Raw genomic sequence first — 43,795 nt, 5'->3', positions numbered from 1 at the left:
GCCAATGCGGCCGCCCCGCGGCGCGCAGCGCCGCCTCGCCGGCGCGGGAGCGCCGGCGCGAGCACGCGAGCGGCGCCGCGAAGCGGTGCCCGAGCGGCGCAGACGCTTCTGAAAAGAAACAAACCGAGCGGGTCACCCCCCGGGCTGGGCGAGGAACGCCTCGCCGTCGCCCGAGATGCGCAGCTCGCCGCCGTCCGGGGTGACGAACGCCGCCGCGCCGGGGTGCAGCTCGAGCTGCTCCTCGCCGCACGCGACGCGCACCTCCCCCGCCGTCGCCAGCACGATCGCCGGGCCCTGAGGCGTCACGGCCGCCGCGTCGCCGTCCGAGACCCGCGCGCGCAGCAGCGCGAAGTCCGGCACCGGCACGGGGAACTCCTCGAGGCCCGCGGCCACCGCGACCGGCCGCACGAGCTCGGTCGGCCCGGGTCGGGCATCGAGCACGCGCACGAGCTCGTCGACGTCGATGTGCTTCGGGGTGAGGCCGCCGCGCAGCACGTTGTCGCTGGCCGCCATGATCTCCACGCCCAGCCCCGACACGTAGGCATGCAGCATGCCGGCGCGCAGGAACACGGCCTCGCCGTGGTGCAGCACGACGTAGTTCATGAGCAGCGCGACGATGACGCCCGGATCGGACGGATACGACGCGGCGATCCGCCGCGCGTTCCCCAGCGCGTCGGCGAACTCGTCCGATCGCGCCTCCGGCAGCGCGGCGATGATCGCGTCGACCGTGGGCTGCGCGTCGCCCGACAGCAGCCAGGCCAGCACGGCGGGCAGCGCGTCGTCGCCCGTGAGCCGCTCGAGGAGCGGATGCGCGGCGGGGCCGAGTGCCTCGAGCAGCCGACGCGAGGCCGCCACCTCGCGCAGTCCGCACAGCGCCTCGAAGCGGTCGCTGAGCGCCACGAGCATCTCGGGCTTGTGGTTGTCGTCGGCGTAGTTGCGCGGCGCCCCCTCGGGCAGGCCCCGCTCGCGCGCGAAGCCGTCCTGCGCCTGCTCCCTCGACGGATGCACCTGGATCGACAGCGGCGAGTCGGCGGCGAGGAGCTTCAGCAGGTAGGGCAGCGGCCCGGTGACACCGCGCGACGGCCCGTCCTGCGCGATCCAGCGATCCAGCGTGATGCCGCCGTCCAGCTCGGCGGGATCGGACGGGTGATCGCCGAACCATACCTCGGCCTCCGGCCCGGCGGACGGCTCGCGCCCCTCCAGCACCGCGATCAGGGTGCGGGATCCCCACGCGTAGTCGCGCGGCTGGTTCGTCAGCGGTATCAGCACGCGCCCCAGGATAGGCGGAACCCGCGCGGTACGCTGGGCGGACGATGGCCCAGATCACGCGTCACCCGGTCGCGCCGGCTCCCGCGGCGCCGCCGCGCGTGGCCACGGGGCGGATGGCGTTGCGCGCCTACGCGATCCTCGTGCTGTTCTCGGCCTTCGCGCACACCGCCTGGTGGAACCTGCTCGGACCGGCCTCCCTCGCCGTGCTCGCCGCGATCGCGGTCGCCACGATCGCGATCTGGGTCCCCCTCATCGTGCGAGGCGCACGCGCCCGCGACCGCGACTCCTCGCGGACGAGCGTGCCCGCCCTCGCGTGGCGCCGGCTGCCGTGGGCGGCCCTCGGCTACGTGGCACTCGCCGGGCTCTCGCTGCTGTGGTCGCGCTGGCCCGCCGCCACCGCCCTCACCTGGGCGGGGCTGCTCGTCACGACGCTGCACGGCCTGTTCCTCGCGCACGTGCTCACGTGGCGCGAGCTGACGCGCGCGATCGAGGTCGCGCTCAAGTGGGTGCTCGGCCTGTCGCTGCTGTTCGAGCTGTGGGCGGCCCTCATCCACCGCGGGCCCCTGCTGCCGAACTTCTCGGACGCGCCGGCCGATCCGGATCCGCACTGGTACTGGACCCGCGGCGCGCTGTTCGACCCGGGCGAGCGCATCCAGGGGATCGTCGGCAACGCGAACGTGCTCGGCATCCTGTGCGTGCTCGCGCTCATCGTTTTCGCGGTGCGGCTCGCGATGGCGCCCCGGCGCCGCGGGCTGCTCGCGGCGTGGATCCTCCTGGCCGTGGTGCTGCTCGCGCGCTCCGGGTCCGCGACCGCGCTGGTCGCGGCCGCGGCGGTGGCGGTCGTGCTGCTCGCCGCGCTGCTGATGCGCCGGGCCACCACGCCCGGCGCCCGCTCTCGCCTGTACGCCGCGTTCACGGCGGCGGGCGTGGCGGCGGTCGTCGCGGTGGCACTGCTGTGGCAGCGCGTGCTCGGCGCGCTCGGGCGGGACTCGGGGCTCACGGGCCGCGACGACATCTGGGCGGCGGTGTGGGAGCGCGCGAGCGAGCGCCCCGTGCTGGGCAACGGCTTCTCGACCCCGTGGGTGCCGTGGGATCCGATGTTCGACGGGTGGATCATCGATCACGGCATCACGGTGTTCCACGCGCACGACATGTGGCTCGACGTCTTCCTGCAGCTGGGCGTGGTGGGGGTCGCCCTGATCGCGGTCGTGTTCGGGGCGGCGACGTGGCGCTCGTGGTTCTTCGCCGTCGACCGGCCGCGGTGGGACCTGGTGGCCGACCGGCCGTACTCGCCGCTCACGCTGCTCGCCCCCCTGACCATGGCGCTGCTGCTCACGCAGGGGCTCACCGAGTCCGGGCCGCTGATGCTCTGGGGGTGGCTGCTCGTCACGATGATCGCGTTCCGCATCAAGCTCGCCCCGGTCGTGGGCCATGGCGCGGCCGAGCGGGCGGACGAGCCGGGCGAGCGGGCCGACGAGCCCGGCGAGCGGATCGAGCGCGCCGCGGAGAGGCCGCGCCGATGAGCGACATCGCGGCGAGCGGGGCGGAGCCGCGGTGATCCCCGTCGAGCTGCGGCGCATGATCCGGCGCGGGCTGCGCTCGGCCGAGATGGCGCGCGTGTTCACGCTCGTCGCCCTCGGCACCGCGTTCTCGAGCTTCGCGATCCAGCGGCTCACCGGTCCGTGGACCCTGCACGCCATGGTGGCGGGGCTGTGCGCCATCGGGCTGGCGATCCTCGTCGCGCGCCGGCGCGAGCTGTCGCTGCTGCACCTGGCGCCCACGATGCTCGTGGCCTTCGTGCTGTGGGCGCTCGTCAGCGCGTTCTGGGCGGACGAGGGCGGCGACACGCTGCGCTCCTGGCTCTCGCTGCTCGCCTATGCGTTCCTGGCCGTCGTGATCGCGCAGACGCGCGACACGCTCCAGACGGTGCGCGCGCTCGGCGACGTGCTGCGCGCGCTGCTGGCCGCGTCGCTGGCCGCCGAGATCCTGTCGGGCATCCTCATCGACATGCCGATCCCGGTGCTGCAGATCGCCGGCAACATCGCGGTGGGCGGCCCCGTGCAGGGGCTGTTCGGCACCCGCAACTACCTCGGGTTCGTCGCCGTCGTCGCGCTCGTGACGTTCCTCGTCGAATGGCGCACGCAGTCGATCTCGCCCGGCCGATCGGTCTTCTCGATCGCGCTCGCCGGCCTGCTCGCGGTGCTCTCCGCCTCCCCCACGGCGTTCGTCGTCGCCGTCGTGGCCACCGTGGCCGTCTCGGCGCTCGCCCTCGTGCGGCGAGTGGACCCCGCGCGCCGGCAGGACGTGCAGCTGGGTCTGGGGGTGGTCGTGGCCGTGGGCGCGCTCGCGGCCTATCTGCTGCGCGCGCGCATCGTCGACATCGTGGGCGCCGCCACAGACTTCTCCAACCGGTCGAGGGTCTGGCTCGAGTTGTTCGAATGGATCCGGCGGCGATGGATCACGGGCTGGGGCTGGCACGGCGGCTGGTCGGACGACGTCTTCCCGTTCAACTCCATCAACTGGCAGCTGCGCGACCAGCACGCCTCGGCGCTCAACGCCTACCTCGACGTGGCGCTGCAGCTCGGCTGGGTGGGCGTCATCCTCTTCGCCGGCATGTGCGCCGTGGCGCTCGTGCGCTCCTGGGTCACGGCGAGCGAGCGCCGCTCGAGCGTCTACGCGTGGACGCCGCTCGTGCTCGTGGCCATCCTGAGCGAGTCGATGTTCGAGAGCTTCGCCCTCGACGGGGCGGGCTGGATGCTGCTGGCCCTGTGCCTGGTGCGCGCCGGGCAGGCACGGTCGTGGCGCACCCGGATCGGCGAGACGGCCCATCCCCCGACCAATCCGCTCGAGCTGCCGCACGAACCGCATCGCTGACGGGCGAGCCGCGCCCTCACCGCGCCCTCAGGGGCCGATGGCTTAGGCTCGATGTCGCTCCCATCCGCCTCTCGTACGGAGACTTCCGCCTTGGTGCACGTACTGCAGAACGTGGTCTTTCCCCTCGACCGCGACCCCGACGTCCTTCCGCTGTACGCCGATCCCGATGAGTGGAGCGTCGTCACGATCAAGCCGGGTGCGACCGTCAAGGGCGCACAGCCGTCGTCCTCGCCGCTGCGCACGAGCGACCGCGCCAAGCTGAGCAACATCCTCAGCCGCCACAGCGCGCGCATCCCCTCGGGCCGCCGCACCTCGTTCGCGGCGTACTTCAATGCGTTCCCCGCCGCGTACTGGCAGCACGTCACGCCGATCCGCGACGTGCGCCTGACCATCCGCACCCAGGGCAGCGCCACGATCCTGCTGTACCGCTCCAACGGCGACGGCGTGAAGCAGCGCCTCGAGACGGTGGACGTGTCGGGCCAGACGACGACGCACTTCGACATCGCGCTGACGCAGTTCGGCGACGGCGGCTGGGTGTGGTTCGACATCGCCACCGACACCGACGCCGTGATCCTGGAGGGCGCGGAGTGGACGACCGAGACGGAGCCGGTGCGCACGGGCAAGGCCTCCCTCGGCATCACGACGTTCAACAAGCCCGACTACTGCGTCCAGACGCTGACGTCGCTCGCGGCGAACCCGGATGTGCTCGAGCTCGTCGACCGCATCTTCCTCGTGGATCAGGGCACGCAGCGGGTCGCGGACGAGGACGGCTTCGCGAAGGCCGCCGGGCAGCTCGGCGAGCAGCTGCAGCTGATCGAGCAGCCGAACCTGGGCGGCTCGGGCGGCTTCGCGCGCGCGATGTACGAGACGCTGCAGCGCGAGGAGAGCGACTTCGTGCAGCTACTCGACGACGACGTCACGATCGAGCCGGAGTCGCTGCGGCGCTCGGTGATGCTCGCGCGCTACGCGACCAAGCCCACGCTCATCGGCGGCCACATGTTCGACCTGCTCGACCGCCCGAAGCTGCACGCCTGGGCCGAGGTGGTCGACGACGAGGCCTTCCTGTGGCGCAACCTGTTCCAGGACACCGGCGCGATGCCGCACGACTTCTCGCGCAGCAACATCCGCCAGACCCGCGAGCTGCACATGCGCATGGACGCGGACTACAACGGCTGGTGGATGTGCCTCATCCCCAAGGAGGTCATCCGCGAGATCGGCCTGTCGCTGCCGGCGTTCATCAAGTGGGACGACGCCGAGTACTGCCTCCGTGCGCGCCAGGCCGGCTTCCCCACCGTGTCGATGCCGGGCATCGCGCTGTGGCACGTGTCGTGGATCGGCAAGGACGACTCGATCGACTGGCAGGCGTACTTCCATGCGCGCAACCGCACGGTCGCCGCGCTGCTGCACCAGGAGGTCAAGGGCGGCGGCGACCTCATCTCGCACAGCCGCAACATCAGCATCAAGCACCTGCTGATGATGCAGTACTACCCGAGCGAGCTCCGCAACCGTGCGCTCGCCGATGTGCTCAGGGGGCCGTGGCACATGCCCGAGAACATCGCAACCGCCATGCCCGCGGCGCGCGAGGCGATGAAGAGCTTCCCCGAGACCGTCGTGCACAAGGACTCGCACCGCGTGCTCACGTCGCGCAAGGGCCGCCCGGCTCACCGCAAGGTGCGCCGCTTCGAGGTGAAGCGCCAGCCCACCGGCGTGATGCTGACGCTGTTCGCGGCCGTGCAGATCGCCGCCCACTGGTTCCACCGGCCCGATCCGAGGAACGTGGCGCAGCCCGAGGTGGAGTTCGCCAAGGGCGACGCCAACTGGTGGCGCATCCCCCTGTACGACTCGGCGCTCGTGAGCTCCGCCGACGGCAGCGGCAAGCAGATCTACCTGCGCGATCGCCGCGTCTTCCGCCGCCAGTTCATCGACACGCTGCGCCTGCACGCGCGGCTGCGACGCGACTGGCGCCGGCTGCAGCGCGAGTACCGCAGGGAGCTGCCGCGCCTGGTCTCGCCCGCCACGTGGGAGAAGATCTTCTTCCCGGACGGAAAGGGCACGGGCCAGTGAGCGCGCCCTTCGATCCGGCCACGGCGACCATCGTCGTCGTCACGTACAACCGCTCGCACCTGCTCTCGCGCCTGCTCGACTCCATCGAGCGGATGGATCCGAAGCCCGGCCACGTCGTGATCGTCGACAACGCCTCGAGCGACGACACCTCCGAGGTCGTCGCGTCGTACGAGGATCGGGTGGGCACGCGGATCGTGTACCGCCGCCTCGAGGAGAACACCGGGGGGTCGGGCGGCTTCAGCGAGGGCATGCGGGTCGCCTACGAGCTCGGATCCGAGTGGATGTGGCTCATGGACGACGACGTGGAGGTCCTCCCGGAGGGCCTCGCGCGCATGGGCGCATGGACGCCGAAGTTCAAGAGCATCCAGGGGCGTCGCTACGACTACGACGGTAGCGAGTTCTACTGGCAGTACCGCGTCTCGGTGCCGCTCGGCATCCCGATCCCGTTCGCCCCGGCCGACTTCGACGCCTCCGGCTACCGACCCATGAATTCGGGCTGCTTCGAGGGGATGTTCATCCACCGCAGCATCGTGCGGCAGATCGGCCTGCCCGACCCCCGCTTCTTCATCTACTGGGACGACACGATCTACGGGTGGCTCGCCTCGCGCGTGACCCGCAGCGCGATCGTGGACGAGTTCGTGCTGCAGCGCACGCGCGAGATCAAGCAGTGGGACATGGGCATCCGGCACTTCAATGCCTCGAGCGACATGTACCGGTACTACATCATGCGCAACCGCGGCATCATGAAGCACTACTACGCCGCGCACGGCAGGTACCACCCGTTCTACTTCGCCGTCGGCACCGCCGCCACCTTCGTCAAGGAGGTGCTGCGGCTCGTCTTCGTGGAGCGGAAGATCACCAAGCAGGGCTGGAGCAACCTGTGGCGCGGCATGCGGGACGGGCGCGCGCTCGCGCGCGACACGTCGTTCCGCGTGATGCCGCCGCTCGAGGACTGAGCACGCGCGCGCGGCGGTGACTCAGGCCGCCGCGTAGAGCGCGCGCCCCGCCGCGAGCTTCTCGGCCGCGAGGCGCCTGGCGCGCCCGGGGAAGCCCGGGTCGACCGTCGCCGCGTCGGCCGTGATCCGCTCGCCGGCGTCGACGACGTTCCACCCTGTGCCCAGGCGCAGCAGCGACTCGTGCTTCACGTCGTAGTAGCCGGGACGCCCGGCCACCACCACACCGGCCGCGCCGGCCGCCGCGCCCAGCAGGTGCACGTGGAAGCGGGACGTCAGCCACCGCTGCCCGCGGCGCATCGGCAGGCCGTCGTGCCAGATCCGCCCGAAGGGATAGAACTCCTCCGCGCCGCCCCGCAGCCCGACGTACCGGTGGTCGTCGGGCGGGATGGCCTCGGCGAAGCCCGCGCCCCCTTCCGCGGCGAAGTCGTCGATGAGCCGCAGCGCGTCATCATCGTCCCAGGAGCGCACGTCGCCCTGCACGAGCACCATGCGGTCGGGCACGCGCTCGTTCGCGTACACGGGCCGGTCGAGCGCAAGCGCGAGGAATGCGTCGTCGCATCCCACCGGCACTCCCATCTGCTCAGCGCTCGGCTCGTCGCGCGCCTCGACGTGGTCGAACGCCGACAGCGCGTCGCGCGCCCACGCGGCCGTGTCGCCCTCCAGGGGCATGAGGCCGAGGCCGGTCGCGACGATCCGGATGCCGAAGTGCTCGCGCAGCGTCACCGCCGCCGTGAGCACGCCGAGGTTGTCCTGCCAGATTGTGTTGAGGTAGCCGCCGCCGAGCAGGTGCACCGATTCGGCTCCACGCACGCACAGGAGCCCCTCGTCGAAGCGCGGCGATCCGAGCTCTCGGATGATCCGCGCCACACGCGGCGCGTCGGAGACGGGGTCGTGCGTCTCGCTCCCGTGCGCCAGCTCCCACAGCGTGTTGGTGACCCGCAGCCGCGGGTGCGTGTCGGCGAACAGGTGCGCGGCGCGTCCGGGCTGCGGACAGTCCAGCCACACATCCCGGTCGGGGTGCTCCCGGGCGAGCAGATCGAGCCACGCGCGCGTGATGAGCTCGTCGCCGAGGTTCGGATGGCCCGCGGTCGAGACGAGGTAGAGCGGGCGCGTCTCGCCCTGGTCCTGCGTCCTCGATCGAAGGCGGCTCAGAATGCTCATATCCTCGATCCTCTCGCATCGTCCGGCTGCGGGCGACCCCGGCGCAGGAGTCGGCTGGATCAGCCGGCGTTGTCGGCGTTGTACTGCGCGATGACCTCGTCGATCGGCCCGTCCATCACGAGGCGGTGCTCGCGGATGTAGAGGCCGCGCGTGCAGAAGCGCTGCAGGTCGCGCTCGTTGTGGCTCACGAAGAAGAGGGTGCGTCCCTCCGAGAGCAGCTCGTCGATGCGGGCGTAGCACTTGGCCCGGAAGGCCTTGTCGCCCACCGCCAGCACCTCGTCGACGAGGAGGATCGGCTCGTCCAGCTGCGAGACGACGGCGAAGGCCAGGCGCACCTTCATGCCGTTCGAGAGGTGCTTGTAGGGGGTGTCCTGGAACTCCTCCAGCTCGGAAAACGCGATGATCTCGTCGTAGCGCGCCGAGACCTCCGTGCGCGTCATGCCGTGCAGGCCCGAGGTGAGGCGCACGTTCTCGCGCACCGTCAGGTCGCCGACGAAACCGCCCGTGAGTTCGATCAGCGGCGCCACTCCCCCGTTCACGCGCACCCGGCCCTCGTCGGGCAGCAGCACGCCGGCGACGAGCTTCAGCAGGGTCGACTTGCCCTGGCCGTTGCGGCCGATCACGCCGATCGACTCCCCCGGCTTCACCGAGAAGGACACGTCGCGCAGCGCCCAGAACTCGCCCTTGGGCATGCGGCGGCGGGCACCCGCGAACAGCGATTTGATGCTGCGCCGCCCGCGCCGGTTGCGCCGGAACCGCACGCCGAGGCCCGTCACCTCGATCGCGTTCTGGCTGCCCTGCTCCGCCATCACAGCTCCTTCAGCATCGGACGCTCGAGGGCGCGGAACGTCAGCACGCCCGCGCCGAGCACGATGAGGCTCAGCAGCACGCTCCCGATCACCGCCGGCGTGTCCCACTGGTCGGGGAAGAACCCGACCCGGTACATCGTGAAGATGCCGGCGAGCGGATTGGCGACCTCGAGCCAGCCGAACCCGTCCGGCAGGTCCTTCACGCTGTAGATGATCGGCGAGGCGTAGAAGAGCGCGCGCAGGATGAGGCGGGTCGTGCGCTCCAGGTCGCTGAACAGCACGCACAGCGGCGCCACGATGAGGCCGAGCCCCACGAGCAGCGCGAGCTGGACGAGGATCGCGACGGGGAACCACAGCAGCCCCCATCCCACCGTCGCCCCGCCCCAGATCGCGAAGACGGCGAGCACCGGCAGCGAGCAGAGGAACTCCACACCCTTCGACACCACGATCCGGCCGATCCAGATCGAGCGCGGGATCGACGTGGAGCGCACGAGCTTCGCGTCCTTGCTGAACGCCTTCGTGAAGTCGCCGACGGCGGCGTTGAACCACGCCCACGGCAGCAGCGCCGCGATGAGGAAGACGATGTACGGTTCCTCACCGACCGAGCGGTGGAAGATCTGCGTGAAGACGAACCAGTAGATCGCGCTCATGATGAGCGGATCGAGCACGCTCCACAGGTACCCGAGCCAGCTGGTCGCGTAGCGCACGCGCAGGTCACGCGCCGACAGCAGCCAGAGCGAGTGCACGTAGCGGCGCAGGGATCGCGGCGCTCCCGCTCGTGTGGCTGTCACAGTACGATCCTACGGTCGCCGGGTGGACGCCGACCGCATGCCGCGGTGGCGCGGATCAGGGCAGGGGTCCGCACTGGTCGATCCGGTAGAGCACAGACTCCCCGTCGGTGTCGGCGGGCGCGAACAGCCCCGCCTCGACGGCGGCATGGGGCCCGGGGAAGTGGTTGCCCGCGGGGTCTCCCCCGCCGAACTCGTGCGGGTTGTAGAGCACGTGGCGCACCCGCAGCTCGTCGAGCGCCGCGCACACCGCCGGGTTCGTCTCGATCTCCTGCAGCCGCCACGCGAGCTCGAGCCGCGCCGGGTCCCACTGCCCGTTCACGTGGGGGAAGACCGGCTCGCGCCCCGCGAACAGCTGGGTGAGGGCGCTGCCGTCCCAGGGGTCGCCGAGCACCCGCTGGTCCCGCGGCACCACGCCGGCGACGACATCGCGCATGAACGCGATCTGCGCCGTCGACACCACCTCCCCCTGCGCGCCGCTCGCCGGCTGATGGAACACCCGAGCGACCGAGTGCGTGATCCCGGAGGCCGCCAGCGTGACCGTCGCGGTCAGCGCGATGACCGCTGCGGCGCCGACCGCCGTGACCGACGCGCGCCGCGGCGCAGCCGCCGCCCGGGGCACGATGCGCCTCATCACCGCGAGGATGCCCATCGCCGCCAGCGGCACGGCGAGCACCGGCAGAGCGGCCGCCAGCCGGAACCGGTCCTTATACCAGACGCCGGTGACCACCTTCGTGACGACGTCGTCCGATCCGGCGGCGAGGACGAACAGGGCCGCCGCGATCGCGTACGAGACGACGATCCAACGGGTTCTCGGGCGGCGGATCGCGACGACGACGCCCGCGGCGACGGCGAGCGCGAGCAGCGGCGACGCGAGCGTCACGATGCCGTCGACCCCCGTCATGGACCGCAGCAGCAGCACCTGCGCGAGGCCCTCGCCCACCGACTGCACGGCCTGAGCCTGCGGCCCGCTCAGGCGGTCCTCGAGCGGCTCGTCGAACAGGCCGAGGCCCACGACGGCGTAGGCGAACGCGGCGGCGGCGGCGAGCAGCACGGCGCCGCCGAACGCCGACAGCGCCACGACGGCCCTGCGCCGGGCATGGCCGCCCTCGCGCCAGGCGCGTGCGAAGCCGGACCCGAGCCGCCACAGCACGAACGGCGCGACGAGCAGCGCCCACGTGGGAAGCACGCGCGGGTGCGCCAGGGCGATCGCCGCGAGCGTCGGCGCCACGGCGCCCGCCCCGAGGAGCCAGGCCCGCACCCGCCGCCCCGGCCGGGCCGCCGACGCCGCGCGCACCGCGAGCACCGTCGCGGCCACGGCGGCGGGCAGCAGCGCGTGCGCGAGGGCCGTCGGGTAGATCGTGCCCCACGTGAGCAGGCCGTACGGGAACCAGCCGAACGACACCCCGAGCGGCAGCGCCACGAGGGCGGCGAGCCGGTCGCGGACGAGCACGTGCGCGAGCCACGCGACGCCCGGCAGCCACACGGCCGCGACCATCGCCAGCCACGCGGCGTTGAACGCGACCGGCACGCTCGCGCCCGACAGCTGGGAGGTGAGCGCCACGAGGTCGTGCCAGGCCGCCGGGTAGTACGCGATCCCCGCGTCCGCGGTCTCGTTGAGGGAGCGCAGCGTGAGCGACGACCCGGAAAACCCGTCGAGGATCGCGGCGACGGCCGAGAGGTGGAAGACGTTGTCGTAGGTCTGCGAGATCCGATCCGGATCGGGCACGCGCCAGAACGCGGCGACGGCCGCGGCGAGCGCCGACAGTGCCCCGACGATGCCCAGCGCCCAGCGCAGCCCGTGGCGCGGCGTCGTCCCGACGCGCGGCACCGCCCGCCGGGCGGCGAGAGCCAGACCCGCGGCGAGCGCCGTGACCGGCAGCAGCTGCCATGCCTGGTACGGCAGGCGCGCCGCCCCGAAGGCGATCGCCGCGATCCCGGCGATGCACACGCTCACGGGGCCGGCCAGCGCGACGCGCGCGAGCACGCCCAGGCGCAGCGGGGCCGTGGCCGCGAGCCCCGGCACGACGGCGAGCGCCACCGCGACGAGGATCGACGGCACGGCGGCGACCCAGGTCATGGAATCGTCAGCCGATCACGCGTCAGTCGTCGGATCCGCCGAACTCGTTGCGCCACATCGACAGCGCCGAGCCGATGGCCATGTGCATGTCGAGGTACTGGTACGTGCCCAGGCGCCCGCCGAAGTGCACGTCCTCCTCGCCCTTGGCGAGCTCGCGGTACGCCAGCAGGCCCTTGCGGTCCTCGTCGGTGTTGACGGGGTAGTACGGCTCGTCGTCGCGCGTGGCGAAGCGCGAGAACTCGCGCATGATGACGGTCTTGTCCGTCGGGTAGACGTCCTTGCGCTCCGGGTGGAAGTGCTTGAACTCGTGGATGCGCGTGAACGGCACGTCCGGATCCGGGTAGTTCATGACCGGGGTGCCCTGGAAGTCGCCGACGTTCAGCACCTCCTCCTCGAAGTCGAGCGTGCGCCAGCTGAGGGCGCCCTCGGCGTAGTCGAAGTAGCGATCCACCGGGCCGGTGTAGACGACGGGCAGCTGCCCGACGACGGCCTTCTTGCTGAGCGGCTGCGACTCGTCGAAGAAGTCGACGTTCAGCTTGACCTCGATGTTGGGGTGGTCGGCCATCCGCTCGAGCCATGCCGTGTAGCCGTCGGTCGGCAGCCCCTCGTACGTGTCGTTGAAGTAGCGGTTGTCGTAGTTGTAGCGCACGGGCAGGCGGCTGACGATGTCGCCAGAGAGCTTCTCGGGCGAGGTCTGCCACTGCTTGGCCGTGTAGTGGGCGAAGAAGGCCTCGAACAGCGGGCGCCCCACGAGCGCGACGCCCTTCTCGTAGAAGTTGCGCGCCGTCTTCACGTCGAACTCGCCGGCCTGTTCCTTCACGAGCGCGCGCGCCTCGTCGGGCGTGTACGCCGCCTGGAAGAACTGGTTGATCGTGTGCAGGTTGACGGGAAGCGCGAACACCTGGCCCTTGTGCGTGGAGTATACGCGGTGCACGTAGTTCGTGAAGGTCGTGAACCGGTTGACGTACTCCCACACGCTCTCGTTCGAGGTGTGGAACAGGTGCGCGCCGTACCGGTGCACCTCGATCCCGGTCTCGGGCTCGGCCTCGCTGTAGGCGTTGCCGCCGATGTGGTGACGGCGCTCGATCACAGTGACCTTGCGGCCGGCCTGCGCGGCCCGTTCGGCGATGGTGAGTCCGAAGAAGCCGGATCCGACGACGAGGAGATCAGTCATGGGGTCCATTCTCTCAGCAACGAAGGGGATTCCCTGACAGCTCAGGTCCCGGTGTGCGAAAGGACGCTCCGACCCGCCGGTAGGCTGGGGGGATCTGCGCCGAAGTGCGGCGAGAAGGGATGGTCGGGATGCGGTCTCGGCTCTGGGGCGCATCGGTGCCCGTCCTCGTGACCGGGATGATCGCCCTCGCGCTCGTGGTCATGGTCAACCTCATCACCCCGGGGTTCTTCCTACGCGACGACGCGGTGAACGAGTTCCTGCCGTACATCGCGGAGGAGGCGCGCCTGCTCGCGTCCGGTCAGCTGCCGATCTTCACCGCCGATTCACTCAGCGGCGGCAATCTGCTCATCAACTTCCAGCGCAGCATGTTCCACCCGACGATGATCGCGGCCGCACTCACCTGGAGCGCAACGGCGTCGATCGAGATCACGGGCGGGCTCGTCGTCGTGCTCAACCTGTGGGGCGCCATGCTGGGCGGCTACGCCGCAGCGGCGGCGTTCGGCGCGAACCGGACGATGCGCTGGTTCGTCGCCCTGACGGTCGCCACGGGGCCGATGATGCTGTTCATGTACCTGCCCGCATGGTGGAACGCGGGCATCGGCATGTCGGCCTTCCTGTTCGTGTTGGCTGCGCTGCAGTGGCACTTCCGCGACCGCACGGGCTTCTCGGCGATCTTCGTCGGCCTCGCCTCCATCTACACGCTCCTCATCGGATGGCCCCATGGCTTCGTGGCGATGGCGATCCTGTACACCGCTTACTGGTTGCGCATCGCTCTGGACGCACGCCGCGCCGCCACCCGGCGATGGTTCCTCGCGCCCTGGCGGCTGGCGGCGGCGGCGGCGGTCGCGATCCTCGTCGGGCTACCGCTGATCAGCGAGTACCTCACCTCGGGCGGCTCCCTCGCACGCACGACGAACATCACCAACGACAATCTCGGCGTTCCCGCGCTGTCCCAGCTGCTGAACATCGTCAACCCGTCGGGCGGCGACTACTGGCACATCTGGGGCGGCTACCGCTGGTGGCCCATCCCGATCGCGCTCGTCTCGCTCGGCCTCGTCTCCCTGGCCTTCGTGCGCGACTGGGGCCGGCTTCTCCGCCGCGGCGACGTGCGCTTCGCCCTGCTGCTGGCGGGCGTCTTCCTGTTCCTCACGCAGCTGCCCTCCGAGTTCGGGCCGCTGCGGATGCCGTTCCGCATGATCCCGTACGGGAGCGTCTTCATCGCGCTCGCCGCGGCGATCATTCTCACGCACGCCACGATGGCGTTCACGTGGCGCCGCGTCGCCGTCGCCCTCGGCGCACTGGGCGTGGTCGTCGCCTTCGGCGCGTTCCGCGTGCCCACCGTCTTCGAGTCCGGCCGCAGCGGCATCCTGCTCCCGGCCGCGACGCTCGCCATCGCGGCCGTCGTGCTCGTGCTGGCGATGCGCATGCGCCGCGTCGGCGCGCTCACGATCGCCGCGGGGGTGCTGGGTGTCGCGGTCGTGGGCGCCCAGATGCCGCGCGGGCTCGGCGACGCCTTCATGGGGCCGACGTCCGTCCCCGACCTGTCGGCCTCCGAGGAGCTCGCCACGGAGCTGCCGGATGGCTATCTGCTCCACGCCGTGGCGTACTTCACCTACGACAATGCGGTTCTGCCCGACCTCGCGGCGGCACGCTACCTGCTGGCCGATGTGCCGTTGCTCAACGGCTACGACCCCGTGGGCTTCACCCCGTACCAGGAGCGTCTGGCGCCCATCGCCGTACAGGGCATGGTGAGACTCGCCGCTGTCGACGCCATGGCCCAGCCCTCTCAGATCGATCCCACTCTGTGCGAGCTGACCGTGTGGGGTGTGCGCAGCGTCGTCACGGTGGCCGAGCCCGGCAAGGGCTCGGGGGCGCGCCGCGCGGCGCTCGAGGAGTGCGGCTTCGAGGTGCTGGCCCGCGACGGCGACGACACGCTCTGGATCGATCGCACACACGAACCGATGAACGGCACCCTCTCTTGGGCTTCGCCCGAGCTGACCGACGTCGCCACCGTCGAGGCCGCCGACCGCGTCGAACGCATCGAGGTCCGCAACGCGAGCGACGATGCTGGCACGCTCCTCTTCTCCCGCCTCGCCTGGCCCGGATACAGCGCCACCGCGTCGACCGGAGAGCCGCTGAAGATCACCCCCTATGACGACACCCTGCTCGCCGTCGAGGTGCCAGCCGAATTCGAGGGTGACGTGACGATCTCGTATGCTCCCCGCTCGTGGCGCTGGGCGCTGCCGCTGGCGGGCGCCGGCGCGCTCGGCGGGCTCGCCCTCGCGATCGTGGCCATCCGTTCCCGTACCCGGGCCGCGCAGGCCGAATCCGGAGGTGTCCGTGACTGATCATCGCAAGCTGGTGACGCTGCTCGTCCCCGTGTACAACGAGCAGGAGGTTCTGCCGCACCTGTATGAACGCGTCGACGCGATCACGCAGTCGCTGCCGGCGTATGACTTCGAGCTGCTGCTCGTCGACGACGGGTCGTCGGACGAGTCGCTGCGGCTGATGCGCGAGTTCAGCGAGAGCGATGAGCGTGTGGCGTACGTCTCCCTGTCGCGCAACTTCGGCAAGGAGATCGCGATGCTGGCCGGGCTCGATCACGTGCGTGGCGACTGCGTCGTGATCCTGGACGCCGACCTCCAGGATCCCCCCGAGCTCATCCCGCAGATGCTCTCGTATTGGGAGGAGGGGTACGAGGACGTCTTCGCCCGACGGCGCTCTCGCGAGGGCGAGTCGTGGATGAAGAAGACGACGTCCAAGGTCTTCTACCGCGTTCTCGAGCGCTCCACGCACATTCCGATCCAGCGCGATACGGGCGACTTCCGTCTGCTCGACCGCCGCTGTGTCGACGCCCTCACACAGTTCCGCGAGTCGGAGCGCTACACGAAGGGCATGTTCGACTGGATCGGCTTCCGTAAGAAGGAGATCACGTACGACCGCGAGCCGCGTCACGCGGGGCAGACGAAGTGGAACTACCGCAAGCTCTTCAACTTCGCCATCGACGGACTCACCTCCTTCACGACCGCTCCCCTGCGCTGGTCGGCGATGCTCGGCTTCGTGATCTCCGCCGTGGCGTTCGTCTACATGATCGTCATCGTCGTGCGCGCCCTGATGGGCGTCGCGACAGTCGACGGGTATCCGTCGCTCATGGCGGTCATCCTCTTCCTCGGGGGCGTGCAGCTGCTGTCGCTCGGCATCATCGGCGAGTACCTGGGGCGCGTCTTCATGGAGACGAAGAACCGACCCCCGTACTTCGTCGGCGAGAGCCGCGAATCCGCTCGCGGGTCCGCACGCTCGGACGACTGATGCAGCTCATCCGATTCGCGCTGGTCGGCGGTCTCAACACCGCCGTCGACTTCGCCATCCTGTTCCTGCTGCGCGCCCTCGGCGTGCCGCTCATCGTCGCCAACACCGTTTCGACGACGGTGGGGCTCTGCGTGAGCTTTCTCCTCAACCGCAGCTACACGTTCCGCAGCGGAGGGGGCCGCGGACGGCAGTTCGCGCTGTTCCTCGTCGTCACGCTCTTCGGGCTGTGGGTGCTGCAGCCTCTCGTGATCGTGGGCGTCGGTTGGGTCCTCGACGAGCTGTGGACCCTCGACGAGAATCTCGTCCTGCTGATCGGCAAGCTCGCGGCGACCGTCGTGTCGATGACGTGGAACTACATCCTCTACGCGCGCGTCGTCTTCCGCCACCGCGACCCCGAAACCGACCGAGCCGAGACCGGCCAGCGCTGACGGACGAGGCCGGGCCCGGCCTCAGCCGATCCAGGACATCGCAGGCAGCTCGCCGCCGGGGACACCGACCCCCGGGCTGCCTGTGGCGGACTGCCGGCACGGCATCGGCCTCAGCCGATCCAGGACATCGAGCGCCAGTTGTATCCGATCACCCTGCTGCCATTCCAACCCCCGCCGCCATCACCGCGGTAAAGCACGAGCTGCTGGTTGCCGTTGACGCCGATGACGTCGGCATTGCCGTCGCCGTCGAAGTCCCCCGGGCTGAACAGGCGTTTGAGACCGTTCCAGTTCCAGCCGATTTCACGGGCAGGTTTCCACCCGCCAGCACCGTTCGACGGGTAGAGCTTCAACGTCCCGTCCGCTGTTCGCGCGATGAGATCGCCCAGGCCATCACCATCGAAGTCGCCCGCGTAGAAGATGGCGCTCATGCTACCCCAGCGCCAGCCGATCTCCTCGTAGCCCGATTGCAACCCGCCGCTGCCGTTGTTGCGATACAGCCGAAGGGTACCGGCCCCGTCACGAACGATCAGATCGACGCTTCGGTCGTTGTTAAAGTCCATCCCCCCGATGAACAGGCCGTTCGGCGGCAGGCCGTTCGTGACGTGCAGACGGTCGCCGAACGTGCCATCACCGCGCCCAGGATAGACGTACAGTCGGCCGGATTCGGTGACGCGCCCCACGTCCCCGACCCCGTTCCCCGTGAAGTCCCCTATCGAGAACGTGTGGTCAGCCGTACTCCAGCTCGTCGCAACTGTCCTAGTCGTTTGCCAACCGCCGCTTCCATCGCCCGGGTACAGCCTGAGTTCGCCGGCATTCGTCAACGCGAGGACGTCCCGGTTGCCGTCACCGTCGACGTCTCCCATTCCCGCATGGAACGGGCGGATCGCGCCGCTGGCGACGGGGCCGGCGCTCGTTATCTTGGTGAACCCGCGCCAACCATGGCCGATCCTGCCGGCTGATGTGACGCGTCCGTCGCCGAGATTGGTGTACAGGTTTACCTCGCCTGTGGCGGTGAGCCCCAGAAGGTCACTCTTCCCATCGCCGTTGAAGTCCCCGGGGGCGAAGATCCCGCTCATGCTGCGCCATCCGTGCCCGATCTGAGTGGATCCGAGCCAGCGGCCCTTGCCGTCGCCTCGGTACAGGAACAGCGCACCGTCCGTCCGGCGCGCGATGACGTCCGCGTTGCCGTCCCCAGTCATGTCGCCGGCACCGATGACCAGGTTCATTCCGTTCCAGCGCCACCCAACGACCTTCGGAGCGCGGAAGCTCCCACCGTCCGCTCCCCGCCACAGGAGAAGGTCTCCGTTGGGTGCCCTTGTGAAGACGTCCGGGATCCCGTCTCCGTCGAAGTCGCCCGCGTTGACGATGAGGCCTGCGCCCGACCAGTCGACGTTCAGCGGGGTCCTGCCTCGAAAGCCCAGCTTTCCGTCGCCACGATGCAGCCATGCGGCGCCTGAAGCCTCGACCGGCACGATATCGCGGTTGCCATCGCCGTCCAGGTCGCCCACACCCAGAACCTGACTGTATCCGCCCCAGCCTGAGCCGACCTCGACACGCTCGGCCCACCCGCCACGTCCGTCGCTTGGATAGGCCCACATCGTTCCACCACCGTCTACGGCGAGCAGGTGCGACGTCGCGTTGAGCGAGGCCACCGTGGGCTTCTGCTGTCCGCCGGCCTCGCGAGTCGAGCCGAACCAGTCGGTGTAGTAGTTGTAGAAGTTCCGGTTGCCGTACGACGAGCAGGCGTCGCCCTCTCCGTAGCCCGCCGCGAGAGAGGCCTGGTTGGGCTGGTACGGCGTGTAGTAGTACAAGGCGGCGGTAGCCGCGTTCTCGATGAGGACCGGGGCGCTCCCGCACGACGCGTTCGGGTGCCAGAGCACGTTGGAGGTCCGCCCCACGGGGAACCAGTTGAACCACGAGTCGAGCGTGTAGCGCTTCAGCTGCGAGGCGGCCATGTACACCTGGTACGAGAAGCCGTAGAACGCCGTGTCGCAGTCGGCGTTGTCGGGGCATGCATAGCCCATCGCGATCGTGTAGCGCCAGTCGCTGGGCCACGTGTGGGTGACGAGCCCCTGCTCCTTCTGGAGCATGACGAGCAGCACCTTCTCGCTGACGCCGCACGCCCGCGAGACCTTCGAGATGATCTGCGCGGCGCTCTCGTTCGATGCGCCCTGATATGTGCCGGGGCACCAGCTCGTCGCCGCACGTGTCGACGTGGTCTGGCGGAAGTCCTTCAGGCACACGTACCCCGACCGGCAGGTCGGCACCTTCAGATTGAGGAAGCTCTGGATCTCGGCCGTCGACATGGTGCCCGACGAGTACATCACCTCGTCGGTGATGATGTTGCCCGGGCGGAATCCCACCAGCGATCGCGTCTTCATCTGCCCATGGTCGGGCCCCGCACCGTTGCCCGCCGGGTCGGCCTCATCCGGCGTCGAGTCACCCTCGTAATCGGCTCCCGCCAGCGGCACGGCGGAGTCCTCCGTGGGCTCGGGCGCCGGAGCGTCCGTCGCCTCGGGTGATGGCGCGGTGCTCGGGGTCGCGGACGGCGTGGGGTCGGGCGTAGCGTCCGCAGCGGGCTCCGGCTCCGGCGTGTCCTCCGCGGGGGCCGCGGTCTCCCCCTCCTGCGGAGTCGGCGTGGCGGCATCCGCACTCGGGGCCGGTGATGCGACATTCGCGCTCGCCGCCGCAGGCACCAGCGCCCCCGCGAGCGCGACGACGGCCACGAAGGCGATGGCCGCCCGCTCGCGACGCCCGGACAGCAGGGAATATCGGGAACCCATGCAACCAGTGTTACAGAGGGGGTCCCAATGAGAGGGATGTGGCGCTTGTGACCGCGACGTGTCGCGCGTCAGCCCTTGCCGACGACGATGCGCGGGGTTCCGGCCCAAGCCGACGCATCGGTCGCGTTGCGACCATCGACGAGCAGGCGCACACCGGGGATCGCAGCAGGCGTCAGCTCGCGGTAGTCGGCGTGATCCGTCTGCAGCACGGCGACATCCGCGGGCTCGCCCAGGCGGTGCGGCTCCAATCCCAGACCGCGCAGCTCCTCGTCGGTGTACATCGGGTCGTGCACCGTCACCTCGGCGCCGCGCGAGCGCAGGGCGTCAACTGTGGCGAAGACGCCCGAGAACGCCGTCTCCTTGACGCCGCCTCGGTATGCCGCGCCGAGCACCACGGCCTTCAGGCCGGAAAGGTCGCCGAGGATGCCCTCTGCCTGCGCCACGAGGTGCTCCGGCATGCCCGCGTTGAGCAACCGGGCCGTGCGCACGATCTCCGCACCCGGGTCGGTCGAGAGATACAGACGCGGGTACACCGGGATGCAGTGGCCGCCGACCGCGATGCCGGGGCGGTGGATGTGGCTGTAGGGCTGGGAGTTGCAGGCCTCGATCACCTGGTACACGTCGATGCCGTTCGCCCCCGCGAAGAGCGCGAACTGGTTGGCCAGTCCGATGTTCACATCACGATAGGTCGTCTCCGCGAGCTTGGCCATCTCGGCCGCCTCCGCGCTGCCGAGGTCCCAGACGCCGTTCGGGCGGGAGAGGTCGGAACGATCGTCGAACGTCAGCACGGCCTCGTAGAACTCGCGCGCGCGGCGGGCACCCTCGTCCGAGAGGCCGCCGATGAGCTTCGGGTACTTGCGCAGGTCCTCGAACACGCGCCCGGTGAGCACGCGCTCGGGTGAGAACACGAGATGGAAGTCCTCGCCCTCGACGAGGCCGGATCCCTCCTCGAGCATGGGCTTCCAGCGCCCGCGCGTCGTGCCGACCGGCAGCGTCGTCTCGTACGACACGAGGGTGCCGGGCGTGAGGTGCTCCGCGAGCGACGCCGTCGCGGCGTCCATCCATGCGAAGTCGGGCTCCCACGTCTCGTCGTTCACGAACAGCGGCACGACGAGCACGACGGCATCGGCGCCGGGGATCGCGTCACCGTAGTCCGTCGTCGCGCGCAGGCGACCGGCGGGCACGAGCTCGCTCAGCTTCTCCTGCAGGTGCGCCTCGCCGGGGAACGGCTCGGTGGCGGCGTTCACGAGCTCGACGGTCTTCGGATTGACGTCGACGCCGACCACCTCGTGACCTGCATCTGCGAACTGGACGGCGAGGGGAAGCCCGATCTTCCCGAGGGCGACGACGGCGATGCGCATGAAGGCCAGTCTACGTTCGCAACGCTGCGCGCAAGATCAGCGCGCGTCCGCCCGCTCGACAAGCGTCGCGACGACGCGCTCGGCCGCGTGCCCGTCACCGTACGGCGCGGCGTCGGTGTCGGCCGGACGGGGACGGGTGACGCCTGCGGCGATCTCGTCCTTGGTGTTCGCGAGCAGGTTCCATCCGAGCTCGACGGTCTCAACCCACTCGGTCTCGGTGCGAACCGTCGTGCACGGCACACGCAGCAGGAACGCCTCCTTCTGAAGCCCGCCCGAATCCGTCACGACGCCCGCGCTGACCAGGGCGGCCGCGATGAGGTCCGGGTACGCCAGCGGGGCGTGGGAGGTGAGAGAGCCCCGCGTCAGCGCGATGCCGTGCTCCGCCGCCTTCGCGACGACGCGCGGGTGCGCCAGCAGCACGACCGGGCGGTCCAGGCCCGCCAGCGCCTCGACGACCTCGCGCAGCCGCTCGGGCGAATCGGTGTTCTCGGCGCGGTGGATGGTCGCCACGTAGTGCTCCCCCGGCGTCACGCCGAGCTCGGCCACGAGCGGCGACGGCTTGCCTGCCACATGGTCGCGGATCTCGAAGAGCACGTCGGTCATGACGTCGCCGACGAGGACGGTCCGCTCGGCGAGGCCCTCATGCGCGAGGTGGCCGACGGCCACCTCGGTCGGCGCGAGCAGGAGATCCGCGGCATGGTCGGTGAGCACGCGATTGTGCTCCTCGGGCATGCGCCGGTTGAAGCTGCGCAGCCCAGCCTCGAGGTGCGCCACGGGAATGTGCATCTTCACCGCGCTGAGCGCCGCCGCGACGGTGGAGTTCGTGTCGCCGTAGACGAGCACCCAGTCGGGACGATGCTCGTCGAACACCGCGTCCAGCGCACCCAGCATGGCCCCCGTCTGGACCCCGTGCGAGCCGCTGCCGACGCCGAGGTGCACATCCGGCGCGCCGATGCCGAGATCCTCGAAGAACACGTCGGACAGCATCGGGTCGTAGTGCTGCCCCGTGTGGACGATCACGTGCTCGACGCCGGCGGCGAGGGCCGCCTTGTGGATCGGTGCGAGCTTGACGAACTGCGGACGGGCTCCGACGACGCTGACGATCTTCACGGGAGATCAGTCTAGGAGGGTTCCGTCCACGGCCGTTCAGGCCTTCAACAGACGCGTCACGATTCCCCGCGCCACCTCGCGGTCGTGATCAAAGCTGAGCGCGCGCGCCGCGGCATGTGCCTGCGACTTGTACTCGCCGATCTGCGCCGACGTCAGTGGCATCAGGCTCTGCGCACACGCGTCCACGGAGAAGTCGTCGGCGACGACTCCGAGGTCGTGCTCGCGCACGATGTTCACCATCTCGATGGTCGGACCGATCGCGATCGCGAGGCGCGCCTGCACGTAGTCGAACAGCTTGTTCGGCAACGTCAGCCGCGCGTTGGTGTGCACGGGCGGGATCCAGAAGATGCCGACGTCGTAGGCGTTGAGTGTGCGCGGGAGATCCTCAGGAGCAACCGGGTCCCGGAACGTGATCCGCGGATCGCCGTCCGCTCGTTCTCGAAGCTGGCTCAGGTAGTGCCCGCCATCCGCGGCGGGCACAAGGTACAGATCCAGCGTGAAGCGCTCGTCGAGCGCCTTCATCGCGTCGATCATCAGCTCGAGGTTGCGCCCGTGCACTGCTCCTCCGCTGTGGACGAGCCGGATCCGATCGGACGACACGGGTGACGGCGCGAGGTCTGCGAACGGTGCCGCATTCCGCATCACCTCGGGGAGCACCCCGAAGTGGCGATCATAGAGCCGGGCGATCTCGCCGCCCACCGTCGTCACCGCGGCCGCGCGGGGCAGGTACTTCCGGCACAGGTGGACCATGAAAGGCGCGACGAGCACCTTCCACGCCAGCACGTGCGTGCGCTCCTCTGGCGCCCACTCGTGCATGTCTGCCCACACGGGCGCGCCGTCTGCGACCGTGAACGCCAGCGCGAGGACGCGCGCATCGTTCCCGACGACGAGGTCGAATCGCTCCCCCGCGAGTGCGTCGCGTGCGAAGGCGACGCCGGGCGCCGCGAGTTCCGCCGAGCGGTGTGCCCGCAGCCCGAGCCGCAGCACGCCCGAGGGGGTCTGCGGGAGCGAGAGGAGGCCGTCGGGCACGCGCACGTGACGGACGACTCCCGGGGGCGTGTCGCCGTACCCGACCGTCGTGACGTCACCGAACTCGCTGAGCACGCTCAGCTGCCGCAACACCCGGGCGTCGCGATGAATCGGCGACAGCGAGATGCAGAGGATACGGGGGCGCGTCATCCGACGAGCTCCTCGTAATGGGCCATCAGCTGGTCCGCGCTGTGGGCGAGGCTGCGGTGCGCCACGACGAATTCGCGCGCACGCTGCCCCATCGCGCGGCGCTCGGCGGTCGGCAACGACAGCACCAATCGGATCGCGTCGGCGAGCGCGTCGACATCCCGCTCAGGAACCAGGATCCCCGTCTCGCCATCAGCGAGCATCTCACCGGCGCCGCCGGAGTCGTAGACGACCACCGGCACGGCCATCGCCTGCGCCTCGAGCGTGACGAGCCCGGCGGCTTCGCGCCAGCGCCCTGCGCGCTGCGTCGGCAGCACGAACAGGTCCGCCTGTGCGAGCTCCCGCCGCACCCCGTCGCGGTCGAGCTGCCCGGTCATCCGGATACGAGGATCCTGTGCGGCAGCGCTGCGAACGCGCTCCCGCAGCGGACCGTCGCCGACGAAGACGAGTTCGTGGGGCACGGACCGGCTCGCGCGAGCCGAGGCCTCGAGCAGGTCGGGCACGCCCTTCGCCTCGCTGAGCGCACCGACGAACACCACGCGCAGCGGCCGATCGAGGCCCGGTGCGGGCTCCGGGCGGTACAGCTCGGTGTCGACGCCCTGATAGTGCACGACGACCTTCGACGCGTCGGCGCCGCCGGCGACCACTTGGCCCGCAAGATACTCACTCACCGCGAGGATTCGCACGGCGTCGCGATACGCCGCGCGCACGGTGCGCCGATGCCAGGCGAGCGTCGGCTTGCGCGAAAGCGGGGCCTCCCGCAGCGTCGTGAGCGGCACGTAGACGTCCGCGCCGTGGACCGTGAGCAGGAAGGGCACATGGAGGTGGCCGGCGGTGAGCCGTGCCACGCCCGACCAGTTCGCGAAGTGCTGATGAACGACATCGGGCGCGAACGAGTGGATGCCCCGCCGCATCCCACCCGAGACGAGCGGCACGAGTCGCTCGCGTATACGCCATTCGAGCGATGGCCAGCGAGTGTGAAGCCAGGCGCCTGCATCTTGGACTCGGATCCTTGCCGTGATCGACGGATCGTCGATCTGCGCCGACATGGTGAACACCGCGGCGTCGATGCGGTCGCCGAGCTCCAGCGCGTGCTGCACCGCGAAGTACGTCGGCGGGATGCGCAACGTCCCTTTGGTCACCGCGACTCGGATCATCGGGATTCGACCATCTCGCGCAGCACGGCGATGCGCGGCTCCAACTGGGCACTGCGCTCGAACTGCTCTCCCCACGCCTGACTGCGCTCGCGCTCCTGCTGAGTCTGATGACGTGCCATCCGAGCGACCTCTCCGAACGCTTCGGCCAGCTCGTCAGCGTCGAGCCCGCGTGACGGAACCCACGAAGGAGAGGTCTTCATCACGTCGGTCGCTGCGTTGCCGGGGTCGTGAGCGGACAGGACGGGAATGCCGGTGGCCGCGTACTCGAAGACCTTGCCACTCGTGACGTAGCGTCCGGTGCCGAGCATCAACACGAGCGCATCGAAGCCCGAGTAGACCTCGCCGATCGTGGCCTTGGGCACGGCTCCCCGGAACTCCACGCCGTCGGACTCCCGCACGCCTGCGAGCACATCGTTCACTCGACTTGCTCCCGCGAAGTGACCGAGATACCCGTGGATCACGAGCCTGTCCTGCTGCGAGAGAAGCCCCCGGCTGCGTGCTTCGCGCCACCCGGCGATCGTCTGCGCAAGCGGGACTTGATCGCTGATCGTCCCGACGTAGCCGAACCGCAGCCCTTCTCCTCGCTCTGCTCTGACGGGCACACGCAGAGGGGCGTCATACTCGTCATACCCGTTCGCGACCACGTGCATCTTCGACGCGCACTCCGCGAACCGCTCGGCATGCCAGGCCCGAATCGGCTCGTTGACGAACCAGATTTCATGCGCGTGCGCCATGAGCCGCCGCTCCCAGCGCCGTGCACGGGAACCCGGCCGGTTCGTCTCGCGTCCGCTGAACACGTCGAGACTCCAGCCGTCGCGGTAATCCACCACTGCCGGGACCCCGTGCGTCGTTGCGAGATGCCAGCCGACCAGGAGATCGGTGTTCGGGATAGCGGTACCGATGGCGAGGTGGACGGGCTTCGACCGGTGGACCTGCTCGGCTGCCCTGAGGAGGGCCGGACGCCATCTGCCGTATGCCGGCTCCGGGAAGTGTCGAAGGTCTCGGAGCCTATCGATCACGTTCCACAGCTCCGGCTGGCGGGCACGGAACCGTGACCATTGCGAGAGATCGGTCGTGCGCTGCTGTGCAGCGAACGGCACGCGAACGACGGAGACACGGGGATCGATGCGAGCTTCGAGCGTCTCGTCCGCCCCGACAGCGAGGGTGAACGTCTCACGCGGCACTGTCAGCACCGTGACGTCCCACCCTGCGTCCGCGAAGGCGTTGACTGTGGCGAGCGCGCGATACACCCCTCCCGCGCGGCTGGGCGGGAACCCATAGGCGGTGTACAGCAGATGAGGCCGGTTCATGCGCTGACCTTCTCCAGTGCCGCACTCACACCATTGATCGCCTCGGTGGCTGCGCTTCCCGCCGAGCGTCGCAGGCGCCATGCGGCGAAGATCGCGTCCCGTTCTCCTGCGACGATCATGTCGGCTCCGGCGGCGACCGCATGCACCGCCCTGTCGCGCGCGATCGCTCGCCAGAACGTGGCGCCCGGATCCCATGGCGTCAACCGCACAAGCATGCGGCCGATAGGCGTGCTCTCCATGACCGCCAACAGCCTCACGATCACCTGTGGTGACCTTCTCCGAGGGACGTGAAGCGTCTCGATCCCGGCTGTGGGCGCACCTTCCCAGCAGACCAGCCGCAGAGTACCGGCGTCGGCGAGGCCCGCCAGCGCCGCAGCGTCGACAACGCCGCTCGGCTTCAGCAGCACGGTCTCCATGCTCGGTCGTCCCCCTTTCAGTCGATTCTCGCGTCGTCCGCTCGGCGGCCCCGATATCTGAGATCCGGGGACCTCGTCATCGTCGACCACATCGCCAGGACTGGTGAACCTGCCTGCGATGATGCCGGCCGCGTATGCACTCGTCTGCCGAGCATCGAAACGTCGTCGCCAGGCACGACGAGGATCATACGTGCCGGGCGCAGCGTCGAGGACGCGCTGCATCACCTCCGCCACGGCCTCAGGCGCCGCATCCGCACTCACGAGCTCGCCGGTTCCGAACTCGGGCGAGACGATCTCCGGAGTGCCGCCGACCTGAGTCGCCACGACCGGAACACCGAACGAGATCGCCTCCATGATGCTGACCGGCACCCCCTCGGAGCGGCTGAGGTTCACGAAGAGATCCGCACGCTCGGTCTCATAGAAGCGGTAGATCTCCTCGTGGTCGACGCGGCCTCTCAGCTCGACGAGGAGGCGATGCGGAGATGTGCCGACCTGCTCGCGCAACTGCCGCATCAATGGACCGTCCCCGAAGTGCACCCAGCGGATCGGCCGCTCGCTGAGGGCTGCGAGTGCGCGCATCGCCTCGAGGATGTGCGAGACACGCTTCACGTCGGTGACGAAGGAACACGACACGATCGTGCGTGCCGTGCCGGGTCGCTGGGGCGGAACGCTCGCCGGCCCCACTGTCCCCAGCCGGCTGAGGCGGATCTTGCCGCGAGCTGCCGCATAACGGCGCAGGTACTGCACGGCGTCCTCGGAGATCGCCAGAATGTGATCGACCCTGGAGAACAGGAATTCGCGGTACGGGAGATACCCCGTCGGATGGTCCTCTTCGTACAGGTCGTACCGATGGACGCGCACTGCTCGCTCGACTGTCCCGGCAAGCCATGGGACGGCGAGACCCGCGCCCATCGCCCAGAACGCGTAGGCCCGCGTGTTCGGCTGCCTGCACGCACGGGCAACCTCGGGCAGATATGCGATCGACAGACCGACCGACGCCCCCTTCAGAAAGCCAATCGGGTGATTGAGCAGGCGCCGGGCACGAATCTCACGCCATGCCGCCTCAGCCAGGATCGCCCATGCTCGGGGGGATCGCGCCCAGCGAAGCTTGTCCGCCGTGCTGCGGCCGAACACGTGCCCGCCGAGATGCACGTTCGGGGGCATCGCCATCCTCCCGACGCCCCGGTCCCGGACGTAGGTGAAGACGAGCACCTCATCGAACTCCCGGCTCAGCGCCTCGATCTCCGTCGCGACGAAACCCGCATCGCCCGACCGATACGGGTAGTCGTTGGTGAAGAGCAGGAGCCTCCGCTTAGGCGCCATCGCGCCTCCCTCTCAAGAGGCGACCTCCTGCAGTCAGAGCGTCAAACCGAGAGAGCTGCCGCGCGGACTCAACGATCAGCATGGCGTCGTTCGAGCTCCTCGATCGCGCGGAGCCAGACCGTGTTCTCCAGCTCTGCAGACAGGTCACGGGCGTTGGCATGAGCACAGCGCTTCATCTCGTCGATCTGCGAACCGGTGAGACCATCGATCGTCTCGGCGATCGACTGCGCGGTGAAATCCCGGGTGCTGACCCCGTAGCCGGTGGACTCCACCAACTCGACCATCTCCGGCGACGGGCCGACCACAGCGCCGATTCGGGCCTGCAGATAGTCGAACACCTTGTTGGGAAGCGCCATGCGGTGATTGAAGTTGATCGGCGGAAGCACGTGAATGCCCAGGTCATACTCCTGGAGCCGCTTCATCAGCTCGCGATAGGGCACGGGGTCGTGCAGCGTGATGCGGCCGTCCGATCGCTCCGCCAGGAGGCGCAGCTCGTCGACGTACTTCGGCTCGCTCGGTACAAGGTAGAGGTCGAGAGTGGCGCCGTTGCGTGCGGCGAGCACGCCTTCGGCCATCACATGGATCGCCCGCTTCCGCATGGCTCCGCCGGAGTGCACCAGGCGAGGGGGCCAGCTCGACGGCCGGGGCTCCGCGTCGATGTACGGGGCGACGTTGCGTGCCACGTCGGGGCGGAAGCCGAACTCCCGCTCGTACTCTGCCGCGATCCCGGGCCCCACAGTCGTCCACGAGTCCGCTCGACGGACGTACGTCCGGATCATCCACTCCGTCCAGGGCCGCGCCCGCTTGTTCCAGTAGCCCTCGTTCTCCCGGACCCTCGAGTGGTACTCATGTAGGTCGGCATGCACTCCCAGGGACGGACGGAGCTTGAGCGCCACGGGTACCGCGATCGCTTCGTTGGCCAGCACGATGTCGGGTCGGACTCCGCGCAGGCCCTTCAGCGCGGCTCGGACGGCCGCGTTGGTCCACAGCGCGTAACGGTACTGCCGCAGCGCCAGGACGCGCCCATCCCAGACGTACGCCCGCGCCTCCTCAGGAAGCTCCACATGGTGCTCGACGCCGTGCGGGACCTCTCCGTAGCCGCACGTGATGATCTCGTACCGATCCTTGAGCACCGAGATCTGGCGAACCACCCTCGGATCCGTGGCGACGCGAGAGAACGAGAGGATGAGCACCTTCGGGCGATGACCGTCAGTCATTGTCTTCCTTCCTCGCGAGGAGCCCCGCGAGCGCTGCCTGCTGAGCAAAGTCGGGGTCCTTAGCGGCCACCTCGTCGAAGGTCCCCTGCGAGACGATGCGACCGTCCTTCATGTGAGCGATCTTGTCGAAGGAGCGGATCGTCGAGAGCCGGTGCGCGACGGCGATCACGGTCACCTCGCCATGCAGCTCTCGGATCGCCTCCGTGACGGCAGCCTCGGTCTTCACATCGAGTGCGCTCGTGGCCTCATCGAGGACGAGGACGAGCGGATCGGTGTACAACGCGCGCGCGATGCCGAGCCGCTGCCGCTGTCCGCCGGAAAGGGACATGCCCCCTTCGGCGACGTGCGAATGGATGCCCTCCTCGCGTTGCTCGATCACGTCCCAGAGCTGCGCGCGCCGTGCGGCTCTCTCGACGCGCTCGGCATCGAACGAGTCGTCCCAGACCAACGCGATGTTCTGCGCGATCGTGCCGTTGAAGAGCGCGACCTGCTGCGGCACGTATCCCACCCGGGCGCGCCACCCCGCGAGCACCTCGTCGATGGGCCGATCGTCGAGCGTGATCCTGCCGCTGGTGGGCGTGAGCAGCCCTAGAAGCAGGTCGATCAACGTGGACTTGCCTGCTCCGGAGCGCCCGGCGATCCCGAGCGACGTGCCCATGCGAACGTTGACGGAGACCCCCTGGACTGCGGCCTGAGCCGCTCCGGGGAACGTGAATCCGACACTCTCGAGGCGCAGCTCCCGCGGGTCCGAGGGAAGCGGGTCGCGCCCAAGTCCTTCCTGGGCGGCGTGATAGTCCTTCGACTGCTCGATGTCGTCGACGACGGTGTCCACGAATGGGCCTGTCGTCGCGGTGCGGGTGATCACCGATTGGAACCCCGTCAGGGCCGGCACCAGGCGGAACCCGGCGATGCCGAACAGTGCCACCGCGCTCACCGCGCCGTCGATGCCCCCGCCCGTGAGAAACGCCATGGTGCCGGTCAGCAGGAATCCTCCGATGACGGCGGAGTCGAACACGAACCGTGGCACGGTGCCGAGGAAGTTCGAGTTCGAGCGCGCGCGTGCAGTGAGCGTGCGCTGCTTTCGCACGACGGCCTCCACCTCGTCGACCTTGTCACGCAGCGTGATCTCCTTGAGCGCGCCGAGCATGCCTGCGATGAGCCGCGACGCGAGAAGGCTGGAGTCCCTGGCGACCCGCGCCGCCTGGCGCGTCCGTCCTCCGAGGAGGAAGTACTGCACGACGGCGATGCCGCCGAGGTAAACAAGCGCGATGACCGCCGTGACCGGCTGGGCCACAAAGATCACGCCGACGACACCCGCGGCCGTGACCACCATGCCAGCGATCGAGGTGATGGGCAGCAGGAATCCCGCGATGACGTTGGCGACGCCGGTGTTCGCGAGCTGCACGAGCTCCGCCGAATTGCGCGAGAGCCGGGCGGTCCACGGTGCGCGAAGATAGGCGGCGAGCAGCCTCGCACCCAGCTCGACTTCCAACGAGGCGAACCTGCGTGTCGCGATCCACGAGAGCGCCACATTCGACGCCGACTTGAGGATGACGACCAGCGAGAGCACCACGATCAGCCAGATCAGCGCATCACCCGGGACGGTGCCGACGAGCGGCAGCTGCAGACCGCTCCCGGCGACGGCCGAGGCCAGCACGAGGGCGAGCATCAGCAGCGCAATGACATCGACGACCGAGAGCAACGCGCTGATCACCGAGTACACGACGAGGAACCGCCGTGCGGACGCCGGCAGGTACGGCCAGAGCCGACGAAGGCGGGCACCGAGCAGCTTCATCGACCGCTCCTTTCCCGCGGACCCGCCACCCCGAGGAATCCGCTCAGCACCGCGGCGGAGCGGGCGCCATCATGCATCCGCCGCACGAACTCCGGTCCCTGGCCGGCGAGCGCAGCGTAGGCGGCACGGTCGGCAAGGATGCCCCTGATGACCTCTCCGATGTCATCGACCCGAGCCTCGACGATCGGAAGGCCCATGCCTGCCTCGCGCTCGGCGACTCGACGATGCCGGTCGGACACGTGAGCGAGCACGACCCTCCCGGCCGCCATCGCCTCGCACGCTGCGACACCGTAGCCGCCATTGACGAACTGGTCGAGCACGATATCGGCGCCCCCGTAGATGCTCGGCATCCGGGACGCGGGAACGCCGCTGATCTCCCGATACACGATGACCCCTTCGCGGTCGAGCTGCTGCAGGGCAGGCTCGATTCGCTCCGACCCCTTCAGGCCTCGTCGGCTGGGGGCGTGGACCACGATCGGTCGATCGCGTGTCAGGGCGGGGCCGCTCGCGGCGCGCTCCCACGGCTCGGGATCCACGACCACCGGGAGCCACGCCGCGTCGGGCAGGAAGTCGAGCAGCTGCGGCGTCGCGACGAAGACGGGGGCACCGCTCTCGCGGACGAGCCTGTGATTGCGGGCGGTCACCTCTTCGAGACGGGCGGCATCGGGATAGCGTCCGTCGGCGAATGGCGAATCGGGTTCGAGCTGCGCGTGCACGTGTGGCACTCGGATGTCGGACCCATGGAAGACGAGCCCGACGTTGATCGCACCGCGCTCGCGCAGTGCTGCGACGTGCTCCACAGCATCGGCACGCCACAGCGTCGCCCCCGACTCGAGGACGACGTGGCTGAACCCGCGTTCCACAGCGCCGATCTGCCGACGCGTCCACGCGTAGTTCGAGGCGAAGTCCTCGCGCCCCACGCGCGCATCGACGGGAAATCGGAACGTGTCATCGGCAGGGGAAACAGCGAAGGACGTGGCGCGCACACCCCGCAGCCGCTCAGCCGATCGGGCCCAGCGATGTGCCTGGCCGGCTGAGTTCGCGGGGCCGATGACGAGGCGGACCGGCGCGCGGCCGGCTCGCGCGACGGGGAGCATCCTCGCCCGCCAACGTAGCCGCAGGCCGTCCATGAACGCCGTCATCGGAGCGACTGCGCCGTTCCGCGGTCGGCCGTAGCCAGTGCGGCTTCGACCACCGCGAGCGTCTCGAGCCCCTGCCGCATCGTCACGACGTCCGACTCCTTGCCGAGCACCGCGTCGCGAAAGGCCTCGTGCTCCACTTTGAGGGGCTCGCGCTTGGCGATCGCGTAGCGGATCATGTCGCCCTCGCTCACACCGCGGAACGAGGTCATCGACTCCCACTCGAGCGGGATGGTGCCGTTGGCGTGGAAGGTGAGGTCGCCGGTCACGGTGTCGGCGAGGTACGCGCCCTTCTCCCCCGTGACCATCGCGACGCGCTCCTTCATGGGGCTGAGCCAGTTCACGAGGTGGTTCACGATCACGCCGTTCTCGAGACGTCCCGTGATCGCGATCATGTCCTCGTGCTCGCGGCCGCTCTTGAACGCCGTCTGCGCGAAGACGAGATCGTAGGTGCTCTGGGCGACGTACGCCGTGAGGTCGATGTCATGCGAGGCGAGGTCCTTCGTCACTCCCACGTCCGCGATCCTCGAGGGGAACGGGCCCTGCCTGCGCGTGGCGATCTGGTAGACCGCGCCGAGCTCGCCGCCCTCGAGGCGCCGGCGCAGCTCCTGGATCGCCGGATTGAAGCGCTCGATGTGCCCCACGGCTCCGACGAGGCCCGCCTTCTCGAACGCCTCGACCATGCGCTCCCCAGCGGCCACGTCGTGTGCGATCGGCTTCTCGACGAGCGTGTGCACGCCGGCCGCCGCCAGCTCGAGCGCGGCGTCCTCGTGGAAGGCGGTCGGCACCGCCACGACCGCGATGTCGATGCCCTGCTCGATGAGGGCAGCCACGCTCGGCTGCACGGGCAGCGCGCCCGCCACACCATGAGGATCGCCGGCGGCATCCGCAATCGCGACCAGTTCAACGCCCTCGATCTCGCGCAGCACGCGCGCGTGGTGGCGTCCCATCATGCCCAGGCCGACCAGGCCGGCACGCAGCGGCGCGGCCATCAGGCACCCGCTCCCGCGACGGCGTTGACGGCAGCGACGATCCGCTCGAGATCGTCCTGCGAAAGCGACGGGTGCACCGGCAGTGAGATCACCTCGCGCGCCGCGCGCTCCGTCTCGGGCAGCTCGAGCCCCGGCGCGTACGAGGTGAGCGACGGGAGGCGGTGGTTCGGGATCGGGTAGTACACGCCCGATCCCACCTGGTGCTCCTCCTTCAGTGCCCGCACGAAGCCGTCGCGGTCCTCGGCGACGCGAATCGTGTACTGGTGGTAGACGTGGCGGGCGCCGTCGGCGACCGGCGGCACCACGACACCGCGCAGGTTCGCGTCGAGGAAGGCGGCGTTGCGCCGGCGCTGCTCGGTCCACGCGTCGACCTTCGTCAGCTGCACGCGGCCGATCGCGGCATGGATGTCGGTCATGCGGGCGTTGAAGCCGACGATCTCGTTCTCGTACTGGCGCTCCATGCCCTGGTTGCGCAGGAGGCGCACGCGGCGCGCGAGCTGCTCGTCGACCGTCGAGACCATGCCGCCCTCGCCGCTGGTCATGTTCTTCGTCGGGTACAGGCTGAACATCGCCCAGTCTCCCCATGTGCCCACGGGTCGTCGGTCGAGCGCTGCTCCGTGCGCCTGCGCCGCATCCTCGTAGAGTGCGACGCCGTGCTTCTCGGCGATCGCCGACAGCTCGCGCATGCGCGCCGGGTGCCCGTACAGGTGCACCGGCAGGATGCCCTTCGTCCGGGGGGTGATCGCGGCCTCCACCGCGGCCGGGTCGAGGCCGAAGGTGTCGGGTTCGATGTCGACGAACACCGGCGTCGCACCGGTCAGCGCGACCGAGTTGCCCGTGGCCGCGAAGGTGAACGACGGCACGATCACCTCGTCGCCGGGGCCGACGCCAGCGGCGAGCAGCCCCAGGTGCAGTCCCGACGTGCCGGAGTTGACGGCCACAACGGGGCGCCCCTGCACGAAGTGCTGCGAGAACTCCTGCTCGAAGGCAGCGACCTCCGGCCCCTGCGCGACCATGCCGCTCGTGAGCACGCGGTCGACCGCCGCACGCTCCTCGTCGCCGATGATCGGCTTTGCGGGGGGAATGAAGTCCATCAGTTGCTCACCTCTCGAAGCTCGCCGTCGCTCTCGACGAACGTGTCACCCGTCTCGGGACAGCGCCAGTTCTCTCCGTCGCGCACCAGGGGGACCCCCGCGCGCCCGACCCAGCCGATACGCCTCGCGGGCACGCCCGCTACGAGCGCGAAGGCGGGGACGTCCTTGACGACGACCGCGCCGGCGGCGACCGTCGCCCACTCCCCGATCGTCACGGGCGCCACGCATGTGGCCCTGGCACCGATCGACGCTCCGCGCTCGACGGTGACGCCGACGGGCTCCCAGTCGTGCGCCGACTTCTGCGAGCCGTCCGGGTTGATCGCGCGCGGGTACGTGTCGTTCGTCAGGACCACGGCCGGACCGATGAACACGCCCTGCGCGAGCCGCGCCGGCTCGTACACGAGCGCGTAGTTCTGCACCTTGCAGTCGTCGCCCATCTCGACGCCGGTGCCGATGTACGCGCCGCGACCCACGATGCAGTTGCGGCCGAGCCGCGCTCCTTCGCGCACCTGCGCCAGGTGCCAGACCGAGCTGCCCGCCCCGATCTCGGCGTCGTCGGCGACATCCGCCGAGTCGACGATACGCACGTCTTGAGCAGTCACGCGTCGATCCTCTCCGATCCACCTGGGATCATGCCCATCACAGCCTCGGCGGCGCGTTGTCCCGCCGCCATCAGCGACACCTTCTCTCGTGCCCACTCGACCCGAGCACCGCGCCGCTCCTCGGACGCACCATCGCCGTACTGCGCGATGAGGCGGCGCATCGCCTCCGCGACGGCGTCCTCGTCGAACTCGGCGGCTTCGCCGAGGCCGGCGCCCGCCACGAGTTCGCGCCCCGTCTCCGCTCCCGCGAACAGCACCGGCGTGCCCACGGCCGCCGCGGCGTAGGTCTTCGTGGGTCGCGCGAAGTCGTACCCTCTGCCCGGCACGATGCTCACGAGCGCCGCCACCGCGCCGCGGATCCAGGCCGCCGAGCTCTCGGGCGGCACGACGCCGCCGAAATGCACGCGGCCAGGGGCGAGCCGATCCGCGAGCGCGCGCAGGTCGTCCTGCAGCGCCCCCTGCCCGAAGAACCGCAGATCCAGGTCGGGATGGTCGCCCGCGATGCGGGCGAAGGCCTTCACGAACACGTCGGGCTGCTGCCACTCCGACATCGTGCCGGTGTAGACGAAGTAGGGGCGGCCCGGCGTCTCCGGCGCCACCTCGGGCGAGAATACCGCCGTGTCGATCCCGTTGCCGATCGTCGCGACGCGCCCGCGATCGGCGCCGATCGCCACGAGGCGATCCGTCACCTCCGGCGAGACGGAGAGGATCACCGCCGCCGCGCGCAGGACCCGGCGCTCCATCCACCGCATGATGGAGACCACGGCGGCGGGAGCACCCATGGACACGACACCGTCCGTCCAGACGTCTGCGGCGTAGTAGGCGAAGGGCCGTCGACGCAACCATGCCACGAACGCGGTGACAAGGCCCGTGGTGGGCGGCGCCTCCGCCACAAACGCGTCGGCGCGACGGATGATAAGACGCAGCAGCAGGGGCGCATCGAAGCTGAGGTACTGGATGTAACCCCGGACGTTTCCCCCCGCGTCGCGCAGCACCGGCCACCGGCGTAGGCGAGCGCCGACGATGCCGATCTGCCGGTGGCGGATGGTGACGGGCGGCCGGGTCGTCGCCACGTCGACCGCCGCACCCCGTGAAACGAGCCCGCGCACGAGCGCCCCGAGCCGGAACGCACCCGCGCTCACCTCGGGCTCGAACAGTCGCGTGGCGAGGACGATGCGCGGCCGGCCCTCACTCCTCGCCGTCACGCCACTCCCGTTCCTTCTTCGCCTCGAGGTCGCGCATCCGCAGATCAAGCATGGCGACATGCTCCGTGAGCGTGCGGATGCGGTCCTCCGCCTTCGTGAGCTCCGCCGAGTGCTGCAGACTCAGCACGACGAGAATGGCGATCGCGACGAAGAAGACGAGGTTCGCGGGCACCTCGACGCCGACGATCCGCGCCGCCCAGATCAGCAGATCCGGAAACACCGCGATGACGAGCGCCAACAGACCCGCCAGGAACCACCACACGGCGTGCCGCTCGCGAAGCGTCCCCCGCCGCAGCAGCACGAACATCACCACCAGCACGGCGACTGCCGCGAGGATGCCGAAGGCGTAGAGGGTGGCGCTCATCGCACGGACATCCCATCGGCGAAGGACCAGGTGGGCCCGACCACGACGCGTGGCTTCGTGAGCGCGATGCACAGGGCGAGACAGGATCTCATCAGGTGGACGGAGGCGCGCACAGGGTTCTGCGACGGCGATCCTCCCTGCCGCTCGCGCATCGCCACGGGACGCTGCCGGATCGTCAGGCCCGCGCGGGAGGCCATGACCAGAGCCTCGATCGTGTCGCCGAGATACTCGGCGGGGTAGGTCTGCGCGAACAGACGAACCGCGCGCGGGCCGGCCGCCTTGAAACCGCTCGTCGTGTCGGTCAGTCTCGTCCGTGTGATGCGGCTGAGAGTCCGCGCGAGCACCCACATGGCGGCGCGACGCGGACCGCGCGCGCCGGCGCCCGCCGCGCCGGCGAACCTCGCTCCGATGACGATGTCCGCCTCGTCGAGCCCCGCGATGAGGTGAGGGACCTCCTCGGCAGGATGCTGCCCGTCGCCGTCGACCTGGACCACCACGTCGTATCCCCGTGCGCACGCCCAGCGGAACCCCGCACGCATCGCGCCGCCCACGCCCAGGTTGACCGGCAGTCGCATCACGCGGGCTCCCGCGGCCGCAGCCACCGCTGCGGTGTCATCCTTCGAGGCATCGTCGACGACGAGGCAATCCGCCTCGGGCGCGACCGCGCGGACCGCGCGCACCACGTCGCCGACCGCGTCCGATTCGTTGTAGGCGGGCACCACGATCAACGTCTTCGATCGCGATGCCGCCATGTCCACCATCTTAGGCGTCCCGGCACGACGCCCCGGTGGCGGCGTCGTGCGCGGTCTCAATCGCACGCCGTGATCTCCCACAGCGAGACGTCGCCTTCCTCTGCGACCAGCTCGAATCCGTCGTGCCCCTCGAACCCCGTGAACCCCTCGAGCACCCACCGCCCCGGGTACGGCTCGCCCGGCCCGAAGTCGAGGACGTAGTCGATTCCACGCTGCTCGATCACATCGCAGACATCCGGATCCTCTGCCACGTCGGGCAGTCGCGATCCCAGCACGTCCTGTAGGTCGGGGGAAAGCTGCCAGCTGCGCGGAATCACGTCCATCCCGGTGAGGGCATATCCGAAGCCGGTGCCCGTCCCGGGATTCCCCACGATGGTCGAGTCGGCGGGCACGAGCTCCGGCAGCTTCTCGATCAGCTCACGCTCGTCGTCCTCGAGGTAGTTGGCTTCCTCCGCGCGGTACGGATTCGGGCGGACGTCCGGCCCGTCGAAGACGACATTCATGAAGACGGGGGGAACGACCAGGACGGTCGCCAGAACGACGAGCAGCGACGATGCCGCCACGAGCGGCGTCGCGATCCGACGCAGCGCGGGCAGGAGACCCAGCGCCGCACGCACGACGCCATCGATGCCGAGCGCGGCGAGAGGCACGCTCGCCACCGCCGTGAGCGCCGCCAGCCGATACGGGTCCTCATACCAGGCCCCGACGAGAAGCGCTCGCAGCGCCGGCTGATGCAGCGCGATGGCGGCGACGTACAGCGCTCCGGAAAGGACCCACAGTGCGACGAGCCAGCGGGCGTCTCGACGAAGGATCGCACGGACCAGACCGGCGACGACCGCCACGGCCAGACCGATCCGCGCCGGTGCGCCGACAAGCGATTGTGTCGCCACCTGCCACGCCGCCTCGGCTCTTCCCAGCGTCGCCGGCCAATGACCCGAACTGGGAAGGGCCCCGAGCACGAGCCACGCCGCGACGATGGCCGCGGCGCCGACGAGGACGAGGGCGGCACCCGCGGTCCGCGCGCGGGCAGTCGCGATCCGCCATCCGGTCGCGACGCGACCGATGGCGAACAGCAGGACCGCGGCGAAGAGCGGCAGGAGCGTCGCGGGCTGCGCGAGTGCGATGGCCGCTGCCGAAAGGCCGAGCAGCCCGAGCATCCGCAGGCCGCTCCCCAGGCGTCCCGCCGTGGTGCCCTCGCGAATGCGCCGCCATTCCGCTGTGCTGATCCACACCGCGATCGCGGCCGGAAGCAGCGCCATCGAGGCGTGCAGGGGGTAGAGCACGCCCCACTGCAGGAGCAGGAGCGGGAAGGTCGCGAACCCCGCCGAGACGATGCCGGCGACGCCGGCGATGGCGCGCGATCTCAGCGTCACCTGCACGAGCCACGCGCACCCGAGCGGCCACACCGCACACGAGAAGGCCAGCGCGACCATATTCACGGCGACGGTCATCTCCACGCCCAGCTGCGTGACCAGCGAGACGACCCCGTGCCAGGCCGCGGGGTAGAAACCCGAAGCGCCCTGCACGCCGCTGAGCAGCAGCGACGATGCGTTGCCGGTGTCGACGGCGTAGCGCATGGCATTCAGGTGGAAGACGGCGTCGTTCGTCTGGGAGATGGCGTCGGGGGCGCCGATGTACGAGGCGAGCTGCCAGAGCAGGATGGCGGCGCCGGCGAAGACGCCTGCCGCGAGCGGCCAGCGTGCTCCCTCGGCTTCCGTACGCAACGGCGGGAGGCCGAGCGCGCGCCGCAGCACCCAGAACAGCGCGACGGCGAGGACGAATCCGATCACGGCCGAGAGCGGCGTCCACCCGATGCCCACGAAACCGAACAGCACGGCCAGGCCGGCGCCGAGGCCGACGGTGAGCGCCGGAGCGGCGGCGACCATCGCCGCACCGCGCAGCGCCAGCGCCCACGCCATCGCGAGCCCGGGCGCGAAGACCACGAGCAGCGCGAGTGCCAGCGCCGGCAGCGCCTGCACCCATTCGATCATCGGCGCGTCAGCCCTGGTTCATCGCGTCGATCGCCTGCTCGACGGGCCCGTCGAACATCAGCTCGCCCTTCCGTATGACGACGCCGCGGTTGCACAGCTCGCGCACCATCTCCATGTCGTGGCTCACGATCACGAGCGTCTTGCCCGCCGCGATGAGCTCGTCGAACTTGCGACGGCACTTCTCACGGAAGGGCGCATCGCCGACCGAGAGGATCTCGTCGACGAGCAGGATGTCGACGTCGACGTGGATGGCCACGCTGAACGCCAGGCGCATGAACATGCCCGACGAGTAGTGCTTGACCTCCTGGTCGATGAACTCGCCGATCTCGGCGAACTGCACGATCCGCTCGTAGCGCTCCTCGATCTCGTGCTGCTTCATGCCGAGGATCGCCGCGTTGAGGAACACGTTCTCGCGCCCGGTCAGCTCGGGGTGGAAGCCGGCGCCCACCTCGATGAGCCCCGCCACCCGGCCGCGCGTGAGCACCCGTCCGCCGTCGGGCGCCATGACGCCCGAGAGCAGCTTGAGCAGCGTGGACTTGCCCGAGCCGTTGTAGCCGAGGATCGCGACGGAGTCGCCCTCGTCGATCGTGACGTCGATCCCCTTGAGCGCCTCGAACGTGGACGACGTCTTGCGCCGGCGGATCCAGCTGACGACGACGTCCTTGAGCGAGTGCCCGTGGTGGAGCGTGAACGACTTGCGGACGTTGTCGATGATGATGCTCGGCTTGGCCGGCGCTCCTGCCTGCGGCCGGGTGCCCTGCGGTGCGGTGCTCATAGGTCTTGCGCGAACCTTCCCTCGAGGCGTCGGAAGACGAGCTGCCCGACGAGGATCGTGACGAGCGCGATGAGGAGCGCCGTGCCCGTCTGCCAGCCCAGATCGGGGTTGAGCTCGTAGCCGCTGCCGGCGAACTTGTCGCTCGAGACGGGAGCCCAGAAGGCGACGTGCAGCAGCTCGACGGCCGTGGTGATGGGGTTGAGCAGGTAGATCTGCGTCAGCCACGCGGGGAACACGTCGCGCACCATGGTCCACGCGTACAGCACCGGCGAGGCCCACGTGACGAGCATGAGCAGGAGCTCGACGATGTTCTCGGCATCGCGGAAGCGCACGTTGACGGCGCCGAACAGCAGCCCCAGGCCGAAGGCCGTCATCATGAGGATGAGCACGGCGGCGAGCACCGCGAGCACGCTCCACAGTGTGATGTGCATGACCCAGCCGAGGAACAGGCACACGACGAGCAGCAGGCCCAGCTGCGGCAGGAAGTGCACGAACGCCACGAAGACGGCGGATACGGCGAAGAGCTGGCGCGGCAGATACACCTTGCGCACGAGCGGCGCGTTGCCCACGATCGAGCGCGTGGAGTTGCCGAACGCCTCGCTGAAGAGGTTGATCCCGATGATGCCGCTCATGAGGTAGACGGCGTAGTTGGGCACGCCGTGCTCCAGCCGCATGAACACGCCCATGACCAGCCAGAACACGAGGAACTGCGCGGCGGGGCGCACATAGGACCACGTCCAGCCGAGCACGGAGTTGCGATAGCGGGTGGTCACTCCCGTGCGCACGAGCAGCTTGAGCAGGTACCGCCACCGGATGACATCGAGCAACCCGCGGCTGGTGCCGGGGACCTCGAACTCGCTCAGATCAACGCTTGTCACTCGGGTGCGCCCCACATCGGTCGGGAATAGGCCACGGATGATCCTAGCTTCCGCACGCTGAACGCCCGCTCGGCGCAGCGCGCGTCACAGATCCGCGTGCAGCTGCCAGACCTTCTCGGCCGCGCCCATCCAGGTGAACGCCCGCGCGCGGTCCCTGCCGAGCACCGACAGCCGCCGGCCGCCACCGTCGATCACCGTGCGCAGCGCCTCGGCCAGGTGGTCGGCGGGGACGAAGAGACCGCCGTCGTAGATCACCTCGCGGTGCACGGGCGAGTCCACGGCCACGAGCGGGGTGCCCAGCGCCATCGCCTCGGTGGCGCGCCACGGCCAGGCGCTGCGCGTCGCGGGGGCGAGGAAGGCCCGGGCTCCCCCGATCACCGCGGCGCGGTCGCCCCGGTCCAGGTGCCCGCGCGCGTGCACCCGCCGCTCGGGCAGGCCGGCCGCCGAGGCGAGGTCGGCGACGGCCGGCTCGGCCCCCTCGGGCACGCCGATGACAACCACGTCCAGATCGGTGGCCGCGACGGCCCGCATCGCCGCGGCGAGGCCGTCGGAATCGCCGATCCCGCCCGATGTCGCCACGTACTCGGCGGGGAGCCGGAGGTCGCGTCGGCGGGCGTCCGCGTCGCTGGGCTCGGCGAAGCCGTCGAGCACCGCACCCGGGATCACGCGGATCCGCTCGCCGAGGTCCACCCATTCCGACAGCCTCTCGGCGATCGCGTGCGTGGGGACGACGATGGCGTCGGCGTGCCGCATCGCCCGGCGCAGCATGGCGCGCTGCCAGTCCGCCTCGGCGCGCGGCAGCTCGGAGGGCGCCTCCCACGGCGCGAGATCCCACACGGTGACCACGGTCTGGTCGCCCTCGTTCACGCGGTCGTGCCGCACGAGCGGGGCCATCAGCGTGGGCGAGTGGATGAGGCCGCCGCCCACGCCCGATGCCACGCCGAAGCGCCAGGCCGCCGCCAGCCGGCCGCGATTCAGGCGCAGCCGCTGCTCGTGACTCAGACCCGCGATGCCGATGGGCTCCCCCGCGGGCGCGATGGCCTCGACCCGGCAGCCGAGCGGCGCGGCGGCGACGAGCGCCCTGGCGAGCTCGCGGGACGCCGTCGCCAGGTCGTCGCCGGTCGGCGAGACGAGCTGATCCAGGACGACGCGCAGGCTCACGGACATGTCATGAGCGTACTGTCGTGCTCTCGGATCCTCCTGAGCGCGCGCCTGCGCGGCGCGGGCCGCTACGGCTCGGGGGTAGGCGTCGGCGTGGGCGGATAGAGCGCGGCGTGCACCATCTCCCGGATCTGCCCGTAGTCCGGCTGCTCGGGATCCACCCCGTTCGCCGGCGTCAGCTCGATCGACGCGAACGGCTGCGACCGCGCCTTCGTGCCGAGTTCGATGAACGCGCCCGTCATGCTCTGCGGGATGTCGGTCTGCACGAGGGCGTCGCCGGCGTTGAGGATGTCCTGGAAGCGGGTCAGCACGGTCTCGGGCGTGAACTGGTCGAGGATCGCCTGCTGCAGCTGGCGCTGGCGCTCCATGCGGTCCCAGTCGTTGGTCGTGTAGCGCGAGCGCGCGTACCACTGGGCCGTGTCGCCGTCCATGTGCTGCGTTCCCGGCTCGATCCACCCGATGGCCCAGTCCTCGGCGGGCTGCCCGTCGTACGCGGGCCCGCCGCCCTTGGGCAGGCGCTCGGTCACCTCGATGTCGACGCCGCCGAGCGCGTCGATCAGGCGGGCGAAGCCGTTCATGTCGATGAAGACGTGGAACTGGATCTGCAGGCCCAGGATGCCCTCGGCCGCGTCCTTCGTCGCCTCGATGGCCGGCCGCGAGTACGTGGGATCGAGCCCCGGATAGAGACCCTCCCCGCGGTCCTCGCTGCAGTACTCGACGGCGTTCGTGAGGTTGTTGATGTGGTTGTTCCAGCCGCACGACGGGTCATACCGCCCCTCGAAACCGTTGGGGTACAGCTCGCGCATCGGGCTGTCCTCGGAGAACGGCACGTTCGGCATGTCGCGCGGGATGCCCGTTATCGTCACGGCGCCCGTGTCGGCATTGATCGACACGACCGAGATGCTGTCGAACCGCATCGAGTCGCGGCCCTCGCCCGAGTCGGCGCCGAGCAGCAGGATGTTGTAGTACCCGTCGACCGGGGCCACGGGGAAGCCGGTGGGCAGGATGCTGCCGAGGTTGGCACCCGAGAACAGGCGGGGTGCGGCGAAGGCGACGCCGCCGCCGGTGACGACCATGAGCACGACCGAGAGCAGCGCGATGAGGAACCGCGAGGGGTTCGAGGTCTTCACGAGGCGCACGAGACGCAGGGTGTCGATCCCGAGCACGATCCAGAGCACGCCGTACGCGACGACGAGCACGCCGGCGACGACCATCGAGATCGGGAAGAGCGCGATCGTGATCGTGCCGGCCGGCCACAGCAGCATGCCGAGGATCAGGACCACGGCGAGCGTCCACAGCAGCAGCGTGGTGCCGAGGGCGAACCGGCCGAGGCGGCGATTGCCTGCGAGCACCTGGGCCGATCCGGGGATGAGCCATCCGAGGATCACGAGCCACCATCCGCGCCGCGTCATCACCCGCGGCGACGCCGAATCGGGGTACCGCAGGGGCCGGCCGTTGAGCACGCCGGCCGAGCGCGACGTCAGGGTGGGCGCGGACGCGCGGGAGCGCGCCGGGCTCGCGACGCTCACTCGGCGTCCCTCAGCGATGCCTTGAGGCGGTCGTTCTTCTCGCCCACCTGTGCCTCCAGTTCGCGCGCGTACGCCTCGACCCGGTCGCCGATCGCGGCGTCGGAGGCGCCGAGGATGCGCGCGGCGAGCAGGCCGGCGTTGCGCGCGCCGTTGATCGACACGGTCGCGACCGGGATGCCCGCGGGCATCTGCACGATCGAGAGCAGCGAGTCCAGGCCCTCGAGCGTCTTCAGCTGCACGGGCACGCCGATGACCGGCAGCGCCGTGAGCGAGGCGAGCATGCCGGGCAGGTGCGCCGCTCCCCCGGCTCCCGCGATGATCGCGCGCAGCCCGCGGTCGCGCGCCTGGCGCCCGTACTCCATGAGCTTGTCGGGGGTGCGGTGCGCCGAGACGACCTCCACCTCGTGCGCGATGCCGAACTCCGTCAGCGCCTGCGAGGCATCGGCCATCACGCGCCAGTCGGAGTCGGAGCCCATGACGACGCCGACGAGGGGGTTCTCGGAGGAGTGCAGCACGCGTAAAGGCTAGGCGAGCACCCTGGAAACCCCCGCATGCGACCCGCGCAACCCGAACGGTGCAACCCCACGGTTGCTGAACGAAGTGGGCGAAGCGAACGAAGCTGAAGCGACCTCAGCAACTCCATGATGTTTGCGGTGGTCGCTTCATCTCCGCGGCCTCCGGCCGCTCCGTTCAGCAACCGATGGGCGCTCCCACCGATCACTGTGCGAGCGAAGCGAGCGTGCGGCCACATCT

35 protein-coding genes are annotated in these 43,795 nt (G+C 70.0%); 7 read left to right on the top strand and 28 right to left on the bottom strand.

Going from position 1 to position 43,795, the window contains the following annotated elements; genetic code table 11:
• Positions 1 to 132: 132 nt before the first annotated feature.
• Positions 133 to 1,269, bottom strand: a complete 1,137-nt coding sequence (manA, locus tag ACWDR7_RS09845; protein WP_449854738.1) for a mannose-6-phosphate isomerase, class I — start codon at positions 1,267 to 1,269, stop codon at positions 133 to 135.
• 44 nt (positions 1,270 to 1,313) lie between these two features.
• Between manA and ACWDR7_RS09840 the strand changes: the two genes are divergently transcribed.
• The 4 genes from ACWDR7_RS09840 to ACWDR7_RS09825 all read left to right on the top strand — a co-directional run bounded on the left by ACWDR7_RS09840 (position 1,314) and on the right by ACWDR7_RS09825 (position 7,163).
• A complete protein-coding gene (locus tag ACWDR7_RS09840; RefSeq protein ID WP_449854737.1) occupies positions 1,314 to 2,792 on the top strand; it encodes an O-antigen ligase family protein in 1,479 nt (492 codons plus the stop codon).
• 31 nt (positions 2,793 to 2,823) lie between these two features.
• Positions 2,824 to 4,143: an O-antigen ligase family protein gene (locus tag ACWDR7_RS09835; RefSeq protein WP_449854736.1), complete on the top strand. Its 1,320-nt coding sequence runs from the start codon at positions 2,824 to 2,826 to the stop codon at positions 4,141 to 4,143.
• 93 nt (positions 4,144 to 4,236) lie between these two features.
• The gene (locus tag ACWDR7_RS09830) at positions 4,237 to 6,207 is read left to right on the top strand and encodes a glycosyltransferase (RefSeq protein ID WP_449854741.1); all 1,971 of its coding nucleotides are present in this window, start codon (positions 4,237 to 4,239) and stop codon (positions 6,205 to 6,207) included.
• Positions 6,204 to 7,163 carry a glycosyltransferase family 2 protein gene (locus tag ACWDR7_RS09825; RefSeq protein ID WP_449854735.1) on the top strand — a complete coding sequence of 320 codons (960 nt, stop codon included), beginning with the start codon at positions 6,204 to 6,206 and terminating at the stop codon, positions 7,161 to 7,163. The genes ACWDR7_RS09830 and ACWDR7_RS09825 overlap by 4 nt, the downstream gene beginning before the upstream one ends.
• Positions 7,164 to 7,184: 21 nt before the next feature.
• Here the strand turns inward: ACWDR7_RS09825 and ACWDR7_RS09820 are convergent, their stop codons facing one another.
• From ACWDR7_RS09820 to glf, 5 genes are read right to left on the bottom strand one after another with little or no spacing between them, the layout of a single operon-like run.
• The gene (locus ACWDR7_RS09820; RefSeq protein WP_449854734.1) at positions 7,185 to 8,324 is read right to left on the bottom strand and encodes a polysaccharide pyruvyl transferase family protein; all 1,140 of its coding nucleotides are present in this window, start codon (positions 8,322 to 8,324) and stop codon (positions 7,185 to 7,187) included.
• A gap of 59 nt (positions 8,325 to 8,383) precedes the next feature.
• Complete coding sequence (locus ACWDR7_RS09815) at positions 8,384 to 9,133, bottom strand: ABC transporter ATP-binding protein (RefSeq protein WP_449854733.1); 750 nt, start codon at positions 9,131 to 9,133, stop codon at positions 8,384 to 8,386.
• Positions 9,133 to 9,924, bottom strand: a complete 792-nt coding sequence (locus ACWDR7_RS09810) for an ABC transporter permease (RefSeq protein ID WP_449854732.1) — start codon at positions 9,922 to 9,924, stop codon at positions 9,133 to 9,135. The genes ACWDR7_RS09815 and ACWDR7_RS09810 overlap by 1 nt, the downstream gene beginning before the upstream one ends.
• A 55-nt stretch (positions 9,925 to 9,979) precedes the next feature.
• A complete protein-coding gene (locus ACWDR7_RS09805) occupies positions 9,980 to 12,001 on the bottom strand; it encodes a DUF6541 family protein (RefSeq protein WP_449854731.1) in 2,022 nt (673 codons plus the stop codon).
• 22 nt (positions 12,002 to 12,023) lie between these two features.
• Positions 12,024 to 13,175 (bottom strand): UDP-galactopyranose mutase, encoded by a 1,152-nt coding sequence (gene glf / locus ACWDR7_RS09800; protein WP_449854730.1) that lies wholly within the window; start codon positions 13,173 to 13,175, stop codon positions 12,024 to 12,026.
• Positions 13,176 to 13,303: 128 nt separating this feature from the next.
• On the opposite strand from glf, the gene ACWDR7_RS09795 reads away from it, so the two are divergent.
• The 3 genes from ACWDR7_RS09795 to ACWDR7_RS09785 are packed head-to-tail and all read left to right on the top strand — an operon-like array spanning position 13,304 to position 16,912.
• Positions 13,304 to 15,523 carry a hypothetical protein gene (locus tag ACWDR7_RS09795; RefSeq protein WP_449854729.1) on the top strand — a complete coding sequence of 740 codons (2,220 nt, stop codon included), beginning with the start codon at positions 13,304 to 13,306 and terminating at the stop codon, positions 15,521 to 15,523.
• Positions 15,516 to 16,484 carry a glycosyltransferase family 2 protein gene (locus tag ACWDR7_RS09790; protein WP_449854728.1) on the top strand — a complete coding sequence of 323 codons (969 nt, stop codon included), beginning with the start codon at positions 15,516 to 15,518 and terminating at the stop codon, positions 16,482 to 16,484. Before ACWDR7_RS09795 ends, ACWDR7_RS09790 begins: the two co-directional genes overlap by 8 nt.
• On the top strand, positions 16,484 to 16,912 hold the full coding sequence (locus tag ACWDR7_RS09785; RefSeq protein WP_449854727.1) for a GtrA family protein: 429 nt from the start codon (positions 16,484 to 16,486) through the stop codon (positions 16,910 to 16,912). Before ACWDR7_RS09790 ends, ACWDR7_RS09785 begins: the two co-directional genes overlap by 1 nt.
• Before the next feature lie 110 nt (positions 16,913 to 17,022).
• On the opposite strand, the gene ACWDR7_RS09780 is transcribed toward ACWDR7_RS09785, so the two are convergent.
• The 22 genes from ACWDR7_RS09780 to purE all read right to left on the bottom strand — a co-directional run bounded on the left by ACWDR7_RS09780 (position 17,023) and on the right by purE (position 43,518).
• Positions 17,023 to 19,695 (bottom strand): FG-GAP-like repeat-containing protein, encoded by a 2,673-nt coding sequence (locus ACWDR7_RS09780; protein ID WP_449854726.1) that lies wholly within the window; start codon positions 19,693 to 19,695, stop codon positions 17,023 to 17,025.
• 68 nt (positions 19,696 to 19,763) lie between these two features.
• Complete coding sequence (locus ACWDR7_RS09775; RefSeq protein WP_449854725.1) at positions 19,764 to 21,056, bottom strand: nucleotide sugar dehydrogenase; 1,293 nt, start codon at positions 21,054 to 21,056, stop codon at positions 19,764 to 19,766.
• Positions 21,057 to 21,092: 36 nt separating this feature from the next.
• Positions 21,093 to 22,166 (bottom strand): non-hydrolyzing UDP-N-acetylglucosamine 2-epimerase, encoded by a 1,074-nt coding sequence (gene wecB, locus ACWDR7_RS09770; protein WP_449854724.1) that lies wholly within the window; start codon positions 22,164 to 22,166, stop codon positions 21,093 to 21,095.
• Between the two features lie 36 nt (positions 22,167 to 22,202).
• A complete protein-coding gene (locus tag ACWDR7_RS09765) occupies positions 22,203 to 23,345 on the bottom strand; it encodes a hypothetical protein (protein ID WP_449854723.1) in 1,143 nt (380 codons plus the stop codon).
• Positions 23,342 to 24,499: a glycosyltransferase gene (locus ACWDR7_RS09760; RefSeq protein ID WP_449854740.1), complete on the bottom strand. Its 1,158-nt coding sequence runs from the start codon at positions 24,497 to 24,499 to the stop codon at positions 23,342 to 23,344. Before ACWDR7_RS09760 ends, ACWDR7_RS09765 begins: the two co-directional genes overlap by 4 nt.
• A complete protein-coding gene (locus tag ACWDR7_RS09755) occupies positions 24,496 to 25,809 on the bottom strand; it encodes a glycosyl transferase (RefSeq protein ID WP_449854722.1) in 1,314 nt (437 codons plus the stop codon). Before ACWDR7_RS09755 ends, ACWDR7_RS09760 begins: the two co-directional genes overlap by 4 nt.
• A complete protein-coding gene (locus ACWDR7_RS09750) occupies positions 25,806 to 27,548 on the bottom strand; it encodes a glycosyltransferase (protein ID WP_449854721.1) in 1,743 nt (580 codons plus the stop codon). Before ACWDR7_RS09750 ends, ACWDR7_RS09755 begins: the two co-directional genes overlap by 4 nt.
• A 68-nt stretch (positions 27,549 to 27,616) precedes the next feature.
• On the bottom strand, positions 27,617 to 28,765 hold the full coding sequence (locus ACWDR7_RS09745; RefSeq protein ID WP_449854720.1) for a glycosyltransferase: 1,149 nt from the start codon (positions 28,763 to 28,765) through the stop codon (positions 27,617 to 27,619).
• Positions 28,758 to 30,560: an ABC transporter ATP-binding protein gene (locus tag ACWDR7_RS09740; protein ID WP_449854719.1), complete on the bottom strand. Its 1,803-nt coding sequence runs from the start codon at positions 30,558 to 30,560 to the stop codon at positions 28,758 to 28,760. Before ACWDR7_RS09740 ends, ACWDR7_RS09745 begins: the two co-directional genes overlap by 8 nt.
• Positions 30,557 to 31,702, bottom strand: coding sequence for a hypothetical protein (locus ACWDR7_RS09735; RefSeq protein WP_449854718.1), 1,146 nt, complete (start codon positions 31,700 to 31,702; stop codon positions 30,557 to 30,559). Before ACWDR7_RS09735 ends, ACWDR7_RS09740 begins: the two co-directional genes overlap by 4 nt.
• Complete coding sequence (locus ACWDR7_RS09730) at positions 31,699 to 32,691, bottom strand: Gfo/Idh/MocA family oxidoreductase (protein ID WP_449854717.1); 993 nt, start codon at positions 32,689 to 32,691, stop codon at positions 31,699 to 31,701. The genes ACWDR7_RS09735 and ACWDR7_RS09730 overlap by 4 nt, the downstream gene beginning before the upstream one ends.
• On the bottom strand, positions 32,691 to 33,785 hold the full coding sequence (locus tag ACWDR7_RS09725; protein WP_449854716.1) for a DegT/DnrJ/EryC1/StrS family aminotransferase: 1,095 nt from the start codon (positions 33,783 to 33,785) through the stop codon (positions 32,691 to 32,693). Before ACWDR7_RS09725 ends, ACWDR7_RS09730 begins: the two co-directional genes overlap by 1 nt.
• On the bottom strand, positions 33,785 to 34,387 hold the full coding sequence (locus ACWDR7_RS09720; RefSeq protein ID WP_449854715.1) for an acyltransferase: 603 nt from the start codon (positions 34,385 to 34,387) through the stop codon (positions 33,785 to 33,787). Before ACWDR7_RS09720 ends, ACWDR7_RS09725 begins: the two co-directional genes overlap by 1 nt.
• Positions 34,384 to 35,592: a glycosyltransferase family 4 protein gene (locus ACWDR7_RS09715; RefSeq protein ID WP_449854714.1), complete on the bottom strand. Its 1,209-nt coding sequence runs from the start codon at positions 35,590 to 35,592 to the stop codon at positions 34,384 to 34,386. Before ACWDR7_RS09715 ends, ACWDR7_RS09720 begins: the two co-directional genes overlap by 4 nt.
• Positions 35,576 to 35,956: a DUF2304 domain-containing protein gene (locus ACWDR7_RS09710; RefSeq protein WP_449854713.1), complete on the bottom strand. Its 381-nt coding sequence runs from the start codon at positions 35,954 to 35,956 to the stop codon at positions 35,576 to 35,578. Before ACWDR7_RS09710 ends, ACWDR7_RS09715 begins: the two co-directional genes overlap by 17 nt.
• Positions 35,953 to 36,717 (bottom strand): glycosyltransferase family 2 protein, encoded by a 765-nt coding sequence (locus tag ACWDR7_RS09705; protein ID WP_449854712.1) that lies wholly within the window; start codon positions 36,715 to 36,717, stop codon positions 35,953 to 35,955. Before ACWDR7_RS09705 ends, ACWDR7_RS09710 begins: the two co-directional genes overlap by 4 nt.
• Positions 36,718 to 36,764: 47 nt before the next feature.
• Positions 36,765 to 38,699, bottom strand: a complete 1,935-nt coding sequence (locus ACWDR7_RS09700) for a DUF6541 family protein (protein WP_449854711.1) — start codon at positions 38,697 to 38,699, stop codon at positions 36,765 to 36,767.
• Positions 38,700 to 38,706: 7 nt separating this feature from the next.
• The gene (locus ACWDR7_RS09695; protein WP_449854710.1) at positions 38,707 to 39,474 is read right to left on the bottom strand and encodes an ABC transporter ATP-binding protein; all 768 of its coding nucleotides are present in this window, start codon (positions 39,472 to 39,474) and stop codon (positions 38,707 to 38,709) included.
• Positions 39,471 to 40,352, bottom strand: coding sequence for an ABC transporter permease (locus ACWDR7_RS09690; RefSeq protein ID WP_449854709.1), 882 nt, complete (start codon positions 40,350 to 40,352; stop codon positions 39,471 to 39,473). The genes ACWDR7_RS09695 and ACWDR7_RS09690 overlap by 4 nt, the downstream gene beginning before the upstream one ends.
• Before the next feature lie 84 nt (positions 40,353 to 40,436).
• Positions 40,437 to 41,519 (bottom strand): glycosyltransferase, encoded by a 1,083-nt coding sequence (locus tag ACWDR7_RS09685; RefSeq protein ID WP_449854708.1) that lies wholly within the window; start codon positions 41,517 to 41,519, stop codon positions 40,437 to 40,439.
• A gap of 62 nt (positions 41,520 to 41,581) precedes the next feature.
• Complete coding sequence (locus tag ACWDR7_RS09680) at positions 41,582 to 43,042, bottom strand: LCP family protein (protein ID WP_449854707.1); 1,461 nt, start codon at positions 43,040 to 43,042, stop codon at positions 41,582 to 41,584.
• Complete coding sequence (purE, locus tag ACWDR7_RS09675) at positions 43,039 to 43,518, bottom strand: 5-(carboxyamino)imidazole ribonucleotide mutase (RefSeq protein ID WP_449854739.1); 480 nt, start codon at positions 43,516 to 43,518, stop codon at positions 43,039 to 43,041. Before purE ends, ACWDR7_RS09680 begins: the two co-directional genes overlap by 4 nt.
• Positions 43,519 to 43,795 lie beyond the last annotated feature (277 nt).

The sequence above is a fragment of the Microbacterium sp. NPDC003461 genome (genome assembly GCF_053588335.1).
This window is presented reverse-complemented; position numbering and strand designations above follow the sequence as displayed.

What these genes read in the sequence shown, in the direction of transcription:
- ACWDR7_RS09840 (WP_449854737.1), top strand. Translation starts at nt 1,314, where the DNA reads ATGGCCCAGATCACGCGTCACCCGGTCGCGCCGGCTCCCGCGGCGCCG.
- ACWDR7_RS09820 (WP_449854734.1), bottom strand. Translation starts at nt 8,324, where the DNA reads ATGAGCATTCTGAGCCGCCTTCGATCGAGGACGCAGGACCAGGGCGAG.
- ACWDR7_RS09815 (WP_449854733.1), bottom strand. Translation starts at nt 9,133, where the DNA reads ATGGCGGAGCAGGGCAGCCAGAACGCGATCGAGGTGACGGGCCTCGGC.
- ACWDR7_RS09805 (WP_449854731.1), bottom strand. Translation starts at nt 12,001, where the DNA reads ATGACCTGGGTCGCCGCCGTGCCGTCGATCCTCGTCGCGGTGGCGCTC.
- glf (WP_449854730.1), bottom strand. Translation starts at nt 13,175, where the DNA reads ATGACTGATCTCCTCGTCGTCGGATCCGGCTTCTTCGGACTCACCATC.
- ACWDR7_RS09795 (WP_449854729.1), top strand. Translation starts at nt 13,304, where the DNA reads ATGCGGTCTCGGCTCTGGGGCGCATCGGTGCCCGTCCTCGTGACCGGG.
- ACWDR7_RS09785 (WP_449854727.1), top strand. Translation starts at nt 16,484, where the DNA reads ATGCAGCTCATCCGATTCGCGCTGGTCGGCGGTCTCAACACCGCCGTC.
- ACWDR7_RS09780 (WP_449854726.1), bottom strand. Translation starts at nt 19,695, where the DNA reads ATGGGTTCCCGATATTCCCTGCTGTCCGGGCGTCGCGAGCGGGCGGCC.
- ACWDR7_RS09775 (WP_449854725.1), bottom strand. Translation starts at nt 21,056, where the DNA reads ATGCGCATCGCCGTCGTCGCCCTCGGGAAGATCGGGCTTCCCCTCGCC.
- ACWDR7_RS09765 (WP_449854723.1), bottom strand. Translation starts at nt 23,345, where the DNA reads ATGACGCGCCCCCGTATCCTCTGCATCTCGCTGTCGCCGATTCATCGC.
- ACWDR7_RS09760 (WP_449854740.1), bottom strand. Translation starts at nt 24,499, where the DNA reads ATGATCCGAGTCGCGGTGACCAAAGGGACGTTGCGCATCCCGCCGACG.
- ACWDR7_RS09755 (WP_449854722.1), bottom strand. Translation starts at nt 25,809, where the DNA reads ATGAACCGGCCTCATCTGCTGTACACCGCCTATGGGTTCCCGCCCAGC.
- ACWDR7_RS09750 (WP_449854721.1), bottom strand. Translation starts at nt 27,548, where the DNA reads ATGGCGCCTAAGCGGAGGCTCCTGCTCTTCACCAACGACTACCCGTAT.
- ACWDR7_RS09745 (WP_449854720.1), bottom strand. Translation starts at nt 28,765, where the DNA reads ATGACTGACGGTCATCGCCCGAAGGTGCTCATCCTCTCGTTCTCTCGC.
- ACWDR7_RS09740 (WP_449854719.1), bottom strand. Translation starts at nt 30,560, where the DNA reads ATGAAGCTGCTCGGTGCCCGCCTTCGTCGGCTCTGGCCGTACCTGCCG.
- ACWDR7_RS09735 (WP_449854718.1), bottom strand. Translation starts at nt 31,702, where the DNA reads ATGACGGCGTTCATGGACGGCCTGCGGCTACGTTGGCGGGCGAGGATG.
- ACWDR7_RS09730 (WP_449854717.1), bottom strand. Translation starts at nt 32,691, where the DNA reads ATGGCCGCGCCGCTGCGTGCCGGCCTGGTCGGCCTGGGCATGATGGGA.
- ACWDR7_RS09725 (WP_449854716.1), bottom strand. Translation starts at nt 33,785, where the DNA reads ATGGACTTCATTCCCCCCGCAAAGCCGATCATCGGCGACGAGGAGCGT.
- ACWDR7_RS09710 (WP_449854713.1), bottom strand. Translation starts at nt 35,956, where the DNA reads ATGAGCGCCACCCTCTACGCCTTCGGCATCCTCGCGGCAGTCGCCGTG.
- ACWDR7_RS09705 (WP_449854712.1), bottom strand. Translation starts at nt 36,717, where the DNA reads ATGGTGGACATGGCGGCATCGCGATCGAAGACGTTGATCGTGGTGCCC.
- ACWDR7_RS09700 (WP_449854711.1), bottom strand. Translation starts at nt 38,699, where the DNA reads ATGATCGAATGGGTGCAGGCGCTGCCGGCGCTGGCACTCGCGCTGCTC.
- ACWDR7_RS09695 (WP_449854710.1), bottom strand. Translation starts at nt 39,474, where the DNA reads ATGAGCACCGCACCGCAGGGCACCCGGCCGCAGGCAGGAGCGCCGGCC.
- ACWDR7_RS09685 (WP_449854708.1), bottom strand. Translation starts at nt 41,519, where the DNA reads ATGTCCGTGAGCCTGCGCGTCGTCCTGGATCAGCTCGTCTCGCCGACC.
- purE (WP_449854739.1), bottom strand. Translation starts at nt 43,518, where the DNA reads ATGGGCTCCGACTCCGACTGGCGCGTGATGGCCGATGCCTCGCAGGCG.